The organism is Listeria grayi, assembly GCF_900638015.1.
GTDB classification, from domain to species: domain Bacteria; phylum Bacillota; class Bacilli; order Lactobacillales; family Listeriaceae; genus Listeria; species Listeria grayi.
Genome location: NZ_LR134483.1, coordinates 2,680,344 through 2,738,014, shown reverse-complemented (window position 1 = coordinate 2,738,014; position 57,671 = coordinate 2,680,344). Strand labels below are relative to the sequence as shown.

Below are 57,671 nucleotides of genomic sequence, written 5' to 3'. Positions count from 1 at the left end.
GGAGCTGGATTCCCCAGTATTCCAATCAAAATATGCTTTCCGCATTTAAAGATCAGTATCGTAGATTCGCTGCAGAAAAGAATCACTTTTCTAAATGCACTGGCGGAAAAATTGGATCTGACAGATGTTCAGTTTTTCCATAGCCGAGCAGAAGATTTTGGTCAAAACAAAGATTTTCGCGCATCTTATGACTATGTAACAGCCAGAGCAGTAGCCAGAATGAGTGTCCTGGCAGAGCTTTGCTTGCCATTAGTACGAAAAGGCGGTTACTTTATCGCGATGAAAGCTGCACAAGCAGAAGCGGAAATGGAGCAAGGGAATCAAGCAATCACCGTGTTGGGTGGAAAATTAGAAAAGCAATTTGCTTTTGAATTGCCAGTTGAGCACAGTGAACGCCACATTTACACGATTTTAAAAACAAAAGAAACACCGAATAAGTATCCTCGCAAAGCAGGAATGCCTAATAAACAACCAATTGAATAGAAATTTAGAGAAGGGTATGTTTTTCATACTCTTTTCTGCTAAAATAGTAAGAGAAGCAGGACGGCTATTACTGCTTAAGAATTTCAGAAAGGAAGGGTCCTTATGGCTTTTCGTTTATTCGGAAAAAAAGATAAAACAAATGAAGAATCAGAACAAGGGCAGTTGGAGACATTTCAGCGTGTCGAAGATTTACCGATGGACAAGATTTTCCCTAACCAATTCCAGCCACGGACAGTATTTAATGAAGATAAAATTGCAGAGCTAGCGCAAACAATCGAAGAACATGGCATTATCCAGCCAATTGTTGTTAGGAAAATGGACCCAGATTATTATGAAATCATCGCTGGAGAACGCCGTTTCCGGGCTGCCCTATCATTGGAAATGGAAACAATTCCGGCGGTCGTTCAAGAAATGGATGATGAAGAAGTCGCAGCAATCGCACTTATTGAAAACCTGCAGCGTGAACAGTTGACGCCAATTGAAGAAGCAAAAGCCTATCGCAATTTATTGGATATCCAAGATGTCACCCAGGAATTATTAGCAACACGCCTTGGCAAAAGCCAATCGGCAATTGCAAATAAACTTCGCTTGCTAAAACTTCCAGAAGAAATACAAGCTGCCGTATTAGACAAACAGATTTCCGAGCGCCATGCACGTTCGCTATTAGTATTGGAAACAGAAGAACAGCAGTTGGAGATTTTAAAAGAAGTACTTGCAAATCATTGGAATGTCAAACAAACCGAAACACGTATCCAAGAATTGATCACTAAAAAAGAAACCAAGCCGAAAAAAACTAAACCTAAGCACCAATCCATAAGTAGGGATATTCGAATTGCTTTAAATACCATCAAACAGTCAGTCACAATGGTCAAAGATAATGGAATGGAACTAGATGTCGAAGAGGAAGAGTCCGATGATTTTTATCGGATCACCATTCAAATTCCTAAAAAAAAGTAAGGAGCAGGATTATTGACTAAATTAGTTACTAATATTTGGCACATTATTGGAATTATCAGCTCTCTGCTGGTGCTCCCATTCTTTTTTAGCATGTTGACAGAAAGCATGCTTGGTTTCAATTTGAAATATCTCCTTTATTTTTTCACCGCTCCAGCATTAACGGGAGATATTGTACATAGTATTAGGTCTTATGTCATGTACGTCATTGCGTTTCTATATGTGATTTATATGGTCCGAAAGATCTATGGTTGGTATAAAAAGGCAAATGCGTAATAGAAGACTACTCTATATTATATAGAGTAGTTTTTTTGTTGAAAAAGTTTTCATATATTAAGTGCTTTTTTGACAGAAAACCCTTACAATGGAAGTAGGAAAGAAGTAAAGGAGGGAAGTGGAACAATCTGTGTTCCGCGAAAATAATGGCCAAGATAATATTTGCTCAGGATGAACAAGAAACATATAGTGCGTATCAATTCATTCAAGACTTAATTACAAATCAACCCCTTATGGCAACGTTATTATTCCAAGGATTACTTCAACTAGAGGAGGCGCCCACAAGAAAGCTCACAACTGGCAAGCAGATCACTCCCGATATTCACTTAGCGATCGGGAAAGGAAATACTTACCAGCTTCAAACAAGAAAGATAGAGAACTCTGTAGATCAACCGATTCAAGAGCTCAGAGTAATATTCAAAGATAAAAGCTGTATATTGACATATTTTGTAGCGATATGGGACGATGAGACTTATTATTGCTTTGTAAAAGGATCATTTCGTGAGAAGAATCCATTTATGGATAAAATAGATTCCTACCGTGAAGAAACCAAGCGTATCTTTATTCGTAGCGGAAACTTAGATATTAGTAGAAGTCCAGATTTCAATGAATTGAAGAAGTTGGCATGGCAAAATGATGGTATCGTGCATTATTTAGAAAGCTTTTCAGCTTCCCTCGGTCAATATATTTTTATAAAACGGATAAAGAAAAAATGGTCTCAATTAGATTTATCATTGAAGACAGGACTTTCTCCAAGTATTGTGGAACGAGTAGAAGCTGGTGATCCAGATATTTCTATGAGAATGTATCAAAAAGCGGTGCAATTATTAGAAATTGAGGCACAGCTAGGTGATACAGGTTTAAATTTGAAATAAAAAGAGCGATTTCCCGGTTATTTAGGGAAATCGCTTTTTTTATGAATGTTTCACGTGAAACATTCGCAAAAAAATTATTTTGCTAAAACTAGGACTAATCACTATTTTTTTGGTAGAATAGTAGAAGAACCGTATATTACGGAAAAATCGAGGGTTGGTGAAACAATTTGAGCAAAATTATCGCACTTGCAAACCAAAAAGGTGGGGTGGGAAAGACTACATCTTCTGTGAATTTAAGTTCTAGTTTGGCTTTTCTTGGTAAAAAAGTGTTGTTAGTTGACATCGATCCACAAGGAAACGCCTCAAGTGGAGTGGGTGTTAACAAAGGGGAAGTAGAAAATTGCATTTATAATGTTTTAGTAGATGATGTCGAATTAAAAGATGTCTTACTACATACAGAACTTGATAATTTAGATGTGATCCCTGCTACGATCCAGCTTGCTGGTGCAGAGGTGGAACTAGTTCCTGCCATTTCAAGAGAAATACGTCTTAAAAAAGCAATCAATACAGTGAAAGACAACTATGACTATATTATTATTGACTGTCCGCCATCTTTAGGCCTTTTGACATTGAACGCATTGACAGCAGCAGATTCGGTTTTAATTCCTGTACAATGTGAATATTATGCACTTGAAGGATTGAGCCAGTTATTGAATACGGTGCGAATCGTGCAAAAACATTTAAATGAGGACCTTCAAATCGAAGGTGTACTGCTGACGATGTTGGATGCACGCACAAACTTGGGTATTCAAGTTATCGAAGAAGTGAAGAAATACTTCCAAAACAAAGTGTTCCAAACGATCATCCCTAGAAACGTAAGACTAAGCGAGGCGCCAAGTCATGGCAAACCAATCATTTTATATGATGCCAAATCGAAGGGTGCTGAAGTATATTTAGAGTTAGCAAAGGAAGTGATTGCTCATGGCTAAAGGACTTGGAAAAGGAATCAATGCACTTTTTAACAATGTTGAGGGAGAAGAAGAATCCGTTCAAAACATCGAATTGAAGTTGATTGAACCCAATCCATTTCAACCACGTAAAAATTTTGATAAAGCAGCGATCAATGAATTAAGTGATTCAATCAAGATTCATGGCGTACTACAACCAATCATTTTAAGAAATGCTAAAAAGGGTTACCAAATTGTCGTTGGAGAGAGAAGATTTCGAGCAAGTAAAGAGGCCGGGTTAAAAGAGATACCAGCTGTTGTACGCGATATGACGGATGCAGAAATGATGGAACTATCCGTAATTGAGAACTTACAGCGCGAAGACTTATCTCCCATGGAAGAAGCGGAATCTTATCAGTTCTTAATGAGTAATTTAGAATTGACTCAAAGTAAATTGGCAGAACGTGTTGGTAAAAGCAGACCATATATTGCTAACTTTGTACGTCTATTGACCTTACCAGAAGTTGTACAAGATTATTTGCGTGACGGATCTTTGTCTGCTGGACATGGTAGAGCTTTATTAGGACTTAAAACCAAAAAAAATATTGTTCCACTTGCTGAAAAGTCGATCAAAGAGGCTCTGACAGTACGTCAATTAGAGAAACTGGTCACTGATATAAATGAGAATGTTTCACGTGAAACAGTGAAAGCGCCTCGTGTTCCAATTTTCATTCGCGAAACAGAAAGCCAATTACGCAATAAATTTGGTACAGCTGTCAATATTAAACGTCGAGATAAAAAAGGGAAAATTGAAATTGAATTTTTATCCGATGATGACTTAGATAGAATTCTTGAAATCTTAGATGTTCAATTTGATGAAGAATAAATTAATAAGATATTGAGGTTGACCATTATGGAAAAAGAAGAATTTGGATTGAATGATATAGTAGAAATGAAAAAGCCTCATCCTTGTGGTGTGAATAAATTCAAAATCATTCGGATGGGGATGGATATTCGAATAAAATGTGAAGGCTGCGGCCATAGTGTGATGCTTCCAAGAAGAGAGTTTGCACGAAAAATAAAACGAATAGTTGTGAAAGCAGAAGAGTGCTGAGAAGCGCTCTTCTTTTCTTGTAAACAGAATATTTGTAAAAAAACCCTCCGTAAAATATAATTTATATTAGATGATAATAATTCTATTTTAAGGAAGGGGAATACATATGTCAGAAAAGAAACAATTAACAACAAACCAAGGGGTTCCGATCGGGGATAATCAGAATTCGATGACTGCGGGTATCAAAGGACCAACGCTATTAGAAGACTACCAATTGATTGAAAAATTAGCACATTTCGATAGAGAAAGGGTCCCGGAACGAGTGGTTCATGCTCGTGGTGCAGGAGCACACGGTGTTTTTGTAACTAAAAAAAGCATGAAAAAATATACGAAGGCGGCTTTCCTTGCAGAAGAAGGTACAGAAACAGAAGTTTTTGCACGATTTTCGACGGTTATTCATGGACAGCACTCGCCGGAAACTTTACGAGATCCGCGTGGCTTTTCGATCAAGTTTTATACGGAAGAGGGCAATTATGATTTTGTGGGAAATAATTTACCGGTATTCTTTATTCGCGATGCCATCAAATTCCCAGATGTGATCCATTCCTTGAAACCAGATCCAACGACAAATATCCAAGATGGAAATCGGTATTGGGATTTTTTCAGTATGTCGCCAGAAGCAACGACGATGATCATGTATCTTTTTAGTGATGAAGGGACACCGGCTTCTTACCGTGAAATCCGGGGATCGAGCGTTCATGCTTTTAAATGGGTGAATGAAGAAGGAAAGACGGTTTACGTGAAATTACGCTGGATTCCAAAAGCTGGAATCGTTAATCTATCAACAGAACAGGCTTCGCAGATTCAGGCAAAAGAATTTAACCATGCGACACGTGACCTGCACGAAGCGATTGAAGCAGGAGAGTATCCAGAATGGGATCTATTTGTGCAAGTTTTAGATCCAGCGGACTTGGATAAATTTGATTTTAATCCGCTTGATGCTACTAAAGACTGGTTTGAAGATGTTTTTCCTTATGAGTTTGTTGGGACGATGATATTGAACCGTAATCCTGAAAATGTCTTTGCGGAAACAGAGTCAGTAGGGTTCAATCCAGGCGTTTTAGTCCCGGGTATATTGCCTTCTGAAGACCGTCTGTTACAAGGGCGCTTGTTTTCTTACTCGGATACACAACGACATCGTGTAGGAACTAATTACCTACAATTACCAATTAATAGTCCGAAATCGGAGGTTCATAATAACCAGCGTGACGGAGCTATGCCTATCAAACAGCAAACGAGTTCCATTAATTATGAACCAAATAGTTATGATTCAGAGCCGAAAGAAGATCCGACATATATAGAGCAGAATCAAGCACTTCGGGGCGAATTGTTTGGTCGTTTGGCAGCGGAGAAGCCGAATAACTTTGGGCATGCGAAAGAAGTATGGAAACGTTATTCCGATCAAGAACGAGCAGCATTAGTAAAAAACATTGTGGATGATTGGGAAGGTGTAAGAGAAGATATTAAGATCAGAAATTTACGGAATTTCTATCAAATCGAGTCGGAATTTGCTGAGCGTGTAGCAGAGGGAACTGGTATTGATTTAAAAGCGCATATTACGGATTTGAAATAAAATAAAAAGAGCGATGGCTGATTAATTAGCCATCGCTCTTTTTGTTTCACGTGAAACAATTAAACATTGAAACGGAAATGGACAACATCGCCGTCTTTCATTTCGTATTCTTTTCCTTCTAACCGAACTTTACCAGCTTCCTTAGCAGCATGTTCGGAGCCATATTCTACTAAAGCGTCATAAGCGACAACTTCTGCTCGAATAAAGCCTCGTTCAAAGTCAGTGTGGATGATTCCAGCACATTGAGGAGCTTTCATCCCTTTTATAAAGGTCCAAGCACGAACTTCTTGAACACCAGCTGTAAAGTAGGTAGCAAGACCAAGGAGGGAGTAAGCCGAACGGATAAGTTTATCAAGTCCGGATTCTTCAATGCCTAGAGCTTCTAAAAATTCAGCTTTATCATCGTCTTCCAACTCCGCGATTTCTTCTTCGGCGCGGGCACAAACGACGATTACTTCAGAATTTTCTTTGGCAGCAAATTCTCTTACTGCTTGAACATATTTATTGTTATCTGGATCAGAAACTTCTTCTTCGCTTACATTAGCAACGTATAGGACCGGTTTTCTAGTAAGTAAAAACAGGTTGCGTACCACTTTCTCTTCTTCCTCGTTAAATTCAACTGTACGGGCAGGTAAATCGTTCAAAAAAGCTTCTTTTAATTTAGTTAGAACATTAAATTCGATAACGGCTTCTTTATCTTTTTGTTTTGCCAATTTTTCGACGCGGCTGAAACGTTTTTCAACGCTTTCTAAGTCTGCCAAGATCAATTCCAAGTTGATTGTCGTGATGTCGTCGATAGGATCGACCCGACCTTCAACGTGGGTGATATTCTCGTCGTCAAAACAGCGAGTCACGTGACAGATAGCGTCTACTTGGCGAATATGAGAAAGAAATTTATTTCCTAGACCTTCACCTTTACTTGCTCCTTTAACGATTCCAGCGATATCCGTAAACTCAAATGTTGTTGGAACGGTTTTTTTAGGTTTTACTAGTTCTGTTAGTTTATTTAATCGGCTGTCAGGAACTTCGACGATACCGACGTTTGGATCAATGGTAGCAAAAGGGTAGTTCGCTGCTTCTGCACCAGCCTTTGTTATTGCGTTGAAAAGTGTGGATTTCCCGACGTTCGGAAGTCCAACAATACCAGCAGTTAATGCCATTTTTTAATCTCCTTTTCGCATTTTATCACTATCGACTATTATAGCGGTTTTCTTTAGAAATTAAAAGCCTCGTTTTTCTGGGAAAAGATAATCTAAGATTTTGTCGCCTATTTTTTTGCGTTCTCCTTCATAAGGGAAGCAGTGCATATGCATCGCAGGATTGAAATTAAGTTCGATAATACCATGTTTATGCGCTTCGTCATGGATCGAGGGAATGATGATATCAACGCCACAGATATGCGCATCGGCGATCTGTGTACATTGGATCGCGATTTCTTTGTAAAAATCGGGCATTTGATCGGTGAAATCGATGCTGTCTCCGCCAGTACTGATATTGGAGTTCTCACGAAGATAGATCGTTTTGCCTGTTTCGGGAATGGATTCCCAGCTATATTGCTGCATTGAAAGCATGAGTGTTTCTTCCGGACCAGTAAGGATCTTTTCTAAAGGTTTCAAATGATCGGTCCCACGTAATGGATCCGCATTTTTTTGATCGACAAGTTCTTGGACGGTATGTTTGCCATCGCCAGTTACATTTGCCGGAATTCGTTTCAGGACTGCTTCGACTTTGTCATCAATAACTAGAAAACGGTATTCATCACCTTCGATAAATTCCTCGATAATCACAGCCTCATCGTAGCTAAAAGCGATTTTCAATGCTTCTTGAAAGTCTTTTTCGGTAAAAGCATCTTTAAAGATACTGATTCCCCAGCCATAGTTAGTAGATTTTGGTTTCACAACAATTGCTTTTCCCGTGAAAAGGGGATAGGCGCTTTGTGCGGTTTCGATATCGGTGAAATTTTCGCCGAATGGAACGTTCATACCGTGTTTGGCAAGGATCTTTTTAGTTACGACTTTATTTTCCATGACCAAGACAGAAACATAGTTGTCCTTAGAGGTTTTGCTGGCTTGTTTCACGTATTCGATATGATCGCCTACAGAAAATGCCAAGAAATTGTCGGTAGCATCTAACACTTCTGTTTTGATACCGCGTTTTAAAGCGTCTTTCCAGATGATCTGGGTGGATAGCTCCATGTTTTCTGCACCTTTAAGCTGGTACGCAAGACCATAGGATTTTTCTTGATAGTCGGCTGCAAGAGCAAGATTGCTTGCGATAAAGCCGTCTTTTTGTGCTGCAGAGATCGATTTGGCTGCGATTGTCTGCTGAGGATCGTCTACCATGGCGCGATGTTCGCTGATAACTTCCAGCAGGTGCTGTTGATCGGGTGCCAATGTTTCAATGATCTGTTGCATTTTGTCTAATTCCTGTTGAGCTGCTTCTTGGAAGGCGATCTTGCCTTCGGGATGGAGTTGTAAATCTGGTTGCGATAAACCGTTTCGGGCAATCAAGTCTTCGTTGGCTTCGATACTTGCTGCTGCTGTTTCCCATGTAATATCATCTTGATTTGTAAGCAATGCTGTTAGGAACATCAAATGGATGAGATGCAGCGTCTTTTTGGAAATGCCATTTAATTCGAACGGATTCAGGTCAATGGAACGAATTTCGAGATATTCAACGCCTTTTTCGGCTAAACTTTCCAATGTCTGATCTGTATGAGCATTTTTCAAGCGAATCGGATTGTAATATTCTCGCATACTATCAATAGTGCCGGCTTCGATATAGTTAGCGATCGACTGAATATAATTTTCAAAAGTATCATATTTAACATTTAAAGGTTCACTGTTTTTATACCCGTGAGCACTGTTTCGGAGCGACATTCCTGTTGGAAGATAGCTGCTGTTTTGATTTAAAGGCCTTGCATTTGAGATCGCAGTAAAGTCGTTTTCAAATACAGGACTTGCACCTGTCAGATATACGAGCAGCCAGCGTTTCTTCATAAAATAGCTAGCGACTTGCATGTACAGCTGATTTTTGAAGGTGTGATAAGTCGTATCTTCTGGAGCGCTTTTTTCGTATAGCTGTTTTAGAAAATCTTCAGCAAAAGAGAAGTTATAGTGGATGCCAGATAATAATTGAATCTTCTTCCCGTATTCTTTCGCTAAATGTTCGCGGTAAACGCGGTGTTCGCTATCCTTGGTTTTGTAGACGGCAATAGGGATATCTTTTTCTGGCGGCAAAATCGCCGGATTGCTGGATGGCCATAATAATTCCTCGCCGATTTCATTGTTCACGATATTATTAAGGTTGTGCAAAGCATCGTAAACTTCATTTACGGAGCCACACACGGGCGTGATCATTTCCACTTGGCTTTCGGAAAAATCGGTTTTGATGTTGCAATTGTCTTCTTTAGGGCCGAATATCGCTGGATGAGGGGTAAGTGCCAAGTGCCCGTTCCGATCCACCCGTAAATTTTCTTTTTCCAGACCAAAGTTCCCTTTGAAAAATGCTTTTGAGAGAGCAACATCCTTTTCTAAAAGATGCAATAACTGTTTATTGAGTAGTTCCATGTTTTCACTCCTGCCTTCGGATAATTACTAAAATAATAGTACAACAATTAAGGCAAATAGCCTAATAATTGATTTTGTCAATGCAAATGCTTGGATAAAACGATATAATAATGGGGAGGTGATGATAATGCATGTACATGGGCTTGCCAAAACGATTGAAAACAAGTCGGTACTAAGTGATATTAACTTTGATTTAAAGCCAGGGGAGATAACTGCATTGATCGGTAGGAACGGCGTTGGTAAAACGACATTATTTTCGACGCTGACGGGAATCTATACGCCGGATGCAGGGGATGTCATGATCGACGGGAAAAACGTGTACAGACAGCCAGAGGTGAAACGGCATATTTTCTTCTTGGAAGATAATATGAATTATTTCAATACATATAGTGTGAAGGCAGTAGTGCAGATCTATCAGTCTGTTTACTCGTCGTTTGACCGCGAGTATTTTCTGATGCTGATGAACAAGTTTGATCTGCCGATAAAGGCGAAATTGATGTCTTTTTCAAAAGGACGGAAAGCACTGTTTTTTATTATTTTAGCATTTTCATTAAATGTAAGGTATCTTTTGTTGGATGAGCCAATGGATGGGTTAGATTATATTGTTAAAGATAAGATCTTGGCATTTTTATCGGAAGCCGTGGCTGCTAAGCAAACGAGTGTGTTGATTGCTTCTCATCGGTTAGACGAATTGGAAGAGATCGCGGATCGGGTCTTGATCTTAAAAGGCTCACATATCGAATTGGACTACTATATGGATGAGATCCGTACGCGAGCTTTGAAGATTCAAGTTGCGTTCAAGACGAACAAAGTGCCTGCCTTTGTTAAATCCGGGGCGAAACTTTTAGCGCGGAATGGGCGGATCTATACGTTATTGATCGAAGAAAATGTCGAAGCGTTCTGTAAAGAGATCCAAGGGCAACAGCCGATCTTATATGAGGAATTGCCAATCAAGATCGCGGATATTTTCCGAGTATATCTGGCGGATGAAAAAGTGGAGTATTACGAGATCTAGTCTTAATTTGGTAAGAAGGGGTGAAGCGCGGAAATGAACACAAAGGGTTTATGGTACAAGGAATGGCGTAATATGAGATGGATGATGCTAGTTGTATTCGTACTGTTTGGTTTGGCGTTTATCTGGGGACTTAGCAATGATGCCAAGCAATGGCAAAGCTCGAAGGATTTCTATGCATCGAAGGAGTTTGCAAAACAACAAAAAGAAGATGATCAGCCGGTCACAGAAGCTGAGATCAAAGCAGATCTGACCGTAGTCTATGTAACAATGCCATTATATGATGATTTTCTACCTCAGAAATATCGGGACAATATTCCTTATGTATTATCTTTTACTTCGGACTCATTTATGACGATTCTTTATGTTGCGGTTTTTGCTCTGGGAATAACGGCGGTCGTGTTTGAGAGGTATACGAGAGGAAATCGGTTTACGGCGATGTTGCCGTACAAGCGTTCCAGTATCATGGCGGTGAAGCTGATACTTGGGATTGGGACGATCATTTTTAGTTATATCTTTAGTGCCTTTATGGGATGGTCTTATTTCACGAGCAGGATTCCGGATAGATATTTGGACGTGGACGTACACAAATTTCTGATCGATATGGGTGGGGCGCTGATTTCCTTTATTTTGATTTTTATGCTCGCGATCGTCATCGGATTATTGATCGCGTCTCCAGCGGCTGGCGTTATCGTAGCGGCCTGCGCAGAATTGGTACCGCTGCTCTTTATGAGCGGGATAAGTAAAATAAATGATATCATTCATCCCAACTTAGAAGGGTCAGCATCGAAAAAATTCGTGGAGATGAGTGACTATTTTAGCATGTTCAATCCGTTTAGCTATGAAAGTTCAGGCTGGCTGCTATTGACGGTAAGTTCAGGCATTGCTGTTTTTCTGATCGTGATCGCAGTCCTTTTATTCCACTTTCAAAAGTTGGAGCGAAATGGGCAGATGTTTGCTTTCAGATGGGTAAAATGGCCGTTCATCTTTTTGACTTCGTTGAGTATCGGCATCTTGGTAGCGAACATGAGTGGAGGCAATAATTTATGGATATATCTTGGCTGGATGATTGGATTTATGGCGATTAGTATGGCGGTCATTATTCTCATTTTGGTAAAAGCAAAAGGTCTTTTCCAAATGGCGAAAACGAATTAAATTAATCATTCCCCCGAGCTGAGTTATTAGGTATAATGGTAATAGAACCTAAAAAGGGAGGATACAGTTTTGACGAATGAGCAAACGCAAGCAGATAATGAACAAATGAAAGCGCAATTAACGAAGCGCAATCTTCAATATATACAAGAAGTGGAGAAACAATTAAAGCTGCAGAATTATTCTGAAGCGCAATTGACAACTAAAATTGAAGAAATGTGCACTAAAATTTTAGAAAAACAAAAACAAGGAATAACGGCTAGACAGTTATTCAATGCAACACCGACAGAATATGTCCGGTCGCTGAACGCTAAACCAGAACGTGGCGGCAGTAGACAGGAAGAGGGCGAAGCGAGCCGATTGTGGATCGGTATCGACGGCGGTCTGCTTATTTTCGGAGTAATGATGCTTGTAACTGGATTGACTTCTCTTTTCCAAAAAAATAGTGGTAATGTGGATCAGCTAGGACTGCTGGTTCTTATCCTTACGGGTGTACTTGGTGGATTTGCCATGATCATTTTCCGTAAATATGCACAGGAAATGAAGCGTGGGTCAAAAGGCGGGACAGCGAGATATATCTTGGTTGCGCTGGGTATCGTAGTAGCGTGGATGATCATTATGACGGTCGTACAAGCGTTTATTCCAAAACAAATCAATATTCCGGTCAATCCGATCGCAGCAGTTATTATCGGAGCAATCGCTATCGCAGCACGTTTTTACGTGAAGAAAAAGAAGAATATCCCATCGATTTAAGTAACAACTGGTCCTAATGGAAACTTATTTCCCAGGAAATGATTGGAAGAAGGAAAGTGGGGATGAGATGTTTTTATATGAAACTGTCAGCAAATTTACAGAAACAGAGCATCACTTGTATCGGTATATAGTAGAGAATAAAGATAGAGTGATGTATATGCGCGTCAGAGAGCTCTCAGAGGCGACACATGTGTCGCCGGCATCCATTGTACGTTTTACTCGTAAACTGGGCTGTGAAGGCTTCTCTGAGTTCAAGGTGAAGTTAAAACAAGAAGCACTACGGATCGGGGAGAAAAAGGCGCTGGATTCGGTCGAAGTCTTGGAAGCCTTTTTTGAGAGAACATTGAACCGTGATTACGACAAGCAGCTGGAAGAGGCTGTCGACATGATTCATGCTGCCAGCTTGGTAGTTTTTCTCGGGATCGGGACTTCCGGTATTCTAGCAGAATATGGCTCGCGCTTTTTCTCAAACTTGCGTAAACGAACTTTTTATATCAAAGATCCGTTTTATCCCAATCCTGGCGAACAGTTTGATAACGCGGTAATGATCATTCTTTCTGAATCTGGCGAGACCGATCAAGTCATCGAACAGGCGCAAAATATGCAGCTTTATGGCAGCAAGATCATTAGTATAACGAATAATAACCGCAATACTCTTTCAAAATTGTCCGATATCAATATCCCTTATTTCGTAACGCAAGAGACGGTGGGGAAAACGAACGTTACTACTCAACTACCTGTGCTTTTCTTATTAGAAGCAATGGCGAAGAAAAACTATAATTTGGAGCTCAAGCAGCAGCGTGATAGTAATAAATAAACTGAAAGACGGCTCGCTAATAGGGTCGTCTTTTTTAATACAAAAAATAACAGCTACCTGATTACAGATAGCTGTTTTTGCCTTATTTCTCGATTTTACGATAAACATGGACGAACTCTGCAACGAGTTCTTTCAGTGTTTCAGTCGTGATCAATAGATCTTCTGCGTGGATAAGTAGCAGTTTGAATTCGATCGTTTCGCCGGAAGCCTCTTTTTGAATAAGTCCGTGATGGACGTGGTGGCCGTTATTCAAGTTTTCGTTGCCTTCCTTGAGCTTCGCCTCGGCTTCTTCAAAATCACCTTCACGAGCCGCTCTGAGCCCCTCTAAGTAAGAGCTTCTTGCTGAACCGACTTCACTGATCATGTTGAAAATGATCATTTCTAATTCATTCATTATACATTTACCTCCTTATGCCTGCTCAAATGGTGATAGACAGCACCAAGCAAGCCAGCTTGGTTTTTATGGGTAGCACTTAGCAGGATCGTGTCCCGCAGGCCGAACCAGTCCATTTTTTCTTGTAGTTCTTGCATGAAAGTAGGTCTGCTTGTTATCCCGCCGCCAATAAAAATGTGCGTCGGATCAAACAAGTAGATCAAGTTGTACAACCCCGCGCAAATATCATTATAGAAATTTTCTACAAGACGAATGCAGACAGGGTCATGGTTGTCATACCCAGCAAAAATCTCTTCTCCTGTTACAGCTGCATAGGCTTTGCCTGTTTGCTCTGCGTATTGCTTCCGCAAAATGTGCATGGTAGCTGTTTGATTCAGTGTATAGCTCCCAGGAGAGAAGGAGCCAGGCCGGGAACTGAACATATAGCCGAACTCCCCAGCGCGGAAACGCCCCCCACGGATCAATTTCCCACTTGAAAAGATGCCGCCGCCGATTCCTGTTCCAATCGTCAGGCAAAGAAAATCATCTAGTTCTTGTGCTGCTCCCAACCATTTTTCAGCAAGCAGTGCGCAATTTGCGTCATTTTCGATACTTGCCGGCAAATGTATTTCTTTTTCGATCCATTCGAGAATGTTGAAATCATCAAAATCACGAATAGCTCCTCCCATAGTGATCAGACCTGTTTCCGGGTTCACATATCCCGGCGCGCTGATCGCGATTCTTGTAACTTCCGGATGAGTAGCTACCCAGCCCTTTATTCCGTCTAAGATCTCTTGGCCGTTAAAGGCGGTTATATTTTTCGACTCGATGGCAGTTATTTCTCCAGTTGGCAAAACGACCCCCATTTTAAGGGCCGTTCCACCAATATCGAAAGCTGCAAATTGAGTTTTACTTGTTGTCATTATATTCACTTCCTAATTTGCTTAAAGTGCTTCTTGTGCATCAGCTTTTGCTTTTTCATCCATGTTTTTGTCAGAAGTTGCTACTTTGTTTGTTACAAGTACAAACGGTAAGTAGATGATCGTTGAGATAACGACACACAGCAACCCGACTAGAAGGGCAAGCCAGTTACCGCCAGTTCCAAGGAATGGAATCAGTGGACCAGGAGTAGTCCAAGGTACTTGATAAGCAACCGGTGGAATGATTTTTAGTGAGATGAAGAAGTAACCAACTAATGTACAAACCGCTGGAGTGATGATGAACGGAATGAACATGATCGGGTTCAACACGATCGGAAGACCGAAAATAACTGGTTCGTTGATGTTGAATAACCCTGGTGCGATCGATAGTTTAGCGATATCACGATACTCAGCTCGGCGAGAAGCGATCAAGATCGCGATCAATAGACCAAGTGTCATACCAGATCCACCGTAGTTTGCAAATCCGTCATTCAGGCCAGCCCATGTTGCTGGATAAGGAGCTCCCCAAGCAGAACCATGTTTTGCTACATAAGAAAGGTTAGCTAAGTTTGGTTCGGTGAAAATACTGTCGCGGATAGCTGCAACTGTATTTGGTCCGTGGATACCAAGAACCCATAGTAAGTTGGAAACAAGTCCGATAATGATAACAGATACAATGTTTGTACCCATATCTTTAAGTGGTGATTGGATTACAGTATAAACAAGGTCATTGATACCTTTAGGTGCTACTAATGTGATCACGTAGTTCAAGATGGAGAACAATACCATGATGATAACTACTGGGATCAATACTTTGAAAGAACGAGATACTGCTGGAGGAACTTGTTCCGGCATTCTGATCGTCAATCTTTCGTTTCGAGCTAGACGGGAGAAAACTTCCCCAGTGATAACGCCGACAATGATTGCTACGAAAAGCCCTTGAGCTCCCAAGAATTTTGTAGTGACGAATGCTTGGTTGTCGATCATTTGGTATGGTGTATAGACGATAAAGAACGCACCGATCGAGGTCAACCCACAGAGGAGTTCGTCTTGTTTAAAGAACAATGCTAAGTTACGGGCTACTAAGTAAACGACTAAGATCGCCATTATGTTTGTGGAACCCTGCAATACTGGTGCAAAAACAACCTGTGCACTAGCTAAGTGCGGGAAAAGTTTACCTAAGAATAAGATCTTAGCGATAAATCCGTCTGGTGAAAGGACTGCGAAGTTGATTAGCGTGATAATGGAACCAGCCATAATTAATGGAAAAACTAGAATAAATGCGTCACGAATTGCTGCAATATGGCGCTGTGAATTAAGCTTGTTCGCTACAGGAACAAGTGCGCGTTCCATACCACTTTCAAATTTGGACATGATACTCATATTTGGAACCTCCCAATTTTTAATATTTGTTTAACGCTTATTAAGCGGTATAACCTTGATTGTGAAACTCAATAGCAAGAAAGCCATGATTTGCAGGCGCTTACATTTGGTGGATCAGAGGATAGATTCCCTTTTTATTCTAAGTTGGCGCCATTAGAAGCGATGACATCCTTATACCAATAGAAGCTGTCTTTTTTGAAACGAGCTAACTCTTTTTCATCCGTTTCATCGCGATCTACATAAACGAAACCATAGCGCTTCTGATAACCGTTCAGCCAGCTAAGCAGATCTGTAAAACTCCATGTGCAGTAGCCAAGCATTTCCACGCCATCTGTGATTGCTTCTTGCACTGCTAAGGCATGAGCACGTAGATAGTCGATTCGATACTGATCATGTATCTCATTCTCTGCTGTCAATTTATCATACTCACCAAGTCCATTTTCCGTGATCAGGATCGGCAGATGATAGCGGCTAGCGATTCGTCTGAGTCCGATCCGAAGTCCTGTAGGATCAATTTCCCAGTCCCAATTGGTCTTTTCAAGATGTGGATTAGTTACCGTTTTGAAAAGTCCTGGAATTCCAGATTCTTCGCTCGTCCCTTTTTGACCAGTCGTATTCATCTTTCCTTCGCTGACACCGTCTAATGGATTATATGCATTGGTGTTTGTCTGATAATAATTGACTCCCATGAAATCCGGTGTTCCTTTTTTTAGAAGCTTTTGGTCTTCTGCAGTGACAACAGGAGCGATCCCATTTGCTTCTAAATAGTTCATGACGATAGGGGGATATTCGCCCCACGCATAAACATCCATCCAGAGATGCGCATTGAATTCTTCTGCATTCTCAGCAGCGAGCACATTTTTAGGAGAAGCATCCAAAGCGTAATTCGGACCGTAAGCAAAACTTGGTCCGATCTTTCCTGCTAAACCGAGCTCTCTGAATTTTGCGATTGCAGAAGCATTTACAAGGTTGGCATGATGATTTGCTAAAAACATTCGTTTACTGTCAGTTACGCCGGGCGGGTGAGAAGCTCTGCTATAGCCATGCGAGATAAAGACATTTTGCTCATTCAGCGTTACCCAATAGCGAACACGGTCACCATAGCGCTGAAAGACAAGTTCGGCATAATCCGTGAAATCTTTGACGATCTGTCTGGATTCAAATCCACCATACTGGTCTTGCAGGCTCTGAGGAAGATCCCAGTGATAAAGTGTCACGATCGGCTCGATCCCATAAGAGATCAATTCGTCGATAAGATTATCATAGAAGAGTAAGCCAGCTTCATTTGGCTCGCCATTGCCCTGTGGTATAACACGACTCCAAGCGATAGAAAAGCGATATGCTTTAAGCCCTTGCTCTGCCATTAAAGCAACATCTTCTTTATAGCGATGATAATGGTCGACAGCTACATCGCCAGTTGTTTCTTTAAATGTTTTACCGGGAATACGAACAAATTCATCCCAGACCGAACGCCCCTTGCCATCGCTTTCCCAAGCACCCTCCACTTGGTATGCAGCAGATGCGGAGCCCCAGAGAAAATCTTCAGGAAAACCTTTCAAGCGTTTGTGTTCCATTGTAGCACCTCCAGTGAAAGAATATTGCATTTATAATGTAAACGTTTTCGGCGGAAAAATAAATACTTTTCTCGTTTTTGGTCATTGTTTCAGGTTAATGGTAAAAGTTTCAGTATTGAAACGTGCTGTTTCAATACAGTTTGACAAGCTTTTTGAGATATTATATTCTATAGGTAATAAATCAAAAAGGTGGTGAAGAAACAATGCTTTTTACAATTGCGCGTTCTAATTTAATGACATTCTTATATTTTGTTCGTGCAATTATTTCCACTATTTTCGTTCAAGGGATCAGTCTGTCCTTTTTTAAACAAACGAATAGTCGAAAAAGAAGCATTGAATCTACCACAACGGTATAAGTATACAGGTTGGAGCGATAGACATGCTGTCTGTCGCTCTTTTTTAATTGTTTCACGTGAAACAATAGATGATTTGCTTCTTGTTCTCAAGGAGGAAATAAAAATGATAATTGCAAGTTTACAAAATGTAAATAAAAGCTTCGTAGGAAATAAAATATTGGAAGACGTTTCACTACAAATAGAAGAAGGCGAAAAAATAGGCTTTATTGGTCGGAACGGAGAAGGAAAGAGCACGTTGCTCAAGATATTGGCGGGCATTGAGCCAGTAGATAGCGGGACAGTAGCCACGAAAAAGAACAGTGTGATCGGACTTTTGGAGCAGATCCCTCAATCACAGGAAAATGAAAGTGTGATCGACTATGCCAAAAAAGGTTTTGAAGGGCTTAACGTGATCGAGCAGGATTTGCGCATGCTGGAGCAACGGATGGCAGAAGATCTTTCGGAAAAATTATTACAGCAATATGGGGAAAAACTAGCGTTGTTTGCGGATAACGGCGGTTACGAAATGGAAAGTATGATCCAGAAAGTTGCAACAGGTTTAGGGATTCCACATTTATTGGAAAGACCGTTCAACTCACTAAGCGGCGGGGAGAAGACGAAGGCGGCTCTCATGCGTTTGCTTGTACAACCTAAAGATCTGCTATTACTGGATGAGCCAACGAATCACTTGGATCTAGGCGCTTTAGAATGGCTGGCTGTTTATCTGAAGAATTATCGCGGCAGTATTGTTTTGATTTCACATGACCGTTACTTTTTAGATGAAGTAGCAGAAAAAATCGTGGAATTGGAAAATCAGGAGTTATTTATTTACTATACGGATTACAGTGGATATTTGAAAGAACGAGAAGAGCGACTGCTGTTGGAATTTCAAAATTATAAAGATCAACAGAAGAAAATCAAGAAAATGGAACAAGCGATCAAGCAGCTTCGCGAGTGGGCATTGCAAGCAAATCCACCAAGCGACTCGTTGTTTCGCCGGGCAAAAAACATGGAAAAGGCGTTAGCTAGAATGAAGCGCGTCAAAAAACCGATTTTAGAACAGAAACAGATGGGATTGCATTTTGAGCAGGCAGAACGAAGTGGGACAGAAGTCATCGTATTAAAAAATGCAGCAAAAGTTTTTACCGACAAACCGCTCTGGGAGAATGTCGATCTGCAGATCAGGCAGGGAGAGCGTGTAGCTATTTTAGGTGGAAACGGCGCAGGGAAATCGACCTTAGTAAAAATCATGCTTGGCACGGAAAAAGTGTCGGAAGGGGAGTGTTTGCTTGGGACAAATGTCAAAGCAGCCTATCTCAGCCAGCAAATGGAGGAATTGGATGAAGAGAATACCGTTTTAGAGACTTTCCGTGATAAAGTTTATGTGACAGAAGGAGAAGCAAGACACTTGTTGGCTAATTTCTTGTTCTATGGCGAAACTGTTTTTAGGCCAGTAAGTCAATTAAGTGGCGGCGAAAAAATGCGGTTGCGGCTAGCGCAATTTATCCATCGCGAGGTAAACACATTGGTTTTAGACGAACCCACGAACCATCTGGATATCGCCTCAAAAGAGGTTTTAGAAGAAGCGCTACAAAAGTTCCCGGGTACGATCATCACAATCTCACATGACCGTTATTTTGTCGATCAACTATGCAGTCGTGTGCTGTGGATGGAGAATCAACAAGTAGTCAGTTATGAAGGCAACTACACCTATGCACATTTTAAACGAAAAGAAACAAATAAATGATTGGAATAGCCGGATCAGAATCTGCTGAAATAGCGTTTTGATCCGGCTATTCATTGGTAGCGCTTACTTTAAAGGGATTTTATTTTATTCAGAAAACGCAATTTTTTCTGAATAAAATAACTATTCTGAGGTGCTTGACAAGCATAACTTCCTTCTTGTAACATCATATCAATACCCAAGTTTCATGTAGTGAAACGAAGCCATTTAACCTATAGCAAATCGCATCAGAGTGGGAGTCTTTTTTTCCCGCCTTTTTCTTTATAGGAAGAGAGTTATGCGTTTTTTGTTTAGGAAAAAATAAAAAGGAGTGTTTGTTAGCGATGTGGGAAAATAAGTTTAAAAAAGAAGGATTAACGTTTGATGATGTTTTACTTGTTCCAGCTCACTCAGAAGTTTTACCCAATGATGTAGACCTAAGTGTAGAGATGACCCACGCTGTGAAACTAAACGTTCCGATCTGGAGTGCCGGAATGGATACGATCACCGAGTCAAAAATGGCGATCGCGATTGCTAGACAAGGCGGAATCGGCGTTATCCATAAGAATATGAGCATCGAAAGACAAGCAGAAGAAATTGAGAAAGTAAAACGCTCCGAAAGCGGTGTTATCATCGACCCATTTTATTTGACACCAGACCACCAAGTATTTGATGCAGAACATCTAATGGGGAAATACCGTATTTCCGGTGTGCCGATCGTTAATAATGAAGAGGAAAAGAAATTAGTCGGAATCCTCACGAACCGCGATTTGCGCTTTATTTCTGATTATGCGACGGTCATCAAAGAAGTTATGACCAAAGAAAATCTAGTCACTGCGCCTGTAGGGACGACGCTCAAACAAGCAGAAAAGATCCTGCAAAAACATCGCATTGAGAAGTTGCCGTTAGTGGACGATAACGGAACGCTAAAAGGACTTATCACGATCAAAGACATTGAAAAAGTAATTGAATTTCCAAATTCTGCTAAAGATAAACATGGCCGCCTACTTGCTGCAGCTGCTGTCGGCGTCACAGGTGATACCTTTATCCGTGCTGAAAAATTAGTAGAAGCCGGCGCTGATGCGATCGTTATCGATACAGCACACGGACACTCAGCAGGCGTTATCAGCAAAGTGGCGGAAATCCGCCAAGCTTTTGCAGACGTAACGATCGTAGCTGGTAACGTGGCGACAGCAGAGGGCGCTAGAGCATTGTTCGAAGTTGGTGTTGACATTGTAAAAGTCGGCATCGGCCCTGGCTCGATCTGTACGACACGTGTTGTTGCCGGTGTAGGCGTTCCGCAAATCACAGCGGTTTACGATTGTGCGACAGTTGCAAGAGAATTCGGTAAAACGATCATCGCTGACGGCGGGATCAAATATTCTGGAGATATTGTAAAAGCATTGGCTGCTGGTGGACATGCAGTAATGCTTGGAAGCATGCTAGCAGGAACCGATGAAAGCCCTGGCGAAACAGAGATCTATCAAGGCCGCCGTTTTAAAACGTATCGCGGGATGGGAAGCCTGGCTGCAATGGAAAAAGGCTCCAAAGACCGTTATTTCCAAGCAGATGCCAAAAAATTGGTTCCAGAAGGTATCGAAGGTCGCGTTCCTTATAAAGGTTCGATCAGCGACATCATCTTCCAATTAGTAGGTGGGATCCGTTCTGGTATGGGCTATACTGGCTCCAAAGATTTGGCACATCTTCGCGAAGAAGCGCAATTCGTGAAAATGACAGGTGCCGGATTACGCGAAAGCCATCCGCATGACATCCAAATCACAAAAGAAGCGCCAAACTACAGCATTTCATAATAAAAAAATGTCTATATCAAAAACGTGCTTTCTTGCGGGTCAAACCCTTCAAGAAAGCACGTTTTTTTCATTGTTTTATGGTAAGTAGAGGAGAATGCTTTACAAAAACAAAATATCCCAACAAATCTCTTTCGCCTAAAAGGTTCATTTCTATGTGCAAAACCGATATACTAATAGATAGAGGAGGCGAAAAGCTCGCATGATACAACAAGCACAACAAATTTTACAAAATCAATTTGGCTATGAAGATTTTCGCGAAGGACAGCAAGACGTTATTGAGAAACTCATCGACAAGCAAGACGTCCTCGCTATCATGCCGACCGGAGGCGGGAAATCGCTTTGTTACCAAATTCCTGCTTTGCTTTTTGGCGGACTTACAATCATTGTGTCGCCTTTGATCTCATTAATGAAAGATCAAGTAGATGCACTTCTTGCAGAAGGTGTCGCAGCTACTTATATTAATAGTACATTAAACGGCCAAGAAATAGATGCAAGGCTCGAAGCCGCAGCGGCTGGAGAAATAAACATGCTATATGTCGCGCCGGAACGAATGGAAACCCCTAGTTTCAGACGCCTATTAGAACAAACTTCCATCTCATTGATGGCGGTGGATGAAGCGCACTGTATCTCCCAATGGGGACATGATTTCAGACCAAGTTACCGCGTACTTTCCAACGTATTAGCGGAACTTCAGCCAAAACCGCCGATTATTGCGCTGACAGCTACCGCTACAGAAGACGTGGCCCGCGATATATGTGATCAGCTCGGTATTACCTACAATAACCGAGTACAAACAGGATTTTCCCGAGAAAATCTATCTTTTCAAGTCGTAAAAGGCCAAGATAAAGATAAATATTTGCTAGATTACCTTAAGAAAAATCACGAGCAAGCTGGTATTATTTACGCATCCACTCGAAAAGAGGTGGAGCGTCTCACAGCTATTTTAAACAAAAACGGCATCGCGGCCGGTCAATATCATGGCGGAATGTCTGATAAAGCCCGAGCGGAATACCAAGAACAATTTCTATATGATGATATTACCGTGATCGTTGCAACAAACGCCTTTGGAATGGGTATCAACAAATCGAATGTACGCTTTGTTATCCATTATAATATACCGCGCAATATGGAAGCTTATTACCAAGAGGCGGGGCGCGCCGGACGAGATGGACTGCCAAGTGACTGTATCTTGCTTTTTGCTCCGCAAGATGCGCATATCCAGCAATTTTTGATCGATCAGTCCGAACTTAGCGAGGAATACAAACAAAATGAATACTTAAAACTACGCAAAATGACAGGCTACGGCTATACTGAAATCTGCCTGCAAAAATATATCGTCCAGTATTTCGGAGATGAAGCGCCGGAGTGCAAACATTGTAGCAATTGCTTAGATACAAGGGAAAGAGTAGATATCACAATCGAAGCGCAGCAGGCTTTTTCCTGTGTAAAGCGAATGGGTGAACGTTTTGGCAAGGCAATGGTTGCCAAAGTTCTTACTGGTTCTCAGGATAAAAAAGTGCAGAGCTGGCGGTTCCATGAACTTAGCACATATGGTTTAATGAAGGGCGTGCCTCAAAACGAAGTGCTGCAGCTCTTAGATTATTTAACAGCAGAACGCTATCTATTAGCGACAGATGGACAATTCCCAGCGCTTCAGCTTTCAGAACTTGCCGTAGAGGTGCTTCGCGGCGAACGCGCTGTACTCCGTAAACAAGCAAGACGTGCAGAAAAAGTGAAAATGAATGTAGATGAAGAACTATTTGATGAATTACGAACCGTCCGTCGTTCTTTGGCCTCCGAATTTCAAGTACCGCCATACATTATATTTTCTGATGATACTTTACGCGAAATGTGCCTCTATCTTCCTAAAGACGAAGAAGCGCTACTCGATATAAAAGGTGTAGGGGAAGCAAAACTAGAGAAGTACGGCACTTATTTTTTAGAAGTTTTACAAAATGTGGAAGACAAAAGAGAGGATTGACATAAATGTCCAAGAGATTGATATTAGCAGAAAAGCCTTCGGTAGGAAAAGATATTGCTCGAGTATTAGGTGCAAACCAATCACGGAATGGCTATATCGAAGGAAATAAAGAAATCGTGACATGGGCGTTCGGTCATTTAGTAACATTAGCAGACCCAGAACGTTACGATGTTAAATACCGCAACTGGGAACTTAACGATCTCCCGATTTTGCCGGATAGAATGAAATTAGAACCTATCAAACAAACACGTAAACAATATGAATTAGTAAAAAAATTGGCAAACCGCAATGATATTTCAGAAATCGTGATCGCCACCGATGCCGGACGAGAAGGAGAATTAGTTGCGAGATGGATTTTAGAATACGCGAAAATAAAGAAGCCTGTTAAGCGTCTGTGGATTTCGTCTGTTACAGATAAAGCCATCAAGCAAGGCTTTGCCCGTCTGCAGCCCGGCGACAGCTTCCTTCCTTTATACCGTTCTGCTATTGCCAGAGCTGAGGCCGATTGGGTCGTCGGAATCAACGCTACCAGAGCGCTAACGACAAAGTATAACGCCCAACTATCGTGTGGTCGTGTTCAAACACCAACTGTCGCGATCATTGATACGCGAGAAAAAGAGATCCAAACATTCAAGCCAGTAGACTATTATAATATCAAAGCCCAAACGAACTTAGGAAGTTTCACGTGGAACAATGGACCTGTTTATGAAAAAGAAAAAGCAGAGAAATTAGTTGCTGTTCTAAAAAACAAAAAAATGGAAATTTCTGCTGTAAATGAAAAAGAAAAACGCCAATCCGCGCCAAATCTTTATGATCTAACAGAATTACAGCGTGACGCAAATAAGCGCTTTGATTTTTCAGCAAAAGAGACACTTACGATCATGCAGGGATTATATGAAAAACATAAAGTGCTGACCTATCCGCGAACCGATTCACGCTACTTATCTGTGGATATCGTACCTACGCTAAAAGAAAGATTGGAAGCTGTGGAGCACGGTGACTATGCGAAGTTTGCAAAAGCGATCCGCAACAAGCCGATCAAAGCATCTAAATCATTTGTAGACGATAGTAAAGTGAGCGATCACCATGCAATTATCCCGACTGAAGAACCCGTATACTGGAGTGAGTTTAACGATCGAGAAAAGAAAATATATGATTTGGTCGTGAGACGGTTCCTAGCGGTTCTTTCTGCTCCATATGTGTATATGGAGCAGAAAATCGAAGCCAAGATCGACAAGGAAATCTTTCAGCTGAAAGAAATCAGTGTGAAGCAGCTTGGCTGGAAAGCAGTATATGGGGAAGACTCCCGCAGACAGGAATCTCAAAAAATAGCAATAGGCAGTGCGATCACGCTACAATCATTGCAGCTGGAAACCGGTAAAACGAAGCCGCCAGCTCGTTTCAATGAAGCGACATTGTTAAGCGCTATGGAAAACCCAACTAAGTATATGGAAAGCACCAATAAAGAATTAGCAAAGACATTAGATAACGCCGGAGGACTGGGAACAGTTGCCACAAGGGCGGATATCATTGAAAAATTATTCAATAGTTTCTTGATTGAAAAACGAGGTAAGGAAATATTTCTTACTTCTAAGGGCAAACAATTGTTAGAATTAGTGCCGAATGAGCTAAAGTCGCCGATTTTAACTGCTAAATGGGAGCAAAAGTTATCCAAAATAGCAGCTGGTGACCTGGATTATCGTGTTTTTGTCGGCGAAATGCGAGAATATGCGCAAAAAGCAGTGACGGAAATCAAACAAAATGACAAAAATTTTAAACATGATAATATTACGTCGACTAAATGTCCGAATTGCGGGAAGCTGATGTTAAAAGTGAAGGGTAAACGAGGGACGATGCTAGTATGTCAGGATAGAGACTGTAATACAAGAGAATCAGTTTCTCGGACTACTAATGCAAGATGCCCTAATTGCCATAAGAAGATGGAGCTGCGCGGCGAAGGGGAAAATCAAATTTTCACATGTGTGTGTGGACATCGCGAGAAGCTATCCGTCTTCAAGAAACGCAAAGATAAAGACAAAAATAAGAATGTGTCGAAAAAAGAAGTCAATAACTATCTAAAGAAACAAGACCATGATGAATTTACTAATAACCCAATGGCAGAAGCGCTTAAAAAGTTGAAATTAGATAAATAACCTAATGGAATCAAAGGAGTGTTTCACGTGAAACATCAAAAAATCGTTATTGAAACAGATGTGAAAATCAAAATGAGAGACGGTGTAAAACTTTCCGCAGACATATACAGACCCGCTGCGGAAGGGAAGTATCCAGTTCTACTCACACGATTACCTTATGGCAAAACATATGGTTTGCACTTTTTACGGCCACAAGTTTTTGCGGAAAATGGCTATGTAGTTGTTGTCCAAGATGTTCGAGGAAGATATGGTTCAGAGGGGGAATTCGTTCCATACATCGCCGAAGTAGACGATGGCTATGATACCATCGAATGGCTAGCAGTCCAAGATTTCAGTAATGGCAACGTAGGAATGTTTGGTTTATCTTACTACGGATTTACACAAGTTCTAGCAGCAATAAGTGGTGCTCCTCACTTAAAAACGATTGCACCGATAATGGCGCAAAACAGTATGACAGACGTTTTTAATGACCATGACGGCGCTTTGGAATTAGGAATGTGGGAAACATGGAATCTGGAATCGATTTTACCAGATATGATGGTGCGAAAATATGCAGGTACACCAGAATACGCTGATAAAATGAATGAGCTGGTCAAGGATCTTTCCAATATCGAGAAATGGTATGATTACAAACCGTATCTGGATTGGCCACCAATGAAAAAAGCAGATGCAATGCCATATTATACGGAACTGCTTCAATTGGAGCGTGATCACAAGCATTGGGAAACGATCGACGCGGCGAAAAATTATGAAAAAATAAAGGTTCCCGGTATGCATGTTGCAGGTTGGTACGATTGCTTTTTAGATAAAACGATCGCAAATTTCCAGAATGGTCATCGTAAAGGTTTAGGAGACCGCTTGATTATTGGTCCATGGACACATGCGAATTTTGTTCAAATGATCGGACAACGTGATTTTGGAATGGCAGCTAACAAATGGGGAGAAGCTAGTAGACATGATTTTCATTTGGAGTGGTTTGATTATTGGTTGAAAGGTATCGAGCCAAAAACCGCGGCGGCACCGATTGAGTATTTTGTCATGGGTAGTAATGAGTGGAAGGAAGCGAAAAATTGGCCATTGGAAAATACGCATTTCACACCGTTATATTTCCATAGCGAAGGGGAAGCAAATTCCAAATCGGGAAATGGGACAGCAAGTTTTGCGAAGCCGAAAGCAGAAGTACCGGACAGCTATACATATGATCCCGAAAATCCAGTTCCTTCATGTGGTGGCGGGACGCTTCATAAAGAACAACAGCCCGATGGTCCGCACGATCAGTCCGTGTTAGAAGATCGTGAAGATATCCTCTGCTATACTACCGCTCCACTTCAAGAAGCGCTAGAAGTCACAGGTCCGGTACAAGTTCAGTTATGGGCGAAAACAGATGCAGTAAGCACAGATTTTACAGCTAAATTGGTTGATGTAGCGCCCGACGGTACAGCGTATAACCTTGCAGACGGAATTATTCGTTCTACCAAACAACATACGAATGTCCAAGGAGAGCTATTGCTTTATACCATTGATTTATGGTCGACGAGTAATAAATTCTTGGTGGGGCATCAGATTCGTGTGGAGATCTCATCTAGCAACTTCCCGAGATTCGATCCTAACCCGAACACAGGAAAAACTTTCATCGATACAGTAGAATCTGTGCCGGCGCAGCAACAAATTTATCATGATGCGGATCACCCCTCACATATTCTGCTACCGATAATTAAGTAAAAAGTTATCTGTACGCAAACTTCAAACCATGATAAAATAAGAAAGTATTTGTCAAAAAAGAGTTATCTAGCAAGGGGAATAGATACTATTTATATAGAGATTTTGATTAACGAAGGAGAATGACATTGAATAAATTAGTGAAACGAGCAGGCGCTGCTATGATGGCAGCATTGCTGGCTATCAGCACATTTTCACTTGTGCCTAATGACGCTCAAGCGGCGACAACACCAAACGTCAATGCGAAAGCAGCATTGACGATCGAGGAAAGCACAGGTAAAGTTTTATATGAAAAGAATCCTGATCAGCTATTAGGAATCGCATCCATGACAAAAATGCTGGATGAATATATTTTGTTAGAAAAAATCGACCAAGGTAAATTGAAATGGACGGATAAAGTAAAAATTTCAGATTACGCCCATGAAGTTTCACAAGATACATCACTTTCCAACGTACCACTTCGAAACGGTGAATTCTATACTGTCAAAGAATTATATCAAGCAATGGCAATCTATTCAGCTAATGGGGCAGCAATTGCATTGGCAGAAAAAATCGCCGGCTCTGAAAAAGCATTTGTTGGCTTGATGAACGAAAAAGCGAACAGCTTAAAATTAGGGAAACATAAATTCGTTAACGTCACTGGTTTGAACAATAGTGATTTAAAAGGGAAACAACAAATTGGTGGTAAAAATAGCGAAAATAAAATGACCGCACGTGGTATGGCAAAGTTAGCAAAATCGCTGATCGATACGTACCCAGATGTTTTAAAGACAGCAAGTACCACAAAACTAGCATTCCGAAAAGGAACAAGTGACCAAATCAATATGAGCAACTGGAACTGGCTACTGCCAGGGTTGATTTATGGACGTAAAGGTGTAGACGGTCTTAAAACAGGGACAACGGATTACGCCGGGATGTGCCTGACAGCAACAGCTAAGCAAGATGGCATGCGCGTTATCACAGTTATCCTGCATGCGAATGGGGGAAACAGCTCCGATCAACATGATGGTACAAGGTTTAAGGAAACAAACAAGATGTTGGATTACGCATTTGATAATTTCAAAGTGAAGCAAGTGGCTAAAGCAGGACAAGCAGTCAAAAAACCAGCTAGCATTAGTGTGAAAGACGGTAAAGAAGATAGCGTGAAATTAGAGACGAACAAAAATGTGAATCTGGTTGTTCCTAAGGACCAAGCTGATCCGAAACTTTCTGAAAATGTAAAACTAGTGAGCAAAGAAATAACAGCACCAGTGAAAAAAGAGCAAAAACTCGGTACGATGGAGATCGCACTGAAAAATGATGATGGACTAGGCTATATTGATGGTTCAAAAACAAATAAAATCCAAGTAGTAGCAACAAATGCTGTGGATAAATCTAACGGCTTTGTGTTAATGTTAAAAGGTTTTGGCAGCTATTTTGTGGATGGCGTAAAAGGTTGGTTTAATTAAGTAGAAAAGAGGCGTTTGAAATCAAGTTTTCAAACGCCTCTTTTTTATGGCTGAAAATAGATAGGCACCCAACCACGTACGCTGTTGATAAGCCATATTTTTTTCGCTTTTTTAAGATCTTCCAACAGCAAAGTCCGCTCAGTGATCTTGCGCTCAGTAAGCAAAGTCTGCCTCATAACGCCAGACAGGACTCCGGCATCCAGCATAGGAGTATAAAGCTGATCATCGATTTGCAAGACGATATTTCCCGTTATAAACTCGGTCAATTGACCATTTTTATTAAACAAAATCGTTTCTTGCGTGTTTTCCTGGCGGTGTTTCTCGTATATCGAACGATGAGAGGTTTTATGCTTCAGCCAAATAGAGTTAGTGGAAATAGGATTTTTAGCTAAAACGGCGCGGGTCGGCTCTTGATATTCAACAAGCGGAAGGACCTCTAAGGACAACTTGCCATCTGGTAATAAACAGCTTCGGAATTTAAAGGTTCCTCGTGGATATTGCTGACTAGCCGACCGCCACTGTTCGCTGGTTTTTGCTCTATCAAATGGAAAAGCAAAGAACCGAGCACTATTCTCCAAGCGATCCAAATGTGCTTCTAAACGTGAGAGACCGCCATTTTCAAGACGCAAACTTTCAATCAAGTGGAAGGAGGGGCTGCTGTTTAATAATACCTTCGTCTTCGTCTGCATTTCCGCATATTCTTCCTCTATTACCGAATCCCAAACAATCCCGCCACCGACTCCGTAACTTGCTATGGAATCATGGATAGCAACTGTACGAATTGGAACGCTAAAAACGGCCTGTTTAGCGGGTGTAACATAACCGATTGCACCGCAGTAAATGCCGCGGGGGCTAGTTTCCAGTTGTTCAATCAATGACATCGTACTTTGTTTTGGGGCGCCTGTAATTGAGCCACAGGGGAATAGTGCTTGAAAAACGTCTACGAGTGATGTCTGAGGAGCGGTTTGTGCTGTGATCGTAGAAGTCATTTGCCAAGTGGTCGGATAAGGCTCAAGCTGGCATAGAGCTTCCACTTGGACGCTTCCGGGCACAGCGATTTTGCCAAGGTCATTTCTCAGTAAATCGACGATCATGGTATTCTCCGCCCGATTTTTCGCATCATTTCCCAGCCAATCTCGTAGTTCTCTATCTTCCTGAGCAGAAGCACCGCGATGGATCGTGCCTTTCATCGGCCGAGTAGTGATTCGATCCTTTTCCCATTTGAAAAATAATTCTGGAGAAGCAGAAAGAATTTGAAAAGAATCGGTGCAAAGTGAAGCACTATAGGTTGCCTTCCCATTTTGTAAAAGCTTTTCGTAAAACGAAGTGTAGTCAGCAGCGCTTTCTGCGGGGCTATTTAAGCGAACCGTATAATTGGTCTGATAGGTATTGCCACGTGCGATTTCTTCTTTGATGCTTTGCAACGCATTTTGATACGCAGTGAGATCCGTATCACTCTGCCAATGAAATGGTATATCGGACGACGTTTTGCTATTCTTCATGGATGGTGTTATAGGTTTTTCATAAATTCCGAACCAAATAAGTGGTAGTGAGCCGGAAGGGCTTTTAACCGCAAGATGAGAATCAAAAGCAGGTGCAGCTTCATAACTTACAAATCCAGCGGCATAGTAGCCGGCAGCGATTTTGGCTTCCACTGCTTGCATGACAGAAGTGACTTTTTCGAGATCACTTGTTTCGTAAACGGTTAAGGGGGTCTCAAAAGCCAACTGCTTATCTTCAAAATCAAATTGTAGACGATTCACGATTTGGCACATCCTTTACAAGTGTTAAAAAATTTTGCAATAATGCGTGTCCATATTCACTCAAAATAGCTTCTGGATGAAATTGGACGCCAAAGATTGGAAGTTCCCTATGCGAGATCCCCATGATGATACCGTCGGCAGTTTCAGCTGTCACTTTCAACGAACTGCCTAATGTTTCACGTGAAACAGCCAAAGAATGGTAGCGGGTAACCGTATAAGGGGAAGGAATCTTATGGAATATATTTTCTCCAGTGTGGGTAATAGGATAGGATTTTCCATGAACAGGATAAGGGCTTTTTTTCACAGTAGCACCAAAAAAATGCGCTATGATCTGATGACCTAAACAGATTCCTAGAATAGGTATTTTCTGATGGTAGGTTTTTAATAGCCTCAATGTCGCTTCAGCTTCAGCAGGATGACCTGGTCCTGGTGATAGTATCAAAGCGGAAGGCGTGTCTTCCAATCCAGCCAGCTCATCCACGCGAATGACTTTCACAGGCGCATCCAACTCAAGAAAATATTGATAAAGATTATAAGTAAATGAATCATGATGATCGATTAAGAGCAACAAGTGGACCGCCTCCTTAATAAGTATACTTCCTTCTTTTATAGCAAATTAAGAGCGTTTATACAATAATAACTTGTCAAACAATAGCAAATACGATAAAATAAACGTAATAAAATAACGAAAAGCGTAGATAAGAAATAGTACCTTTTATGGCTATCCGTAGAGAGTCGGTGGTTGGTGAAAACCGATGTTAGTATAATAGGGAATCCATCTTGGAGCAAACTAGTCGAAATTTAGCAGTAAACTAGTTCGGTCGAGGTCCGTTAAATCTTATAATGAAGCTGGAGATGTGTTTTAAGCATCTCAATTAGGGTGGCAACGCGGTCTACTTCCGTCCCTTCTCCAATTATAATTTTTGGAGAAGGTGCGGGAGTTTTTTATTTTTGAGGAGGAGGAGAGCTGAATGTTAGATATTAAAGTATTACGAAATAATTTTGACGAAGTGAAAGAAAAGCTAGCTCATCGTGGAGAAAATCTAGCGGATTTTGAGAAGTTTGGTGAGTTAGACAAGCGTCGCCGGACACTCTTAGTAGAAACGGAATCGCTGAAGGGGCAAAGAAATGAAGTGTCCCAAGAAATTGCAGCTTTAAAACGTGAAAAGCAAGATGCAGATGCCAAAATCGAAGAAATGCGTATTGTTGGGGATCGTATCAAAACTTTGGACTTAGAATTGAAAAACATCGATGAAAAATTGCAACGTATTCTATTGTCGATTCCAAATATCCCGCATGAGTCGACACCGATTGGGGAAACGGAAGATGACAATGTAGAGATTCGCAAGTGGGGAGAAGTAAGAGATTTTACATTTGAGCCAAAAGCACATTGGGATCTGGGGACTGATCTAGATATTTTAGATTTCGAACGTGCTGCTAAAGTAACGGGAAGCCGTTTTGTTTTTTACAAAAAGTTAGGTGCTCGGTTAGAACGTGCTTTGCTTAACTTCATGATGGATCTGCATGCGGACGAGCATGGCTATGATGAAATCTTGCCACCCTACATGGTAAATCGGGTCAGCATGACAGGTACGGGTCAATTACCGAAGTTTGAAGAAGATGCCTTTTTGGTGGAAAAAGAAGATTACTTCTTGATCCCAACAGCAGAAGTTCCGGTGACGAATCTACACCGCGATGAAATTTTCCAAGCGAAAGACTTGCCTAGGAAATATACGGCATTTAGTGCTTGTTTCCGCTCGGAAGCAGGTTCGGCGGGGAGAGATACTAGAGGCTTGATTCGTCAGCACCAATTCAACAAAGTAGAATTAGTTCAATTTGTGAAACCGGAAGACTCGTATGAGGCCTTAGAAAAATTAACAGACAATGCAGAAGAAGTGTTAAGACGCTTGGAATTACCATATCGTGTACTTAGCATGTGTACAGCTGATTTAGGGTTTACGGCAGCGAAGAAATATGATATTGAAGTTTGGATCCCTAGTTATGACAGCTATCGAGAAATCTCTTCTTGCAGTAATTTTGAAGCATTTCAAGCACGTCGGGCAGGTATTCGCTTCCGTAGAGAAGCAAAAGGGAAACCTGAATATGTGCATACAGTGAATGGCTCTGGATTAGCAATTGGAAGAACCGTTGCTGCGATTTTAGAAAATTATCAAGAAGAAGATGGTTCGATCAGAATCCCAACAGCTTTGCAAAGCTATATGGGTGGTATTACCAAAATCGAAGCTCCATTAGAAAAATAAGGACTTGGCGGGATTTCCTGCCGAGTTTTTTTATTTCCTGGGAAATAAAGATTGTTCGGAATTTCATAAGCGTTTGACATGCTAATTTGCAAGGGTTGCGTTATAATAGCACTGTAATGAAAGCGTAGATCAAAAGGAGGACATATCATGAAGTTTTTTATTGATACTGCAAATGTAGAAGAAATCAAGAAAGCAAATCGAATGGGATTTATCGCGGGTGTAACTACTAATCCGTCTTTAGTTGCTAAAGAAGGTCGTGATTTTAACGAGGTAATCCAAGAAATCACTTCGATCGTAGATGGTCCTGTAAGTGGAGAAGTTGTTAGTTTAGAAGCGGACAAAATGGTAGAAGAAGGCCGCGAAATTGCAAAGATCCATCCGAATATCGTTGTAAAGATTCCAATGACTGGTGAAGGAATGGCAGCTGTTAAAATTTTAACTGCTGAAGGAATCAAAACAAACGTAACACTAGTATTCTCTGCTGCGCAAGCGTTGTTAGCAGCTCGTGCTGGTGCGTCTTATGTTTCTCCTTTCTTAGGAAGATTAGATGACATTGGTCAAGATGGTCTAGAATTGATTCGTGATATCGCAGAAATTTTCGCTGTACACGATATCAAAACAGAAATCATCTCTGCAAGTGTTCGTCATCCGATCCATGTAATTGAATGTGCGAAAGCAGGCGCAGACATTGCGACTGTTCCTTATAAAGTGTTTGAACAAATGCTGAAACACCCACTAACAGATTCAGGAATCGATAAATTCTTGGCTGACTGGGATGCTGCAACAGGTAAGTAAAGCAGGAGGCATTTATGAATAAATATTGGACTGTAAAAACGAAACATACGAGTAATTTCCCAGATCCTTTATTTGTGAATAAAAACGAGGCTATCCGGATAGGGCGAGAAGATTCGGAGTATCCGGGCTGGTTTTTTTGCAAAGTAAAAGCTAGCGATAAAGAAGGATGGGTTCCTGACCAGTTGATCGAACGCGATGGCGACGGTCACACGGGTACGGTGAATGCCGATTACTCGGCACGCGAGCTGAATGTGGAGGCCGGCGATAAGGTCGAAAGCAATCGAGAGCTTAACGGCTGGGCATGGTGCGTCACAGAAGAGGGAACTGCTGGCTGGTTACCTTTGGATAAACTGGAATAGTAAACGTGTAATCTCTAAAAACCAGATGATATTTTCTGGTTTTTAGAGATTTTTTTATAGAAAAAAATATAAATGACCGAAAAACTGCGTAATTTATGGCTAAAAAGGGAAGAACATAAGGTTAGAAGCCCCCAAAGGAGGAGAAAAAAGATCGACTTACATAAAAGATATTATTTGACTTGGCTATTTGTTATTTGGTGGCTGATCGGCTATATTTTACAGGTTTTTTGGACGGTACCCGAAAGTTTAGGATTTTCCAAACCCTTTTTTCTGCTACTTTATGCGCTTTGCATGTTGGAGATCAGCGGGGTAATGAGAAATATGAAACAGCTATTTTCTTTCTTAGGATTTGGGGTCGCTTGCTATGTTTTAGAGGTGGCAAGTGTGCATTTTTCGATACCGTTTGGTACTTATGGTTACACATCCGTATTAGGAAGCCCCGTTTACGGTGTGCCGTTCACGATCGTGTTTGCATGGATCGCAGTTTTTATCAATTGTTGGGGGCTAGCAATATCAGCAGGTCGGTTTTGGCAAGCGTTAGAAACAGCTTGTTATATCGTGCTGTTTGATTTGATCTTAGATCCAGTGGCTATTTTTGAAGGATATTGGGAGTGGAACGCCAATGGATTTTATTATGGGATTCCTCTGCAAAATTTTCTATCTTGGTTTGTCATTGCTTTTTTATTTGCTTTATTACTCAACAAACATCATTCAAAATCAACGACCAAACGCATGATTTTTGTCCTTTATGGTATGCAGATCCTTTTATTCAGCAGTATCGCGGCAAAGCATGGGGAATTTCTGGTCTTTCTCATCGGGATAGTTATTTTAGTAATTGGAGGGAGTCTCTATTATGCTCGAAGCAAAAAACAATAACTTTTTTACGGCGATTTTCCGATTTTACCAAAGCAAATATCTACTTCCTCGCTATTTTAATCAAATTTACATACTAGGAGACACCGAAGCGCAAGTAGAAGATGGCTTACCTGTTTTGTATTTAGTGAATCATTCTTCCTGGTGGGATGGTCTATTATGTTTCCAAGCTTATCAGCGCAATGCAGTGCCTCTGGAAAATATGATGATGATGGAGGAAGCGCAGTTAGAAAAATTACGCTTCTTCCAGCGACTGGGAGCTTTCTCCATCGCTCCGGATAAACCGAAATCACTAGTAGAGACTTTGCGGTATGTCGAGGAAAAGCTGAAAAACGGGCAAAAAGTCTGGATATTCCCACAAGGTGAGATTCGTCATCAAGACAGTCGGCCTTTGCATGTAAAACGTGGCGTAGCGAAAATTATGGAGCGGTTTGATGAAGTGGCAATCAAATTCGTGAGTATGTACTATTATTTAGGCGAAAAGCAAAAACTGAATGCGGTCTTGGAATTTAGCACGCCCGTTGTGGTGAACGGTAGAATGCTTGAGAAAGAAAAAATGCTGCAAGAACGGCTACAATCACAATTGGACGAGTTGCGAGACAATATTCTTTATAACGAGAAAAATACATTGGAAAAGGCAGAAACACTTTTAAAAAGGGAGTCAAAAAGCATTAGTGATTCATTTTTGAAATAAAAAGAGGTGGAGATATGGGGATATTGCTTTTTTTGCTACTCGCACAATTTGCTTTTATCTACTGGAATAAACGGAATATCATGGACTTTTACGAAAATCAGCCATTTGAAGAGCTAGGGATATCGATTTTGATACCTGCTAGGAATGAAGCACGCAATATTTCCAAGCTGTTAGAATCGTTAGAAACGCAGCTGGGGCCTCAAGATGAAGTGCTGATTTATGATGATCAGTCCACAGATGCTACTTCTGAAATTGCCAGCAAATATACTTGCCGGATATTACATGGGCAGACGTTGCCGACAGGGTGGACCGGTAAAAACTTTGCCTGCCATAATCTTGCCGCTGCCGCTCAAAATGAGTGGCTGTTGTTTCTGGATGCGGATGTAGTTTTAAAGGAGGCGGGGTTGAGGAAAATCAAAGCTGCTGTAGGCCAAAGAAAGACAAAATTCGTCTTTTTTTCAGGCTTTCCTCAACAAAAAACAAAGGATCTGCTCTCTTTTCTATTAGTTCCTATGATGAAATTCATTATTTTCTCTCACCTACCATTACGATATATCTCCCAATCAGCTAACCCATTATTTGCGGTAGCGTGTGGTCAATTCATTCTTACCTCGCGAAAGGTATACATGGAAGCGGGCGGTCACGAAGCGATAAAAGGTAGCATGCTAGATGATGTAGCATTAGTCAAACAAGTAAAAACAGCGGGCTTTCCGGTGGCTTTTGTGGATATTGAAGCGCTTGCTGCTTGTCAAATGTACAATAGCCCAAGCGAAGTAATGGCAGGTTTTCAAAAAAACCTTTTTGCCGGAATGGGTTTTCGATTCTCAGTCCTTGTTCCGATGACGATCTGGTATCTGGGGTTATATATCCTACCATGGATACTGCTGGTTGCTGGTATGGTTTCTGGGGATATTTTATTGCCGTTCAGTACCGTAATCGTTTCCTTGGCAATTGGCATTCTTGTACATAAAAGCGTGAAAAAAGGACTAGCTTTGCCTTTAAGTGTTGGATTAGCACTTTTTGTAGCATATAAATCCGCTTTTCAAACTGAAATGAAATGGAAAGGTAGGTCATATAAATGAAAAAAGTATGTATTATCGGCGGTGGGTTAGGAGGACTTTCCGCGGCACTTAGGTTGAGCGCCGAACCAAATTACCAAATCACTATCTTGGAAAAAGAACCTATTTTCGGCGGGAAACTGAAAGCCTTTCGTTGGGGAGACTTCTATTTTGATTCGGGACCGAGCACACTGACATACATAGAAAGCTTTGAAGATGCATTTTATTGCGCGGGAAATAATATTCATGATCACGTGACCTTTTATAAGATCGATCCGCTGCAGCGACATTTTTTTCCTGATGGTACGAATTTAGATCTGACTGCTGATATACATTCGATGCAGCGACAGATAGCGGCTTATAGCGTCCACGATGCTCAAAACTATCCAGCTTTTATCGAGAGGATAAAAACACTAGTAAAATACTCCGAGCAGTCGTTTTTTGATAAGACATTCACCTCGAAAAAAGAGATGCTTGATTTAAAGCTGATTTATCATTTTTTTAAGGTGCAGCCTTTTAATAAAATGGCAGCTGTTATTCGTCGCTATTTCCATCATCCGAATACGATTTCTTTATTTTCGAGATATGCAACCTATGTAGGTGGCCAGCCGACACAAACTCCTGCAGTATTCAATCTAATGGCTGCGCTTGAAACGCAAAAAGGTGTTTTCGGTATAAAAGGGGGCACGTATAAATTGGTAGAGGCCTTCCAAAAAGTATTGGCGGAAAGAAATGTGACCTTTCACTACCAAACAGAAGTGAAGGAAGTGCTGAACAGGGAGCAGCAGAGAAAACTTCTAAAAACTACAGCAGGAGATTTTGAAGCGGATATCGTTGTGGTCAATCAAGACATCCTAAGTTTTGAAGAACAGACAGTTCCTAAAGTGGAACCGTCTTTGTCAGGTTTTCAGATGATGCTCAGTGTAGACAAAAAATACGAACAGTTGAAGCATCATAATATTTTTTATCCTCAAAACTATGAACGGGAATTTCAAGAGCTTTTCGAAAAGCGTTTACCAGTATGCGAGCCTGCAATATATATTTGCAACAGCTCCACTAGCGATCCTCACTTAGCGCCGGCAGGGATGAGTAATCTTTTTGTATTAGTGAATGCTCCAGCTCTCACGGAAGCAACCGATTGGGAGGGCATCAAAGCAGCGTATGCGCAGAAGATTATTGGTTTGCTAGAATCACACGGAATGAGTGATCTGCAAGCTCATATTCGTCATCAAAAGATCGTTACTCCTTTAGATTTGCAAAATCAGACATTTGCTTATCGAGGATCGATTTACGGGCCCTCATCTAATTCTATGAAACAAAGCTTTTTTCGCGCAAATGGGAAGCTGAAAGGAGATAATATGTGGGCAGTGGGAGGGTCGATCCACCCAGGTGGTGGGACACCAATGGTCGTGCTGGGAGGGCGTAAAATTGCTGAACAAATTATAAATATCGAAAAAAATTAATACCTGTCTAATACATAGAGGCTGAGAGGGTTGGTCGGAGAGCGAAACAACCACGAAAGCGCTTATCTATAAAAAATAGTTTATTTCTATGAAAAATTGTGAAATAATAGGTAAAGATCAAAAAGAACAGGTGATTAATTTGGAAAGTTGGAAAAAGAATTTATTTATTGTATGGCTAGGTTGTTTTTTAACAGGAACAGGTCTTAACTTGATTATGCCCTTCCTGCCTTTATACATTGAACAGTTGGGTGTGCATAACCAGCAGGCAGTAAGTATTTGGTCTGGGATAGCACTAAGCTCAACTTTTTTAGTGTCTGCTGTTATGTCTCCGATATGGGGCCGGCTCGCTGATCAAAAAGGAAGACGAGTAATGCTCCTGAGGGCGGCACTCGGAATGGCGATCGCTATGATTGCCATGGGATTCGTGACAAATGTCTATCAATTTGTTATTTTACGTCTATTGATGGGTATTTTTTCCGGGTATATTTCCACTGCCAATGCGCTAGTCGCAACGCAAGTACCACGTCACCGTAGTGGTTGGGCACTCGGGACACTTTCGACCGCAGCAGTTTCCGGAGTATTGATCGGGCCACTGATCGGTGGATTCTTAGCGGATCTATTCGGCGTCCGGCCAGTATTCTTTATAACGGGAACGCTATTATTAGGGACATTTTTCTTAACTGTATTTTTCGTGCAAGAAAAATTCACACCAGTGGGAAAAGCGGATATGCTTTCTGGGAAGAAAGTATTTGCTACGCTTAAATATCCTGGCTTGATTATTAGTTTATTCATTACTACAATGGTTATCCAAGTTTCTTCTAACTCAGTGAATCCGATTTTAACGCTTTATGTTCGCGAGTTAGCAGGAAATACCCAAAATGTTGCTTTTATAAGCGGTATGATTGCTTCTGTCCCAGGGGTTGCTGCATTGATAGCAGCACCGCGACTAGGAAAATGGGGCGATAAGATCGGGACAGAGCGTATTCTGTTAGGCGCTTTGATATTCTCCATGCTGCTTCAAATCCCAATGGCGTTCGTGACGCATCCATTCCAATTGGGTGTATTGCGGTTCTTGTTGGGTATGACAGATGGGGCTTTACTGCCGGCAGTGCAGTCGCTACTTACTAAAAACACACCACGTGAGGTAGCCGGTCGTATTTTCGGTTACAACCAATCCTTTCAATATATCGGAAATGTGGTAGGGCCGTTGCTCGGTTCCTTTGTCGCAGCGCATTTTGGCTACAATCACGTCTTCCTAATGGTTGCAGTGTTTGTACTTATCAACGTTCTGATCACGTTGAGATTTAATCGAAAAATCCATGGGACTATCAATTAAAGAAGGTGAATAAAATGATTGATTTAAAAGCGAGAATCGCTGCGAGCCGCTCCATCGTTATTTTAACAGGTGCTGGTGTATCGGTGCCTTCCGGGATACCGGACTACCGCTCGGAAAACGGCTTGTATGCAGACAAAGCAAGTCCGGAGTATCTACTTAGCCGGGATTGCCTAGAACGTGAACCAGCCAAACTTCATCATTTTGTAATAAGTAAAATGTATTATCCGGATGCTGTTCCGAATATTATTCATCAGAAAATCGCAGCGCTCGAGCAGGAAAAAGAAGTGACGGTGATCACACAAAATATCGATGGGCTACATGATCAAGCAGGAAGTAAATCGATTCTTCACTTTCACGGTAATCTGCAAGATGTTTATTGTGAAAGATGCCAGCTCCATGTTCCCTTTGAAACGTATCAAGCAGATTATATCCACCAAGATTGTGGTGGGCTTTTACGTCCTAATATTGTTTTGTATGGGGAAGGGATCGATGAAAGTGTGATTCGGGCGTCGATTCAGAAAATAAATTTTGCGGATCTGATATTGATTGTCGGTACCTCTTTTCAAGTTAGCCCTTTTTGCAACTTGACGGAATTTCGAAATGCGAAAGCAAAAGTGGTAGCAATAAATAAAGATAATCTGCAACTACCATTCGATTTTCAGATGATCCAGGCTGATGCGGCAGAAATTTTTGCAGACTTATGAAGTTGCTTGTGTTTTCTGAAAATGCTAAACTAATAATAGAATAGTTTCACGTGAAACATATTGATAACAAAAAAGAAGATGCGGTGCTGCCGCATCTTTTTATGTAAGATAGAAAGGACGGGGAAAAGTGACTAATATTCGCGAAATAGCTAAGATTGCGGGCGTGTCAGTGACCACCGTTTCTAGAGTTTTAAATGAACATCCCTATGTCTCTGCTGAAAAGCGGAAACAGGTACTAGCGGTAATAGAGGAGTTGGATTATGTCCCTAATCGCTTGGCAACAAATCTAGCCAAAGGAAAAACGAATACGATCGGGATCATACTACCGTATAACGACCATCCATGGTTCGATAAAATTGCTAACGGTGTTATCGAAGCAGCTTTTAAGCACAAGTATTCGGTGACGCTTTTTCCGACTAATTATGATAGTGAGGCGGAACTGCGTTATTTGATGCAACTCAAAACAAAACAAGTAGATGCTCTCATTATTACATCCAAGGCAAATGACTGGGATGTGATCGAACCGTTTGCGGATTATGGTCCAATCATTGCTTGTGAATATACGGAACATGAGAATATCGCCTGTGCATACATAGAAAGATTTCATGCGTATAAGGATGGGTTTGAATTTCTGAAAAAGGCAGGTTATCAAAAAATCGCTTTTTCAGTGGGGCGTGATTCGTTGAAAAGTCCTAGCACACAGGAAAAACGAAAAGCATATCAAGAAGTGTTTGGGGAAATACCGGAACATCGTTTTTTATCCGAGAGCTATGATTTTACAGACGGAATCAAAGCGGGGGAATATTTTCTTGCGGAAGCAGGGGATACGCCAGATGCGATCTTTGCTAATGGAGATGAAGTTGCGGCGGGAATCATGTATTATGCCAAAAATAACGGTTTCCAGATTCCGGGTGATTTAGCGATCCTTGGGGAGGAAAATTTACCGATCGGAAAAGTGCTAGAGATCACAACCTTAGATCATCATCTGAAGAAAATGGGGGAAACCGCATTTCAGCTCTTTTATACCAAAAGCAAGAAGAAACATAAAATCAGCCATCAGCTAATTATCAGAAAAACAACAAAATAACGCTTGACCTGAAACCCGTTTCATCAATTATAACTAGAGTAGGTAAACAAAAGGAGGCGGGGAAAATGCGATTGGAAGGTACTTGTAAGATACATTCAAGTTTAGGCGTAGAGTATCAGTTTGGCGAATTTTCGATCAATCAAGAGTGTCTAGTATTTGAACAGAATTATAGTTTTGGTGGAAAAAAACGAAAGATTTTCCCGTTGAAAATATTGGATGCTGCAGAACTACACACAAATAAAGGCGGAGACTTATTAAGTTTCAGCTGCGATAATCTGGAATTTGAATTGGATGGATCATCGAATAGAGAGATCAATCAGTTTATGGAAGAGTTGAAAACAGGCCTCGCAAGTATCAAACGAGCGAATAGCGGTCTGCATTATAATCGAGAGAATAAGGAGCGACATCATGTATAAAGCGTTTATTTTTGATATCGACGGGACTATGCTAGATAATGAAGGCGCAGTCCTGCACTCACTACAAGCACTGTTAGCGGAAAAAGGTATTGAAGCGGAACAGGATGACTTGCGTTTTGCACTGGGGATCCCAGGGGATAAGGCCTTAGCGAAATTTCCGATTGAAGATCGGGAACGCGCTTTAGATGAATGGATCGAAAAAGAACTTGCTTTTATGGAAGAGATCACGGTTTTCCCAATGATCGAGGAAACATTGCGGGAATTGCCGCTTTGTGGCGTGGTAAGTTCTAAAAATCAGTTTGAGATGGAGCATGGCTTTTATCCATTTGGACTTGCGAAATATTTTGATGGAATCGTTTGTGCAAGCGATACGGAATTACATAAGCCAAATCCGGATCCGCTTTTAAAGTGTATGGAACTTCTCCAGGTGTCGCCTGAAGAGGCCGTATATATCGGTGATTCGATTTACGATATGCAATGTGCCCATGCGGCTGGTGCCGATTTCGCGCTGGCTTCTTGGGGGGCCAGAGATCATACGCCGTTTAAAGAAGCAGAGATCATATTGAAAAAACCGACTGATTTGCTGGAATATCGTTAAAAAGGAGCTTTACTTGAAAAAGTAAAGCTCCTTTTCTGAGCGAATAAGCAGCTACACAAAAAAGAGCGAAATCTACTCCACTTGATCCAATGAGCATAAGTAAACGAAAAGCAGATCATCCATCTTCCGTAGTGATAAGTTGGTTTGTTCGTAAAATTTATCGATCCGGTATTGGATCGTATTCCGGTGGAGAAACAAATCCTTCGCGGACAAGCTGATATTTCCCTGATTATGAAAAAGCCGTTCTATCAATTTGATATTATCAGGTTCTTTCTTTAAGAATCGTGCGATTTCTTGGAAAATACTTGTATCTGCCAAATTTTTCGAGATCACACGCAGACTGGCAGAACTAACCGTCTGTACGGCATGGGTAAATGGATATTCTAAGAACAGTTTTTGTTCTTCCGCAAATAAACGTTGGATCTCCGGCCCGGATTGGTAAAATAAACCGCTGAAAAAATATGTTTTGGCATAAAAATCATTTTCTAGGGTGGAAGCAACGGCTTCGAGTTCTTCTTCGCCAAGCAAGGAGTCTTCCATTTTTTCGATAACGATGTGATAATCAGGAGAGATAGGTAAAAAAACAGCATGAGAGCTGAAAAAACTGTATAAGGCTGCTTTCCATTCTTTTTTCAGGGAAGCAGAGAGCGTATCAGCTTGCAATTGGATCTGAGTGAAGCGATACGAACCGTTTGGAATCTCGTCGTTTTGCTGTCTGGTTGGGGAGAATAAACGTGTATACCAGTTGTTAGCGGCTTTGTCCGAAAAAGTTACGGGCGCAGGCTCGAAAAGCAGCTTTAGTAAGACTGCTTCGTCGTCTGAAATAGCGGCTTTTGGGATATATATGTAAAAGGGATGGGAATATAAGGCAAGCTCCCCGTTATCAGTGGGCAGGGGCTTTTCGGATAGTCTCATATTTTTATATTTGGTTTGAAGGTTTTTGATATTCATTAAGATAGCGCTTCCTTTCTCCTTCTATTCTGACAAATGCTTTCTCGGAAGTCAACTTTCATCATTAAAGTGATTGTAATCACAAAAAATGGGTAAACAGTAACAAGATGAAACGAGGAGGAAGGAACTATGGAACCACAAATCGAAGAATTAAAGGACAAAGATCCTGTCATTTTGGTCACTGCGATCGGATATATCGTGGGTAGAGTGAATGCGAGCAAAAGTGCTTCTCCTGCTAGTATCTACTTGGATGAAGTTTGTATAAACTGTGTCGCTTCTGCACGGTTAGACCGTTTTTCCGAAGGGCTCGCCGTCCAAACTGATCAAGTGATCGGGTATAAAAAATTAGTCGAAGGACGTATCAAACAACTGATTGGAGAATGGGAAGCTTCTATTGATCCGACAGCAGTATAAATAGAAAAAGCCGACGCTTAAGGTTGCAAGCGTCGGCTTTTTTATTCACTTATTTTTGCGTTCAAATTCCTGATTTCGTAATTCTACGCGGCGGATCTTACCGGAATCAGTTTTTGGCAATGCTGCGACGAACTCGATACGGCGCGGATATTTATAAGGAGCAGTGCGGTCTTTCGTAAACGTCTGAAGCTCGCGGACTAATTCGTCGCTTGCTGTGAAGCCGTCTTTTAAAACGATAAATGCTTTTACAACCGTTCCACGGATTTCATCTGGGCTGGCTACAACGGCAACTTCTTTGACTGCTTGATGATGTGTCAAGGCATCTTCTACTTCAAATGGTCCGATCGTATAGCCGGAGCTGATGATAATATCGTCATTTCGGCCTTGGAACCAATAATAGTTGTCGGCATCACGAACGGCTCTATCACCTGTCACGAAATAATCACCGCGAATGGCTTTTTCAAGGCGCTCGGGTTCTTTGTAATAAGTTTGGAACAATGCTTCAAAATCTTTTTTAACAGCAATATCACCGATTTCATCAACGCCGACGGGCTGTCCGTTTTCATCAATGATCGCCATATATTCTGGCATGATCGGTTTACCCATGGAGCCAGGGCGGATCGGGGTATCGACAAGTGTGCCGATCAAAAGAGTACTTTCCGTTTGACCATAGCCGTCACGGACTTTTATCCCGAAATGCTCTTGGAATACTTGGATAACTTCGCGGTTTAGCGGTTCGCCGGCGGATACGCTGCTACGGATGCTGCCGAGATCATAGCTATCAAGATCAGATACTTTCGCCATTAAGCGGTATTCTGTAGGGGTACAGCAAAGCACGTTGATTTTTTCTTCGCCTAATAGTCGTAGTTGGCGTTCAGGGCTGAAACGACCATTAAAAATGAAACCAGTCGCGCCTTTGCCGAGCACAGATAAGAACGGTGACCACACCCATTTTTGCCATCCGGGAGCAGCAGTTGCCCAAACGATATCATCTTCATGGATATCAAGCCAGTGATCCGCAGCAATACGAATATGGGCGTAACCCCAACCATGCGCGTGGACCACACCCTTGGGATTCCCGGTCGTTCCACTGGTAAATGCAAGCAGACAAGGGTCTTCGCGGTGCGTATCGACCGTTTCAAAAGTTTCGGGTGCTTGATCCATTAGTTCTCCGTAATTCTGCCAACCCTCTAAATGACCATCGATCAGTATTTTAGTATGAACAGAATGATCGTCTGCGATTTTCTCAAATTCACTTGTTAGACCGTCATAGGTAATAACTGCTTTTACTTCTGCATGGTGGATGCGGTATTCCAAGTCGTGTGCTTTCAATAGTTCTGAAGCAGGGATCACGATCGCACCGGCTTTCCAAAGTCCCATGTAGATCGCGTAGGTTTCCAATAACCGTGGCGTCATCACAATAACATGGTCACCCTTTTGGATGCCTGCTTTGGTGATTACATTTGCAAATTTAGCGGATTCTACCACTAATTGATGATAACTCCATTTTTTTGTTTCATCTTGATCGTTTTTCCAGATCAAAGCTGTTTTATTGGAAGTGAATTTTGCGATCTCATCGGTGATATTATATTTTTCTGGTGCTAATAAATTCGCACTGTTCATTGAAAGAACCTCCTTTATATTGACAAAAGATAATAAATTTTTTAACTATTTCATATATTAGTACCTGGTTCTAATATATGGTATTACAAAGAACGATAAAATGCAACCAAAAAAGCTACCTCTGTAAGTTTTATGTGGTAAAATGAAGGGGATAAAAAGAAAGCGGAGGTTTGGTCTGGCGATGGAAAAGGCGATCTTCATGGAAGAAGCGATAAAAGAAGCAAGGAAAGCGCAAGCGCTGGGCGAAGTTCCGATCGGTGCAGTAGTTGTTTTGGATAATGAGATAATCGGGCGCGGACATAATCTGCGGGAAACGACCCAAAACGCGATCACGCATGCAGAAATATTGGCCATTCAAGCAGCTTGCCAAAACCGAGAAAGTTGGCGGCTTAGCGAAGCGGAAATCTATGTGACGCTGGAGCCTTGTCCGATGTGCAGCGGCGCGATCTTACTTTCGCGATTAAAAAAAGTATATTATGGGGCTCCGGACCCAAAAGCGGGAACGGCGGGGACTTTGATGAATCTTTTGCAAGATGATCGTTTCAATCATACTTGTGAAGTGGAAGCAGGTTTGCTGCAAACGGAGTGTGCAGAATTGCTGACTTCGTTTTTTCGAGCGCTTCGTGCGAAGAAAAAAGCGGCTAAACAAGCTAAAACAGAATAAGGTTATTTTTACCTAAAAAAGCACTTTTTGAGGTACTGTGTTATAGGTAATTAGAACCATTTTTAAATTCTTGTGAAAAGGATATCATTGTTACATTCTTCTAGTTATGCGGGATTGTGATTAAATTATAATTCACAAACTCCTGTATTATAAAATGACATCGAAAGAACTAAACACATTCTGGCGTAAATAAGTTAAAATAAATAATATACTTAGTAATGATTATTAAATGGGATTACTTATAATTTGGTTTGTTTATGATCATATTTGTGAATTTAAGAACAACCTGTTGTGTAATTGCGCATTTGTAAACAAAAGGAGGACAACAAAAAGTGGATAAACTATTTTTGGCACGTTTCCAATTTGCATCAACCACGATTTTTCACTTTCTATTCGTACCGCTCTCAATCGGACTTGTATTTATGGTTGCGCTTATGGAAACATTGTACGTCGTAAAGAAAAAAGAAATTTACAAAAAAATGTCGAAATTCTGGGGACACTTATTCTTGATCAACTTTGCTGTTGGGGTAGTAACGGGGATCATTCAGGAATTCCAATTCGGAATGAACTGGTCGGACTATTCCCGTTTCGTCGGTGACGTTTTCGGTGCACCGCTTGCGATCGAAGCATTGCTTGCCTTCTTCATGGAGTCGACATTCATCGGTCTATGGATTTTCGGCTGGGAAAGATTAGGTAAGAAACTCCACCTTGCTTGTATCTGGTTAGTAGCGATCGGAACGATCCTTTCTGCTTTCTGGATTTTGGCAGCGAACTCGTTCATGCAGCATCCGGTCGGTTTTGCATTCAAAAATGGCCGCGCCGAAATGAATGATTTCTGGCAATTGATCACGAACGGTCAGCTGCTAGTCGAATTTCCGCACGTTATCTTTGGTGCTTTTGCCACTGGTGCGTTCTTCGTAGCAGGTGTCAGTGCATACAAAATGATGAAAAAACAAGATGTCAATTTCTTCAAACGCTCGTTCCAGATCGCAATGGTCATGGCGGTTATCGGCGGTTTTGGTGTTGCCTTCAGTGGTCACTCGCAAGCGCAATATCTAGTGAAAACACAACCAATGAAAATGGCAGCAACAGAAGGAGTCTGGGAAGATACCGGAAGTCCTGCAGCTTGGACTTTCATTGGCGGCATCAATGATAAGAAGAAGAAAAATGATTGGGAGATCAAAATCCCATATGCATTAAGTTTCTTATCTTATTCTAAATTCTCAGGTAGTGTCGAAGGGATGAACACTCTTCAAAAAGATTATGAAAAAGTTTATGGGCCAGGTAATTATATCCCGCCGGTAAAAACTTCTTTCTGGAGTTTCCGTATCATGGTCGGCGCTGGAATGCTAATGATTCTCTTTGCAATGATCGGAGTCGTACTTGCTTGGAGAAAACGCCTTGTGCACGCAACTTGGTATCTCCGTTTGATGGTTCCGATGATCTTGTTCCCATTCTTAGCAAACTCGATGGGTTGGATCATGACAGAGATCGGCCGTCAGCCATGGGTTGTATTCGGATATATGCAAACGAAAGATGCGGTATCGCCTAATGTATCGGCAGGAAGTATTTTATTCTCGATCATTACTTTCTCCACGATCTATGCGATCTTAGCAATCGTCTTGATTTATTTATTCATTCGAGAAATCAAAAAAGGACCAGATGGACATGAAGAAGTAGAAGAAAATGTCTCTGTGGATCCATTCGATAAAGGGGGAGAAAAACTTGTCACTGAATGAGTTGTGGTTTTTACTAGTTGCCGTTTTGTTTATCGGCTTTTTCTTCCTAGAAGGCTTCGATTTTGGTGTCGGAATGGCTACGCGCTTTCTGGCAAAATCAAGTAACGAACGTAAAATGCTTGTCAATACGATCGGTCCATTCTGGGACGCAAATGAAGTTTGGCTGATCACAGCCGGCGGAGCTATTTTCGCCGCTTTCCCAAATTGGTATGCAACGATGTTCAGCGGGTATTATCTGCCATTCGTCGTCTTGCTGCTAGCATTGATCGGACGGGGTGTATCCTTTGAATTCCGCGGTCAAAAAGATACAAAAACTTGGCTCAAAACATGGGATTGGATCATTTTCTTTGGTAGTTTATTACCGCCATTCCTATTGGGCGTATTATTTTCCACACTGGCAAAAGGAATGCCGATCGATAAAGAAATGAACTTGCATGGCGGGTTTACGGATTATGTCAATATTTTCTCTGTGTGGGGAGGCATCACGATCGTCTTGATCTGCTTGCTACATGGTTTGCAGTTTATTGCTTTACGTGTTGAAGGCGAACTTCGCATACGAGCAACGAAATTGGCGAAAAAAGTCTGGTTCGCAACTGTCGTGGCATTACTGATATTTGTGGCATTGGCATTTGTGTATACTGACTTATTTACGGCTCGTCCAGTATTAGTTCCGTTAATGATCGGACTTGTTGTCGTATTCTATCTGCTTTCTGGCTTTTTCCTATGGAAAGGCCGTGAGATCTTGACATTCACATTTGGTGGGTTAGGAATTGTTTTCACAGTGGGGGCTATCTTTGTTGGTTTATTCCCACGCGTGATGATCAGTTCAATTACAGAAGCATATAATCTTACTATTTATAACGCTGCTTCGGGACATTATTCACTGAGCGTAATGACGATCGTTGCAGTAACGTTGCTGCCGTTCGTGCTTGGTTATCAAATCTGGAGTTACTACGTTTTCCGTAAACGGGTTTCCGATAAGGAGAAATTGACGTACTAATGGGAAGAGATGTTTTCAAATATCCAGGAATAAAATGGATTCTCGCATCATTAGCTGTTTTGACTGTCATTCAAGGCGCTATGATCATTGTGATGGCACGGAGTTTATCTCGTGCTATCACTGATTTATTTCATAACCATACATTTGCAAGCATCATGATAGAAATAGGTCTCTTTGCGGGGGCCTATTTCTTGCGTCATTTATTGAACGTCATCAAGAAGCAGATTGTTTATCGCTATGCTGCTAAGATGGCTACGGATATGCGGGAAGCCTTTATGGACAGTTTATTTTTATTGGGGCCTCGGTTTGCGAGGAAAGAAGGAACCGGGAAAATCGTTACGATGGTGATGGAGGGCGTTGCTGATTTTAGACGTTATTTAGAATTGTTCCTGCCAAAATTCATCAATATGGCGATCATACCGGCGATGATCTGGATCTATGTTTTATTTGAAGATAGAACGTCAGCGCTGATTTTGTTTATTACTTTTCCAATCTTGATCTTGTTTTTGATTATTTTAGGGTTGGCAGCGAAAAAACAAGCAGATTCACAGTTTGAATCCTATCGAATCCTATCCAACCACTTTGTAGATTCGCTAAAAGGTCTGGAAACACTGAAATATCTAGGAATCAGTCACAGCCATGAGCAGAGTATTGCTGGCGTGAGTGAGCGGTACCGCAAAGCGACGATGAAAACATTGCGCGTTGCTTTCATGTCAAGTTTTGCACTGGATTTTTTCACCATGTTGTCGATCGCGATCGTGGCACTTTTCTTAGGACTGGGACTTATTGGTGGTTCGATGAGTCTGGTAGTAGCGCTTGCCGTGCTTATTCTGTCGCCGGAATACTTTCTGCCGGTGCGCGAGTTGGGTTCGGATTATCATGCGACCCTTGACGGACAAGAAGCTGGACGAAATATCCAGCAAATCATCCGCGAAGCGCAAAAGGCGAAAGCACAGGCGGTGGCGCCGGAATTGCCTGCTTTTAATGAAGATACGAAATTGAATTTAAATGGACTGACAGTCATCCACGAAGAGGCTGCTGAGCCAACGCTACAGGATATTAGCTTAGATGTACAAGGATATGAAAAAATCGGCGTTATCGGGGCTACAGGAGCAGGGAAATCTACCTTTATCGATGTTGTCAGCGGATTTCTGAATCCCTCTAGTGGGACAACTGCTTTAAATCAGACCCCATTTGCTTTTTCCGACAGTGGCTGGCAGAAACAAGTCACCTATATTCCGCAGCACCCGTATTTATTTCATTTATCCATCAAGGAAAATATCCGCTTTTATCAGCCGGAAGCATCAGATGAACAAGTGAAAGAAGCTGCTCGGGCTGCGGGATTAGAAGAACTGATCCTGTCGCTCCCAGAACGATATGAAACGGTGGTAGGGGAATCAGGCCGTATGCTTAGCGGTGGTCAGGAACAGCGGATCGCGATGGCGCGTGCCTTTTTATCAGGGCGCTCGATCATCTTGCTAGATGAACCGACTGCTCACTTAGATATTGAAACAGAATATGAATTGAAAACACCGATGATAAAATTGTTTGAAAATCGCCTTGTTTTCTTGGCGACACATCGGCTACATTGGATGATGGAAATGGACCGGATCATCGTGATGGATAATGGCCAGATCGTAGAGATCGGGAGTCATGAAGAACTATTAGCAAAAGCCGGTTATTACTACCGATTGGTACAGGCGGAACTGGAGGAGATCGAATGAGAAAGAGGCGCTGGATTTTACCATATATCAAAGCGAATATTGGACTGCTATCACTCGTTATCTTCTTGGGGATCTTGACATTTGCTGCGGGTGGAGCCTTAATGTTCACATCGGGACACTTGATTTCAAAATCTTCCCTAATGCCTGAGTCGATCATGGCAGTATATGTTTCAACAGTAGGTGTCCGAGCGTTTGGGATCATGCGCTCTGTCAGCCGTTATGTAGAGCGGCTTGCCAGCCATTCGCTCGTCCTTAAAATGTTGGCGAAAATGCGTGTGCAGCTATACCGTTATTTAGAACCGCAAGCATTATTGCTTAAATCGCGTTATCGGACGGGGGATATTTTAGGGCTGCTTGCCGATGACATTGAACATTTGCAAAACTTTTATCTGACTACGATGTTTCCAGCCATAGTCAGCATCGCGATCTATGCCACCATTGTCATCGGCCTTGGCGTTTTCTCGCTTCCGATCGCATTGCTGTTCTTATTATTGATTGGGATCATTATTTTCGTCCTCCCTTGGATATCTTTAGCATATACAAAGGCGAAAAATGCCTATCAAAAGCAAGGACGCAATCAGCTTTACCGCCAATTCACCGATGCCGTTTTCGGCATCAGCGACTGGATGTTCAGCGGACGGACAAAGAATTTTGTCCAAACGTATGAGCAAGCGGAAAAAGGACTATTGGAAAACGAGACCAAACAATTTAGATTTGTGAACTGGCGCGATTTCTTCAGTCAGTTGATTGCAGGAATCATGGTCATCGTCATGGTCTATTGGAGCACAGGCGAAGCCCGGAGCGGTGCCTTTTCTGGAACAATGATCGCGGCATTCGTTTTGGCGATCATGTCGCTTGCCGAAGTATTTATTCCCGTTCCCAGCGCCGTCAGCGACTCCACATTATATCAAGATTCGCTGGAACGCTTGGATAAAATTGAAGACACATCACTACCAAGCTTTGAAGAAGAATTACATGCGGAAACGACCGTTGCCGAAGATCACATCGAACTAAGCATCGAGCATGCGAATTTCCGATATGAAGCAACTAGCAGACCGATTATTGTAGATATGGATTTGCATTTAAAACCGCAAGATAAAATCGCTATCATTGGGAAAAGCGGAACAGGAAAATCAACGTTACTGAAACTGATCCAAGGTGCGTTAGAACCACAGACCGGTGCTGTAAAGCTGAACGGAGCATCCGTTGCATCGATACGTCCACAGATTCCTAAGCTTGTTTCCATGCTCAATCAAAAAGCGCATTTATTCAATACCTCGGTGCTCAATAATATTCGGCTAGGCAATCAATCCGCAACGGATGAAGAGGTATATGAGGTTGCCAAACAAGTCCGCTTGCATGAGATGATCATGAATATGCCAGAAGGCTACCACACCTCCATGACAGAGATGGGTGCCCGGTTTTCTGGTGGGGAACGGCAGCGGATCGCGTTAGCACGTATCCTTCTGCAAGATACCCCGCTCGTGATTCTAGACGAGCCGACGGTAGGACTTGATGCGATCACAGAAAAAGAACTGTTGCGCACGATGTTTGAAACACTGGCTGACAAGACTGTTATCTGGGTCACCCATCATTTAGTCGGTACAGAGAAAATGGATAAAATCTATTTCTTAGAGGACGGCGAGTTCATCATGGCAGGTTCGCATGAAGAATTATTAGCGAGCTCTGAACGTTATAAAAATCTATATCGCCTTGATCGTCCATTTATACAACTTTAAAATAAAAAAAACCAAAAGCTGCTTGTTTTGCCTTTGGTGTTTTTTATTGTTAAAATCACAGATGAAGCTCGTGTAAATAAAAGACTGAAGGTGAGAAAAGTGGAAGAAAAATATATCATTGGTGTCGATATTGGTACCTCAAGCACAAAGGCGGTCTTATTTGACCATACCGGAAAATTGATCCACCGCCATGCGATCTCTTACGACTTGATCACAGATGATGCAGGAAGAGCCGTCCAAGACCCAGATACGATGGTGGACGCTGTTAAAAATGCTGTTCGCCATGTTATTGATGAAAGCGCTATACCTAGTGAGGACGTCCGAGCGGTCTCTTTCAGTTCAGCGATGCATAGTCTGATTTTGGTTGATGAAACTCATCAGCCACTCACGCCTGCGATCACATGGGCGGATCATCGCAGTACGAAAGCTGCAGAGCATTTGAAGAAGAACTACGATAGTCATCTGATCTATGAAAAAACAGGTACACCGATTCATCCAATGAGTCCTTTTGTAAAAATTTCTTGGCTGAATCAGGAACAGCCAGAATTGATAGCCAAAACGAAAATTTTCGCGGATATCAAATCCTATGTGTTCTATCAACTGTTCCATGAATGGGTGATCGATGAGTCGCTTGCCTCCGGAACCGGGATGTATAATCCAAAAGAGCATGATTGGGAAAAAGAAGCGATGGATATCATCGGATTGAAGCCGGACCAACTGCCACGTGTCGTGTCCGAAACCACCGCTTTTCACAATGACAGCACAGCAAGAGACCTCGGACTTACCGGCGATCCAGCCTTTGTGATCGGTGGAAGCGATGGTGCCCTGGCGAATATCGGTATCCAAGCTTTGGGGAAAAATGAAGTCACGGTCACAGTCGGAACTAGTGGTGCAGTACGGAAGCTTGTTCCAGAATTTCAAGTCGATAAAGCCGGCAGAACATTCTGTTACGCTGCTGCTGGACCATATGTGATCGGCGGTGCAGTGAATAACGGCGGGAAAGTCGTCGAGTGGGCTTTCAAGCAATTTGGAAAAGAAGAAGAGGATTTTTCCGATTTCTTGAAACTCTCTGATGATGTTCCTCCCGGCGCTAATGGTTTGATGTTCTTGCCATTTTTACTTGGCGGAAGAGCACCGCTTTGGAGAAATAATCTGTTTGGTGATTTTATTGGCCTTACGATCAATCATACGAGAAAAACGATGGTTCGTGCTATTTTAGAAGGCATTGCTTTGAACTTGGCAGGTGTCTATGAAGCGATCGCGGAAAAAGAAGATATTATCTACGTGACCGGTGGATTAGCCAGCGAGCCGCTCTGGTGTCAAATGTTGGCAGACATTTTAGAACGCGAAGTCCGTGTCGCAGAAACAATTGAAGGTTCCGGTCTTGGCGCAGCGATCGTTGGCATGAAGGCGATCGGCTGGCTGGAAACCTTGGAGATCGGTCACGAAAAAAGGGTCGCCCAAACATTCTCACCACGAGCAGAATACCGAGACCGCTATCGCGATTTGCGAAATCTGTTCAACGAGGCAAACCAGCGTCTATTGACGACATATGAAAACATTATTGCCTGGAAAGAGAAATACCAAGAAATTTAAGGAAAGTCAGTATTCAGACTTGCACTTTTACGGGTAAGCTTGTAAACTAATAGTTGAGCTCTTTTTCAGAGTTCTTAAAATTGGTAGCACATTTGCCGTGCTAGATGGGGAGATAGCGGCGCCCTGTAACCCGCAATCCGCTCTAGCGGGATTGAATTCCTCATTTGAGGCTTATCTATTGTTTGGCCTGCCCTTAACAAGTGGTGTTGACAGCTTGGTCTTGCGCAATGGGAACCTGTGAACCATGTCAGGTCCGGAAGGAAGCAGCATTAAGCAGTGCTTCCCATGTGCCGCGAGGTTGCCGGGCTCGAGCTAACTATTAAGGTAACGCGAGTGATAGTAAGTCGATATGAGGTGCACGGCTATAAATTTTATCATAAAGAAAAGTCCTTCTCTTCTAAAATAGAGAAGGACTTTTTGCATTCTATGGTAAGCTTTCCTACGAATTAATAAACTTATAGATGTAATTATTGCTGTGAAACTGATACAATAGAGTAAAATAGTTTGAATATGAAGGATGAAAAAGATGCGACAAGATAAATTAAAACTTTCCAGAAAACGGCTCATCAGCTACATTATTATTCTTGTAGCGATCGCCTGTATTGCAGTACTCGCCATTGTATTTGGTTTCTTCCAAAGACAAGAAGTACTGGAAAAGTACCAGCTTGCTTATATGCAGGATGGGAAGTCTCTGGAGATTTCGCCCATAAATATTACGGATATCGCAGTGGATAAGCGAGGGCAGGATAAAGACCTTTACTTCCGCATAAACAGTAATTATGACTTAGATTATCTCTTCCGCTTGGCATACCGTCAATTTGAGGTGAAAAAGAGTACAGATAGCAAGCTGTACGATGGTACGGTCGATTTTAGTGTCTCTGATAATGCCTATGTGATTCAAGAATCACTGAAAAAAATGGATAAAGATATTTATGCCGTATTCTCGTTACATAATAAAAAAGGTACCGAGATCTATCGTTATGATCCTGAGGAAACATCTACGGATAAATATATCGAACGGATCAAACCAACCGTCCTGCAAGGATACGAAAAGTCTGAAGTAGGCAATTACGATGATTTTATCAATATTACGAAATTATTCCATGACAAATTGAATAAAAAAGTCACAGTAACAGTGGATAAAGAGAAGAAGATGATCGAGTTTAAGATCCGTGATGAGAAGTAAAATATGGAAAACAGTTGTCCTTACAAAAGGATAACTGTTTTTTTGTTTGCTTTCTTACTAGCTTCCATGAGGGATGTGAATAAACCTACTACTACTTTTACACAAACAAAATACACAGTTATATCAATCAGTGTAAGCGCTTCATATTTAGTATTGTGAATATTGATTTGACACTGTTTCTAATCTTGGCATGGTATTTGCTTTTATAAAAGTAAGCCTATCGTTTTTGAAAGGGGGAAACCTGACGATATGCGATTCGCCCGTTTTTTGGAGAAATACCTAGTGAAGGGCAATACATAAAAAGGAAGGGCGAAGAAATACAACGACATAGGGGAGGATATAAAATAACATGAATGGTTTAACAGCATTTTTAGAGAAATATTTTGTACCTGTAGCAGCAAAAATCGGATCACAGAAACACTTAGTTGCACTCCGCGATGCCTTTATTTCTACCATGCCGATCACAATGGCTGGTTCCATAGCAGTACTGCTCAATGTCTTTTTCCGTGATTTTCCAACAGAATGGGGTTGGACAGGGTTTGTTGCCGCAATGGATCCACTGATTGGTATTAATGGATATGTCTACAATGGGACACTTGCAATCGTCTCGATTATTTTCGCTTTTTCACTAGGATATAATATTTCTAAATCGTACGATGTAGATCGTTTGGCTGGAGGATTGGTCTCATTAGCAGCCTTTATGATGAATTTAGCTGTAACTGTCGATCTAGAAACTGTAAAAAGTGCGATCGGCGCAGCGAATGCGTCGTTTGATGTCAACACATTGCCTAAGGAATTTTCAGGTATTTATGGCTTTTTCAGCTTAGCGCAAGTTAATGGAACTGGACTTTTCACAGCAATGATTTTCGGATTTTTAGCTACGATCATTTATGCAAAACTCATGCAGGCAAAGATCACGATCAAAATGCCGGAAGCGGTTCCGCCAGCAGTAAGTAAAGCATTCGCTGCGATTATTCCGGCCTTAGTAGCATTATATGTCTGCGGTATCATCGTTTGGGGCTTTACAAAACTGACAGGCATGGATGTTATCACTTGGATCTCGAATACGATCCAAGAACCACTTTTGGCGATGTCGCAAGGGTATGGAGCTGTTTTCCTAGTGACACTGCTGGTCCAAGTCCTCTGGTTCTTTGGGATCCATGGGCCAAATGTATTGGCACCAGTCCTTGAATCGCTATGGGGAACGGCACAATTACAGAATATTTCCGCTGCTCAGGAAGGAGCGTCCTTGCCATTCCAATGGGTCCGGGGATCTTTTGACGCGTATGTCTGGATGGGAGGATCAGGTGGTACGTTGGTGTTAGTCATCGCGCTGTTAGTCTTTTCCAAACGCGCTGATGCCCGTACAGTCGCCAAACTATCACTTGGACCAGGGATCTTTAATATCAATGAACCGATCATGTTCGGTTTGCCGATCGTATTGAATACGATCTATTTGATCCCGTTCATTATCGCGCCGCTTGTAATGGTAACAGTAGCTTATTTTGCAACGGCATTAGGACTTGTAGGCCCTGTTATTGCTGCTGTTCCATGGGTAATGCCGCCACTGTTCAATTCCTTTATTGCGACAGGCGGGGATTGGGTGGCGCCAGTCATCTCACTGATCAATTTAGTGATCGGCTTTGTGATCTGGACACCGTTCGTCCTTACCGCTAACCGGGTAGGACCGCCAGAAGAAGAAATGAAAGCTTAATGACTCGCTTATCAGTGCAGCGATATGCCGCACTGATAAGTTTTCTATTATGCAGAGTGATTCTGCGCCGAAATATATTGCAACACAAGCATAATGCAGGTAAACTATATTTATAAGGAGGCGTTTTCATGATCAACATCAATTGTGCAATGAAACGTGATTTTATAACGGACTTATTAGAAAATTATCAGGAGAACGGCATTTCTTTTAAAAAAGTAGCGGAACAAGGAATGAAAATGACGTTCGAATCGAATTTGGAAAGCGAAGAAGCAGCAAAAGTGGCGAAAGAACTTATCAAGTCAACAGAAATCGGTGCCGTTCTATACTTCCAAGTCAGTGTGGTCGGATCATGAAATTTACAAATGCGCTATTTCTTATCAGTATTGGACTCTTAGTCATCATGTTTAGCCCTAATTACGGCTCAAACGGACTGGCAAATGGACCAATGCTTGTTATTGGCTTAATCATCGTGATCGCTGGCAGTATCTTTTTAGTGTCCAGTATCCGGAAAAATAGAAAGAACAAGAAGAGTGGGGGAGAATAATGCAAGTAACGCAAAAAATAATGGTATCGCAAAAAGAAGTATTTGATACATTGGTAAAATCATCTGCCTATGATATCGAGAAGAAAATCGGTAAAAAAATCCCGATCCGCAAATTAGAAGGCTACTCTTATACACGCCCGATGAATAATGGCAGCTTTGCAAAAACAACGATTCTTCAAGTGAAACCTAACGAAACTTATCAATTTGAAACAAAGGGTCGGCTCAACACCCACACTACGACATATACGATCAAAAGTATCAGCGAGTTCACTTCTGAAGTCACGTATGACGAAAAGATCGAAACTGAAAAAGCAATGAACAAGATGAACAATATGATCGTCGGGTTATTACTTGGCTTTTTCCGCAAAAAAAGAGTCAAAAACCTTTTAAAAGCAATCGAGTATTCGATTATCGAGGACAGCAAGAAAAAGAACGGCGGAGCAGCCAATTCCTAAAGATACAGCCGCTATGGTCCAGCAAGTTTA

At 41.6% G+C, this 57,671-nt stretch carries 53 protein-coding genes, 1 other RNA gene and 1 other annotated feature (1 of these 55 only partly in view); of the genes, 44 read left to right on the top strand and 10 right to left on the bottom strand.

The window, feature by feature from the left end; translation table 11 throughout:
• The 8 genes from rsmG to EL241_RS13460 all read left to right on the top strand — a co-directional run.
• Positions 1 to 483, top strand: partial view of a 16S rRNA (guanine(527)-N(7))-methyltransferase RsmG gene (gene rsmG, locus EL241_RS13495; RefSeq protein WP_036105306.1) — the 3' portion only. It extends 234 nt beyond the left edge of the window; the window shows 483 of its 717 coding nt (coding positions 235-717); the start codon falls outside the window, past its left edge; the stop codon is at positions 481 to 483.
• Between the two features lie 102 nt (positions 484 to 585).
• Positions 586 to 1,440 (top strand): nucleoid occlusion protein, encoded by an 855-nt coding sequence (noc, locus tag EL241_RS13490; RefSeq protein ID WP_036105308.1) that lies wholly within the window; start codon positions 586 to 588, stop codon positions 1,438 to 1,440.
• A 12-nt stretch (positions 1,441 to 1,452) separates the two neighbouring features.
• Positions 1,453 to 1,713 carry a hypothetical protein gene (locus EL241_RS13485; protein ID WP_036105311.1) on the top strand — a complete coding sequence of 87 codons (261 nt, stop codon included), beginning with the start codon at positions 1,453 to 1,455 and terminating at the stop codon, positions 1,711 to 1,713.
• 146 nt (positions 1,714 to 1,859) lie between these two features.
• Positions 1,860 to 2,588 carry a helix-turn-helix domain-containing protein gene (locus tag EL241_RS13480; RefSeq protein ID WP_036105315.1) on the top strand — a complete coding sequence of 243 codons (729 nt, stop codon included), beginning with the start codon at positions 1,860 to 1,862 and terminating at the stop codon, positions 2,586 to 2,588.
• Positions 2,589 to 2,755: 167 nt separating this feature from the next.
• Positions 2,756 to 3,517: a ParA family protein gene (locus tag EL241_RS13475; protein ID WP_003756830.1), complete on the top strand. Its 762-nt coding sequence runs from the start codon at positions 2,756 to 2,758 to the stop codon at positions 3,515 to 3,517.
• Entirely contained in the window at positions 3,510 to 4,361 is an 852-nt protein-coding gene (locus EL241_RS13470; protein ID WP_003756831.1) for a ParB/RepB/Spo0J family partition protein, read from the top strand. The genes EL241_RS13475 and EL241_RS13470 overlap by 8 nt, the downstream gene beginning before the upstream one ends.
• A 27-nt stretch (positions 4,362 to 4,388) precedes the next feature.
• The gene (locus EL241_RS13465; RefSeq protein ID WP_003756833.1) at positions 4,389 to 4,589 is read left to right on the top strand and encodes a DUF951 domain-containing protein; all 201 of its coding nucleotides are present in this window, start codon (positions 4,389 to 4,391) and stop codon (positions 4,587 to 4,589) included.
• A 106-nt stretch (positions 4,590 to 4,695) separates the two neighbouring features.
• Positions 4,696 to 6,162, top strand: coding sequence for a catalase (locus EL241_RS13460; protein WP_126320671.1), 1,467 nt, complete (start codon positions 4,696 to 4,698; stop codon positions 6,160 to 6,162).
• 59 nt (positions 6,163 to 6,221) lie between these two features.
• On the opposite strand, the gene ychF is transcribed toward EL241_RS13460, so the two are convergent.
• Positions 6,222 to 7,322, bottom strand: a complete 1,101-nt coding sequence (ychF, locus tag EL241_RS13455; protein WP_036105318.1) for a redox-regulated ATPase YchF — start codon at positions 7,320 to 7,322, stop codon at positions 6,222 to 6,224.
• A 60-nt stretch (positions 7,323 to 7,382) separates the two neighbouring features.
• Positions 7,383 to 9,731: a bifunctional glutamate--cysteine ligase GshA/glutathione synthetase GshB gene (gene gshAB, locus EL241_RS13450; protein WP_126320670.1), complete on the bottom strand. Its 2,349-nt coding sequence runs from the start codon at positions 9,729 to 9,731 to the stop codon at positions 7,383 to 7,385.
• Between the two features lie 127 nt (positions 9,732 to 9,858).
• On the opposite strand from gshAB, the gene EL241_RS13445 reads away from it, so the two are divergent.
• The 4 genes from EL241_RS13445 to EL241_RS13430 all read left to right on the top strand — a co-directional run bounded on the left by EL241_RS13445 (position 9,859) and on the right by EL241_RS13430 (position 13,465).
• Positions 9,859 to 10,746 carry an ATP-binding cassette domain-containing protein gene (locus tag EL241_RS13445; RefSeq protein WP_036105321.1) on the top strand — a complete coding sequence of 296 codons (888 nt, stop codon included), beginning with the start codon at positions 9,859 to 9,861 and terminating at the stop codon, positions 10,744 to 10,746.
• Between the two features lie 72 nt (positions 10,747 to 10,818).
• Entirely contained in the window at positions 10,819 to 11,898 is a 1,080-nt protein-coding gene (locus EL241_RS13440) for an ABC-2 transporter permease (protein ID WP_126320668.1), read from the top strand.
• A 105-nt stretch (positions 11,899 to 12,003) separates the two neighbouring features.
• Positions 12,004 to 12,648 (top strand): DUF1129 domain-containing protein, encoded by a 645-nt coding sequence (locus EL241_RS13435; RefSeq protein WP_052009144.1) that lies wholly within the window; start codon positions 12,004 to 12,006, stop codon positions 12,646 to 12,648.
• 67 nt (positions 12,649 to 12,715) lie between these two features.
• Positions 12,716 to 13,465: a MurR/RpiR family transcriptional regulator gene (locus tag EL241_RS13430; RefSeq protein ID WP_036105510.1), complete on the top strand. Its 750-nt coding sequence runs from the start codon at positions 12,716 to 12,718 to the stop codon at positions 13,463 to 13,465.
• An 82-nt stretch (positions 13,466 to 13,547) separates the two neighbouring features.
• On the opposite strand, the gene EL241_RS13425 is transcribed toward EL241_RS13430, so the two are convergent.
• The 4 genes from EL241_RS13425 to EL241_RS13410 form a co-directional block, all read right to left on the bottom strand.
• Positions 13,548 to 13,859 carry a PTS sugar transporter subunit IIA gene (locus tag EL241_RS13425; RefSeq protein ID WP_036105330.1) on the bottom strand — a complete coding sequence of 104 codons (312 nt, stop codon included), beginning with the start codon at positions 13,857 to 13,859 and terminating at the stop codon, positions 13,548 to 13,550.
• Positions 13,859 to 14,761: an ROK family protein gene (locus EL241_RS13420; protein WP_036105333.1), complete on the bottom strand. Its 903-nt coding sequence runs from the start codon at positions 14,759 to 14,761 to the stop codon at positions 13,859 to 13,861. Before EL241_RS13420 ends, EL241_RS13425 begins: the two co-directional genes overlap by 1 nt.
• A gap of 21 nt (positions 14,762 to 14,782) precedes the next feature.
• The gene (locus tag EL241_RS13415; RefSeq protein ID WP_003756854.1) at positions 14,783 to 16,141 is read right to left on the bottom strand and encodes a PTS sugar transporter subunit IIC; all 1,359 of its coding nucleotides are present in this window, start codon (positions 16,139 to 16,141) and stop codon (positions 14,783 to 14,785) included.
• Between the two features lie 134 nt (positions 16,142 to 16,275).
• Positions 16,276 to 17,715, bottom strand: a complete 1,440-nt coding sequence (locus EL241_RS13410) for a glycoside hydrolase family 1 protein (protein WP_036105334.1) — start codon at positions 17,713 to 17,715, stop codon at positions 16,276 to 16,278.
• A 203-nt stretch (positions 17,716 to 17,918) separates the two neighbouring features.
• Between EL241_RS13410 and EL241_RS13715 the strand changes: the two genes are divergently transcribed.
• The 7 genes from EL241_RS13715 (at position 17,919) to pbpD1 (ending at position 28,885) form a co-directional block, all read left to right on the top strand.
• Positions 17,919 to 18,071 carry an RAxF-45 family protein gene (locus EL241_RS13715; RefSeq protein WP_159099837.1) on the top strand — a complete coding sequence of 51 codons (153 nt, stop codon included), beginning with the start codon at positions 17,919 to 17,921 and terminating at the stop codon, positions 18,069 to 18,071.
• Positions 18,072 to 18,174: 103 nt separating this feature from the next.
• Positions 18,175 to 19,797, top strand: coding sequence for a ribosomal protection-like ABC-F family protein (abc-f, locus tag EL241_RS13405; protein WP_036105338.1), 1,623 nt, complete (start codon positions 18,175 to 18,177; stop codon positions 19,795 to 19,797).
• 320 nt (positions 19,798 to 20,117) lie between these two features.
• A complete protein-coding gene (guaB, locus tag EL241_RS13400; protein ID WP_003756862.1) occupies positions 20,118 to 21,584 on the top strand; it encodes an IMP dehydrogenase in 1,467 nt (488 codons plus the stop codon).
• A 199-nt stretch (positions 21,585 to 21,783) separates the two neighbouring features.
• Positions 21,784 to 23,565, top strand: coding sequence for a DNA helicase RecQ (gene recQ / locus EL241_RS13395; RefSeq protein ID WP_036105340.1), 1,782 nt, complete (start codon positions 21,784 to 21,786; stop codon positions 23,563 to 23,565).
• A gap of 5 nt (positions 23,566 to 23,570) precedes the next feature.
• Positions 23,571 to 25,718 (top strand): DNA topoisomerase III, encoded by a 2,148-nt coding sequence (locus tag EL241_RS13390; RefSeq protein ID WP_126320667.1) that lies wholly within the window; start codon positions 23,571 to 23,573, stop codon positions 25,716 to 25,718.
• Between the two features lie 27 nt (positions 25,719 to 25,745).
• On the top strand, positions 25,746 to 27,440 hold the full coding sequence (locus EL241_RS13385; RefSeq protein ID WP_036105343.1) for a CocE/NonD family hydrolase: 1,695 nt from the start codon (positions 25,746 to 25,748) through the stop codon (positions 27,438 to 27,440).
• A gap of 125 nt (positions 27,441 to 27,565) precedes the next feature.
• The gene (gene pbpD1 / locus EL241_RS13380) at positions 27,566 to 28,885 is read left to right on the top strand and encodes a D-alanyl-D-alanine carboxypeptidase PBPD1 (RefSeq protein WP_036105346.1); all 1,320 of its coding nucleotides are present in this window, start codon (positions 27,566 to 27,568) and stop codon (positions 28,883 to 28,885) included.
• A gap of 44 nt (positions 28,886 to 28,929) precedes the next feature.
• Here the strand turns inward: pbpD1 and pabB are convergent, their stop codons facing one another.
• Both pabB and EL241_RS13370 read right to left on the bottom strand, forming a co-directional pair.
• Complete coding sequence (gene pabB, locus EL241_RS13375) at positions 28,930 to 30,648, bottom strand: aminodeoxychorismate synthase component I (RefSeq protein ID WP_036105349.1); 1,719 nt, start codon at positions 30,646 to 30,648, stop codon at positions 28,930 to 28,932.
• Complete coding sequence (locus tag EL241_RS13370; RefSeq protein WP_126320665.1) at positions 30,629 to 31,219, bottom strand: anthranilate synthase component II; 591 nt, start codon at positions 31,217 to 31,219, stop codon at positions 30,629 to 30,631. The genes pabB and EL241_RS13370 overlap by 20 nt, the downstream gene beginning before the upstream one ends.
• 115 nt (positions 31,220 to 31,334) lie before the next feature.
• Positions 31,335 to 31,558, top strand: a binding site (T-box leader).
• Positions 31,559 to 31,619: 61 nt separating this feature from the next.
• On the opposite strand from EL241_RS13370, the gene serS reads away from it, so the two are divergent.
• The 12 genes from serS (at position 31,620) to EL241_RS13310 (ending at position 42,292) form a co-directional block, all read left to right on the top strand.
• Positions 31,620 to 32,909, top strand: a complete 1,290-nt coding sequence (serS, locus tag EL241_RS13365; RefSeq protein ID WP_036105353.1) for a serine--tRNA ligase — start codon at positions 31,620 to 31,622, stop codon at positions 32,907 to 32,909.
• Positions 32,910 to 33,056: 147 nt separating this feature from the next.
• Positions 33,057 to 33,704: a fructose-6-phosphate aldolase gene (gene fsa, locus EL241_RS13360; protein ID WP_003756879.1), complete on the top strand. Its 648-nt coding sequence runs from the start codon at positions 33,057 to 33,059 to the stop codon at positions 33,702 to 33,704.
• 14 nt (positions 33,705 to 33,718) lie between these two features.
• Positions 33,719 to 34,063: a hypothetical protein gene (locus EL241_RS13355; protein WP_003756882.1), complete on the top strand. Its 345-nt coding sequence runs from the start codon at positions 33,719 to 33,721 to the stop codon at positions 34,061 to 34,063.
• 174 nt (positions 34,064 to 34,237) lie between these two features.
• Complete coding sequence (locus EL241_RS13350) at positions 34,238 to 34,939, top strand: carotenoid biosynthesis protein (RefSeq protein WP_170166170.1); 702 nt, start codon at positions 34,238 to 34,240, stop codon at positions 34,937 to 34,939.
• Positions 34,917 to 35,630, top strand: coding sequence for a lysophospholipid acyltransferase family protein (locus EL241_RS13345; RefSeq protein WP_036105356.1), 714 nt, complete (start codon positions 34,917 to 34,919; stop codon positions 35,628 to 35,630). The genes EL241_RS13350 and EL241_RS13345 overlap by 23 nt, the downstream gene beginning before the upstream one ends.
• 14 nt (positions 35,631 to 35,644) lie before the next feature.
• The gene (locus tag EL241_RS13340) at positions 35,645 to 36,712 is read left to right on the top strand and encodes a glycosyltransferase family 2 protein (protein WP_052009131.1); all 1,068 of its coding nucleotides are present in this window, start codon (positions 35,645 to 35,647) and stop codon (positions 36,710 to 36,712) included.
• Positions 36,709 to 38,151, top strand: coding sequence for a phytoene desaturase family protein (locus EL241_RS13335; RefSeq protein WP_126320663.1), 1,443 nt, complete (start codon positions 36,709 to 36,711; stop codon positions 38,149 to 38,151). Before EL241_RS13340 ends, EL241_RS13335 begins: the two co-directional genes overlap by 4 nt.
• A 139-nt stretch (positions 38,152 to 38,290) precedes the next feature.
• Positions 38,291 to 39,487, top strand: coding sequence for a multidrug efflux MFS transporter (locus EL241_RS13330; RefSeq protein WP_036105357.1), 1,197 nt, complete (start codon positions 38,291 to 38,293; stop codon positions 39,485 to 39,487).
• 14 nt (positions 39,488 to 39,501) lie between these two features.
• Positions 39,502 to 40,191 (top strand): NAD-dependent protein deacylase, encoded by a 690-nt coding sequence (locus tag EL241_RS13325; RefSeq protein WP_036105360.1) that lies wholly within the window; start codon positions 39,502 to 39,504, stop codon positions 40,189 to 40,191.
• A 127-nt stretch (positions 40,192 to 40,318) separates the two neighbouring features.
• Complete coding sequence (locus EL241_RS13320) at positions 40,319 to 41,278, top strand: LacI family DNA-binding transcriptional regulator (RefSeq protein ID WP_003756896.1); 960 nt, start codon at positions 40,319 to 40,321, stop codon at positions 41,276 to 41,278.
• Between the two features lie 65 nt (positions 41,279 to 41,343).
• On the top strand, positions 41,344 to 41,694 hold the full coding sequence (locus EL241_RS13315) for a hypothetical protein (RefSeq protein WP_003756899.1): 351 nt from the start codon (positions 41,344 to 41,346) through the stop codon (positions 41,692 to 41,694).
• Positions 41,687 to 42,292 (top strand): HAD family hydrolase, encoded by a 606-nt coding sequence (locus EL241_RS13310; RefSeq protein ID WP_036105363.1) that lies wholly within the window; start codon positions 41,687 to 41,689, stop codon positions 42,290 to 42,292. The genes EL241_RS13315 and EL241_RS13310 overlap by 8 nt, the downstream gene beginning before the upstream one ends.
• Before the next feature lie 72 nt (positions 42,293 to 42,364).
• On the opposite strand, the gene EL241_RS13305 is transcribed toward EL241_RS13310, so the two are convergent.
• The gene (locus EL241_RS13305; RefSeq protein WP_036105366.1) at positions 42,365 to 43,243 is read right to left on the bottom strand and encodes a helix-turn-helix domain-containing protein; all 879 of its coding nucleotides are present in this window, start codon (positions 43,241 to 43,243) and stop codon (positions 42,365 to 42,367) included.
• A 129-nt stretch (positions 43,244 to 43,372) separates the two neighbouring features.
• Here EL241_RS13305 and EL241_RS13300 point away from each other — a divergent pair, with 129 nt between their 5' ends.
• Positions 43,373 to 43,657 carry a hypothetical protein gene (locus tag EL241_RS13300; protein ID WP_036105369.1) on the top strand — a complete coding sequence of 95 codons (285 nt, stop codon included), beginning with the start codon at positions 43,373 to 43,375 and terminating at the stop codon, positions 43,655 to 43,657.
• A gap of 45 nt (positions 43,658 to 43,702) precedes the next feature.
• Here EL241_RS13300 and EL241_RS13295 read toward each other — a convergent pair whose 3' ends face one another.
• Positions 43,703 to 45,280: an acetate--CoA ligase gene (locus EL241_RS13295; protein ID WP_036105373.1), complete on the bottom strand. Its 1,578-nt coding sequence runs from the start codon at positions 45,278 to 45,280 to the stop codon at positions 43,703 to 43,705.
• Between the two features lie 181 nt (positions 45,281 to 45,461).
• Here EL241_RS13295 and tadA point away from each other — a divergent pair, with 181 nt between their 5' ends.
• The 12 genes from tadA to EL241_RS13235 all read left to right on the top strand — a co-directional run bounded on the left by tadA (position 45,462) and on the right by EL241_RS13235 (position 57,641).
• Complete coding sequence (gene tadA / locus EL241_RS13290) at positions 45,462 to 45,944, top strand: tRNA adenosine(34) deaminase TadA (protein WP_036105375.1); 483 nt, start codon at positions 45,462 to 45,464, stop codon at positions 45,942 to 45,944.
• A 332-nt stretch (positions 45,945 to 46,276) separates the two neighbouring features.
• Positions 46,277 to 47,683, top strand: a complete 1,407-nt coding sequence (locus EL241_RS13285; protein WP_036105378.1) for a cytochrome ubiquinol oxidase subunit I — start codon at positions 46,277 to 46,279, stop codon at positions 47,681 to 47,683.
• Positions 47,670 to 48,683 (top strand): cytochrome d ubiquinol oxidase subunit II, encoded by a 1,014-nt coding sequence (gene cydB / locus EL241_RS13280; RefSeq protein WP_036105380.1) that lies wholly within the window; start codon positions 47,670 to 47,672, stop codon positions 48,681 to 48,683. The genes EL241_RS13285 and cydB overlap by 14 nt, the downstream gene beginning before the upstream one ends.
• Complete coding sequence (gene cydD / locus EL241_RS13275; protein ID WP_003756914.1) at positions 48,683 to 50,407, top strand: thiol reductant ABC exporter subunit CydD; 1,725 nt, start codon at positions 48,683 to 48,685, stop codon at positions 50,405 to 50,407. Before cydB ends, cydD begins: the two co-directional genes overlap by 1 nt.
• The gene (gene cydC, locus EL241_RS13270) at positions 50,404 to 52,146 is read left to right on the top strand and encodes a thiol reductant ABC exporter subunit CydC (protein WP_036105382.1); all 1,743 of its coding nucleotides are present in this window, start codon (positions 50,404 to 50,406) and stop codon (positions 52,144 to 52,146) included. The genes cydD and cydC overlap by 4 nt, the downstream gene beginning before the upstream one ends.
• Positions 52,147 to 52,236: 90 nt before the next feature.
• Positions 52,237 to 53,742, top strand: a complete 1,506-nt coding sequence (locus EL241_RS13265) for a gluconokinase (protein WP_052009145.1) — start codon at positions 52,237 to 52,239, stop codon at positions 53,740 to 53,742.
• A gap of 95 nt (positions 53,743 to 53,837) precedes the next feature.
• Positions 53,838 to 54,104: signal recognition particle sRNA large type (gene ffs / locus EL241_RS13260), an RNA gene on the top strand.
• A 155-nt stretch (positions 54,105 to 54,259) separates the two neighbouring features.
• Complete coding sequence (locus tag EL241_RS13255) at positions 54,260 to 54,928, top strand: hypothetical protein (protein WP_036105385.1); 669 nt, start codon at positions 54,260 to 54,262, stop codon at positions 54,926 to 54,928.
• A 349-nt stretch (positions 54,929 to 55,277) separates the two neighbouring features.
• Positions 55,278 to 56,642: a PTS sugar transporter subunit IIC gene (locus EL241_RS13250; protein WP_003756922.1), complete on the top strand. Its 1,365-nt coding sequence runs from the start codon at positions 55,278 to 55,280 to the stop codon at positions 56,640 to 56,642.
• 128 nt (positions 56,643 to 56,770) lie between these two features.
• Positions 56,771 to 56,995, top strand: coding sequence for a hypothetical protein (locus EL241_RS13245; RefSeq protein ID WP_003756924.1), 225 nt, complete (start codon positions 56,771 to 56,773; stop codon positions 56,993 to 56,995).
• Positions 56,992 to 57,186 (top strand): DUF3188 domain-containing protein, encoded by a 195-nt coding sequence (locus tag EL241_RS13240; protein ID WP_003756926.1) that lies wholly within the window; start codon positions 56,992 to 56,994, stop codon positions 57,184 to 57,186. The genes EL241_RS13245 and EL241_RS13240 overlap by 4 nt, the downstream gene beginning before the upstream one ends.
• Positions 57,186 to 57,641 (top strand): DUF3284 domain-containing protein, encoded by a 456-nt coding sequence (locus EL241_RS13235; RefSeq protein WP_003756928.1) that lies wholly within the window; start codon positions 57,186 to 57,188, stop codon positions 57,639 to 57,641. Before EL241_RS13240 ends, EL241_RS13235 begins: the two co-directional genes overlap by 1 nt.
• Positions 57,642 to 57,671: the final 30 nt, after the last annotated feature.

Bases quoted from the DNA above. Each gene is read 5' to 3' on its own strand.
- noc (WP_036105308.1), top strand. From the start codon at position 586: ATGGCTTTTCGTTTATTCGGAAAAAAAGATAAAACAAATGAAGAATCA.
- EL241_RS13480 (WP_036105315.1), top strand. From the start codon at position 1,860: ATGGCCAAGATAATATTTGCTCAGGATGAACAAGAAACATATAGTGCG.
- EL241_RS13470 (WP_003756831.1), top strand. From the start codon at position 3,510: ATGGCTAAAGGACTTGGAAAAGGAATCAATGCACTTTTTAACAATGTT.
- EL241_RS13465 (WP_003756833.1), top strand. From the start codon at position 4,389: ATGGAAAAAGAAGAATTTGGATTGAATGATATAGTAGAAATGAAAAAG.
- EL241_RS13460 (WP_126320671.1), top strand. From the start codon at position 4,696: ATGTCAGAAAAGAAACAATTAACAACAAACCAAGGGGTTCCGATCGGG.
- ychF (WP_036105318.1), bottom strand. From the start codon at position 7,322: ATGGCATTAACTGCTGGTATTGTTGGACTTCCGAACGTCGGGAAATCC.
- gshAB (WP_126320670.1), bottom strand. From the start codon at position 9,731: ATGGAACTACTCAATAAACAGTTATTGCATCTTTTAGAAAAGGATGTT.
- EL241_RS13445 (WP_036105321.1), top strand. From the start codon at position 9,859: ATGCATGTACATGGGCTTGCCAAAACGATTGAAAACAAGTCGGTACTA.
- EL241_RS13440 (WP_126320668.1), top strand. From the start codon at position 10,819: ATGAGATGGATGATGCTAGTTGTATTCGTACTGTTTGGTTTGGCGTTT.
- EL241_RS13435 (WP_052009144.1), top strand. From the start codon at position 12,004: ATGAAAGCGCAATTAACGAAGCGCAATCTTCAATATATACAAGAAGTG.
- EL241_RS13430 (WP_036105510.1), top strand. From the start codon at position 12,716: ATGTTTTTATATGAAACTGTCAGCAAATTTACAGAAACAGAGCATCAC.
- EL241_RS13425 (WP_036105330.1), bottom strand. From the start codon at position 13,859: ATGAATGAATTAGAAATGATCATTTTCAACATGATCAGTGAAGTCGGT.
- EL241_RS13420 (WP_036105333.1), bottom strand. From the start codon at position 14,761: ATGACAACAAGTAAAACTCAATTTGCAGCTTTCGATATTGGTGGAACG.
- EL241_RS13415 (WP_003756854.1), bottom strand. From the start codon at position 16,141: ATGAGTATCATGTCCAAATTTGAAAGTGGTATGGAACGCGCACTTGTT.
- EL241_RS13410 (WP_036105334.1), bottom strand. From the start codon at position 17,715: ATGGAACACAAACGCTTGAAAGGTTTTCCTGAAGATTTTCTCTGGGGC.
- EL241_RS13715 (WP_159099837.1), top strand. From the start codon at position 17,919: ATGCTTTTTACAATTGCGCGTTCTAATTTAATGACATTCTTATATTTT.
- abc-f (WP_036105338.1), top strand. From the start codon at position 18,175: ATGATAATTGCAAGTTTACAAAATGTAAATAAAAGCTTCGTAGGAAAT.
- guaB (WP_003756862.1), top strand. From the start codon at position 20,118: ATGTGGGAAAATAAGTTTAAAAAAGAAGGATTAACGTTTGATGATGTT.
- recQ (WP_036105340.1), top strand. From the start codon at position 21,784: ATGATACAACAAGCACAACAAATTTTACAAAATCAATTTGGCTATGAA.
- EL241_RS13390 (WP_126320667.1), top strand. From the start codon at position 23,571: ATGTCCAAGAGATTGATATTAGCAGAAAAGCCTTCGGTAGGAAAAGAT.
- serS (WP_036105353.1), top strand. From the start codon at position 31,620: ATGTTAGATATTAAAGTATTACGAAATAATTTTGACGAAGTGAAAGAA.
- fsa (WP_003756879.1), top strand. From the start codon at position 33,057: ATGAAGTTTTTTATTGATACTGCAAATGTAGAAGAAATCAAGAAAGCA.
- EL241_RS13355 (WP_003756882.1), top strand. From the start codon at position 33,719: ATGAATAAATATTGGACTGTAAAAACGAAACATACGAGTAATTTCCCA.
- EL241_RS13345 (WP_036105356.1), top strand. From the start codon at position 34,917: ATGCTCGAAGCAAAAAACAATAACTTTTTTACGGCGATTTTCCGATTT.
- EL241_RS13340 (WP_052009131.1), top strand. From the start codon at position 35,645: ATGGGGATATTGCTTTTTTTGCTACTCGCACAATTTGCTTTTATCTAC.
- EL241_RS13335 (WP_126320663.1), top strand. From the start codon at position 36,709: ATGAAAAAAGTATGTATTATCGGCGGTGGGTTAGGAGGACTTTCCGCG.
- EL241_RS13325 (WP_036105360.1), top strand. From the start codon at position 39,502: ATGATTGATTTAAAAGCGAGAATCGCTGCGAGCCGCTCCATCGTTATT.
- EL241_RS13315 (WP_003756899.1), top strand. From the start codon at position 41,344: ATGCGATTGGAAGGTACTTGTAAGATACATTCAAGTTTAGGCGTAGAG.
- EL241_RS13310 (WP_036105363.1), top strand. From the start codon at position 41,687: ATGTATAAAGCGTTTATTTTTGATATCGACGGGACTATGCTAGATAAT.
- EL241_RS13305 (WP_036105366.1), bottom strand. From the start codon at position 43,243: ATGAATATCAAAAACCTTCAAACCAAATATAAAAATATGAGACTATCC.
- EL241_RS13300 (WP_036105369.1), top strand. From the start codon at position 43,373: ATGGAACCACAAATCGAAGAATTAAAGGACAAAGATCCTGTCATTTTG.
- EL241_RS13295 (WP_036105373.1), bottom strand. From the start codon at position 45,280: ATGAACAGTGCGAATTTATTAGCACCAGAAAAATATAATATCACCGAT.
- tadA (WP_036105375.1), top strand. From the start codon at position 45,462: ATGGAAAAGGCGATCTTCATGGAAGAAGCGATAAAAGAAGCAAGGAAA.
- cydD (WP_003756914.1), top strand. From the start codon at position 48,683: ATGGGAAGAGATGTTTTCAAATATCCAGGAATAAAATGGATTCTCGCA.
- cydC (WP_036105382.1), top strand. From the start codon at position 50,404: ATGAGAAAGAGGCGCTGGATTTTACCATATATCAAAGCGAATATTGGA.
- EL241_RS13255 (WP_036105385.1), top strand. From the start codon at position 54,260: ATGAAAAAGATGCGACAAGATAAATTAAAACTTTCCAGAAAACGGCTC.
- EL241_RS13250 (WP_003756922.1), top strand. From the start codon at position 55,278: ATGAATGGTTTAACAGCATTTTTAGAGAAATATTTTGTACCTGTAGCA.
- EL241_RS13245 (WP_003756924.1), top strand. From the start codon at position 56,771: ATGATCAACATCAATTGTGCAATGAAACGTGATTTTATAACGGACTTA.
- EL241_RS13240 (WP_003756926.1), top strand. From the start codon at position 56,992: ATGAAATTTACAAATGCGCTATTTCTTATCAGTATTGGACTCTTAGTC.
- EL241_RS13235 (WP_003756928.1), top strand. From the start codon at position 57,186: ATGCAAGTAACGCAAAAAATAATGGTATCGCAAAAAGAAGTATTTGAT.